Origin of the sequence: Limnohabitans planktonicus II-D5, from assembly GCF_001270065.2 — a bacterium.
GTDB lineage: Bacteria > Pseudomonadota > Gammaproteobacteria > Burkholderiales > Burkholderiaceae_C > Limnohabitans_A > Limnohabitans_A planktonicus.
In genome coordinates, this window is the sequence record NZ_LFYT02000005.1 from 228659 (window position 1) to 276190 (window position 47532).

The window sequence follows — 47532 nt, forward strand, 5'->3', positions numbered from 1 at the left end:
AGGTGTGTCGGTGGCCAACAACTTGTAGTTTTGCAGTTCGTCGAACTGGTTCGTGATTTCGTGCGTTTGCCAGGTCATGGGTGGACTCCATACAGCCCTTGGGGATTGTTGTGCATGCGGGTGAGTCTAGGGGAAATGCCTGCTCACGGCACCTCAGTGATCAGTACTCGGTACCAGGTACTCAGTGGTACTTCATTGGACCTTTACCGCCTCGTCATCACCCTTCCACCCGGCTCGTCATTGCCTTTTCACCGAAGATGTCATTGCGAGCGAAGCGTGGCAATCCAGTGGCAGCGGTCAATCTGGCGCTCATGCCTGCAGCAAGCGCTCCAACTGGATTGCCACGTCGCAGGCTCCTCGCCATGACGGGAAAAGGCCGGTGGTACTTCATTGGACCTTTACCGCCTCGTCATCGCCCTTCCACCCGGCTCGTCATTGCGAGCGAAGCGTGGCAATCCAGTGGCAGCTGTCAATCTGGCGCTCGTGCCTGCAGCAAGCGCTCCAACTGGATTGCCACGTCGCAGGCTCCTCGCAATGACGAGAGAGGACGCAAGCTCCTCAGAATGACGGAGAGGACACAGGCTCATTCGCAATGACGGAGAGGACGCAGGCTCTTCGCAATGACGAGAAAGGACGCAAGCTCCTCGCCATGACGGGATAAGGGTAAGGTCCTCGCGATCACGCAAAACGGCTCCCGAAGGAGCCGTTTTTTCAAAGGTCAGACCGCGTCCGACGTCAGCGCGTTCAGGCCGCCTTGACCTTCAAACGCCAGGCGTGCAGCAGCGGCTCGGTGTAGCCGCTGGGCTGCGCCTTGCCTTTGAACACCAGGTCACAAGCCGCTTTGTAAGCCGCCGACTTGGCAAAGTTACCGGCCATGGGCTGGTATGCCGCGTCGCCCGCGTTTTGCGCGTCCACCACAGCGGCCATGCGCTCCATGGTTTTCTTCACTTGCTTTTCGGTCACCACACCGTGCTGCATCCAGTTGGCCATGTGCTGGCTGCTGATGCGCAAGGTGGCGCGGTCTTCCATCAGGCCCACGCCGTTGATGTCGGGCACTTTGGAGCAGCCCACGCCTTGGTCCACCCAGCGCACCACATAACCCAAGATGCCTTGGGCGTTGTTGTCGAGTTCTTTTTGCTTGTCTTCTTCAGACCAGTTGGCGGCGTCTTTGGCCACCACGGGGAACTGCAGCAAGGCGTTGAGGGTGGTTTCGCGCAGCTCTTTGGGGTCTTGCTTGGCCACAGCCTTTTCCATCTGCTTTTGCAGCGCAGGCACGTCCACTTGGTGGTAATGCATGGCGTGCAGCGTGGCGGCGGTGGGGCTGGGCACCCAAGCGGTGTTGGCACCGGCCATGGGGTGGCCAATTTTGGCCTTGAGCATGTCGGCCATCAGGTCGGGCATGGCCCACATGCCTTTGCCGATCTGGGCACGGCCGCGCAAGCCGCAGGCCAGGCCCACGTTGACGTTGTTCTTCTCGTAAGCGCCCAGCCAAGTGCTGTTCTTGATGTCGCCCTTGCGCATCACGGGGCCGGCCAGCATGCAGGTGTGCATCTCGTCGCCGGTGCGGTCCAGGAAGCCGGTGTTGATGAAGGCCACGCGGCTCTTGGCAGCGGCAATGCAGGCCTTGAGGTTGGCGCTGGTGCGGCGCTCTTCGTCCATGATGCCCAGCTTGACGGTGGAGGGCTTCATGCCGATGACTTTTTCGACGCGGCCAAACAGCTCGTCGGCAAACGCCACTTCGGCGGGACCGTGCATTTTGGGCTTGACGATGTAGACGCTGCCGGTTCGGCTGTTACGCAGGGGGTGCGAAGACTTTTTCTGCAAATCCACCAAGGCGCAGGTCACGGTGACCATCGCGTCCAGGATGCCCTCTGGGATCTCATGGTTTTTGCCGTCCGCGCCTTTGTAAAGAATAGCGGGGTTGGTCATCAGGTGACCGACGTTGCGCACGAACATGAGCGAGCGGCCGTGCAACTTGACGGTGCCTTTGCCAGCGGGTTTGGTGTACTCGCGGTCACCATTCATGGTGCGGGTGAACGTCTTGCCGCCCTTTTGCACTTCTTCGCTGAGGCTGCCTTGCAAGATGCCCAACCAGTTGGCATAAGCCAGCACTTTGTCGTCGGCGTCCACAGCAGCGACCGAGTCTTCGAGGTCAAGGATGGTGGACAAAGCGCTTTCAGCGATCAGGTCGGACACGCCAGCCGGGTCGGTCTTGCCAATCGGCGTGGTCTTGTTGATTTGCAGGTCCAGGTGGATGCCGTTGTGCACGAACAGCACGGATGCAGGGGCCTTGGCATCACCGGTGTAACCCACGAACTGCTTGGCATCGGCCAAGGTGGAGTTTTTGCCGTTGGCCAGGGTCACCACCAGCTTGCCCGCCTTGACTGCGTAGCCCTTGCTGCCCACATGCGAGCCGGTCTTGAGAGGTGCAGTGCGGTCGAGCACGTTGCGGCAGTAGTCGATGACTTTGGCGCCGCGCTGGGGGTTGTAGCCCGAGCCTTTTTCGCAACCGTCGGCCTCGCTGATCGCGTCGGTGCCGTACAGCGCGTCATACAAACTGCCCCAACGGGCGTTGGCGGCGTTCAGGGCGTAACGGGCGTTCAAGATCGGCACGACCAACTGAGGGCCGGCCAGCTTGGCCAGTTCGGCGTCCACGTTGGCGGTGGTGGCTTGGGCGTTGCGCGGCTCGGGCACCAGGTAGCCGATTTGACTCAGGTATTTGCGGTAGGCCTTCATGGCCTTGCCTTCGCTGACCGGGCCAGGGTTGGCGGTGTGCCACTCGTCCATGGCGGTCTGGATGCGGTCACGCTCGGCCAACAGGGCGATGTTTTTCGGGGCCAGATCGGCCACGATGTCGTTGAAGCCTTGCCAGAACGTGTCTTTGTCCACGCCGGTAGCGGGCAGCATCTGGTCGTTGATGAAACTCAGCAGTGGGTTGGCCACTTGCAAGTTGTGGATCGCGGTGCGTTCGGTCATGGGAGCCTCGGTCGGATGTTGAAAAACGGGTGCATGGTGCCAGCCCTCACAGTGCGCGTGCACGGGCTGACAGTTTAGGAAAGACTTTATTCTAAGTTTCGATGCAGATAAACACGCGAAAAAGCCATAAACCCATGACTTTTATGCACGAATCACACTCACCAAAACCGCTGTTGTCTAATCCTGCCATGACCCCCATTCACGCCCCTGACGTCCTCATCAGCGAAGTCGGCCCCCGCGACGGCCTGCAATCGGTGAGCGGCACCATGTCCACCGCCGCCAAATGCCTGTGGATTGACGCCCTGGCCGCTGCGGGGCTGCGCGAGATCGAAGTCGCCTCGTTTGTGCCCCCCAAACTCCTGCCCCAGATGGCCGATGCCGCACAGGTGGTGCAGCACGCCCTGCGACACACGCACATCACCGTCATGGCGCTGGTGCCCAATCTGCGCGGGGCCGAAACCGCCTTGCGCTCGGGCGCTCGGAAAATCACGCTGCCCATCTCGGCCAGCCAGGCCCACTGCCTGGCCAATGTGCGCAAAACACGCGAAGACATGGTGGCCGAGTTGCGCGCCGTGGTGGCGCTGCGCGACGCCATCGCCCCCGGCGTACCCGTCGAAGCAGCCATCTCCACCGCCTTTGGCTGCACCTTGCAAGGCCAGGTGCCCGAAGACGATGTGCTGCGCCTGGCCGTGGCCTGCGCCGAAGCCGGGGCCAGCGATGTGGGCTTGTCGGACACCACTGGCATGGGCAACCCGGCCCAGACCACGCGGCTGTTCAAGCGCTTGTTTCAGGAAATCGGCGAACGCACCGGCGCCGCCCACATGCACAACACCCGAGGCCTGGGCCTGGCCAACTGCCTGGCCGCTTACGAAGTTGGCGTGCGCACCTTTGACAGCTCGCTCGGCGGGCTGGGCGGCTGCCCTTACGCACCGGGCGCTTCGGGCAACGTCGTCACCGAAGACCTGGTCTTCATGTTTGAGGCCATGGGCGTGTCCACCGGTATTGATTGGCCCACGCTCATGGCCGCACGCGAGCCCCTGAAAGCAGGCCTGCCCGGCGAAACCCTGTACGGCATGACGCCCGAAGCCGGACTGCCCAAAGGCTGGCGCGGCTGAAAGGTCGGGCGACTGCGCGCAGCCCAAGGGCTCTCGCCCCACGTCGGAGTCTTCGACCACCGACCTACCAAACAGCACAAACGTCGGGGTCTTCGACCGCCGCCCCACCAAACAGCTGCCCCGTAGGTCGGCACTCGCAGAGTCCGACACTTGCCCGATCCACCACCATCGCCCGTCATCAGCGTTGGCGATTGGCGCACAAACGTCGGAGTCTTCGACCGCCGCACCACCAAACAGCTGACCCCGTAGGTCGGCACTCGCAGAGTCCGACACTTGCCCGATCCACCACCATCGCCCGTCATCTGCGTTGGCGATTGGCGCACAAACGTCGGGGTCTTCGACCACCGACCTACCAAACAGCTGACCCCGTAGGTCGGCACTCGCAGAGTCCGACACCTGCCCGTTCCACCACCATCGCCCGTCATCAGCGTTGGCGATTGGCGCACAAACGTCGGGGTCTTCGACCGCCGACCTACCAAACAGCTGCCCCCGTAGGTCGGCACTCGCAGAGTCCGACATCTGCACGACCCACCACCATCGCCCGTCATGCGAATTTGGCCCTGGCGCACAAACGTCGGGGTCTTCGACCGCCGCCCCACCAAACAGCTGACCCCGTAGGTCGGTACTCGCAGAGTCCGACACTTGCCCGTTCCACCACCATCGCCCGTCATCAGCGTTGGCGCTTGGCGCACAAACGTCGGAGTCTTCGACCGCCGCCCCACCAAACAGCTGCCCCGTAGGTCGGCACTCGCAGAGTCCGACATCTGCCCGTTCCACCACCATCGCCCGTCATCTGCGTTGGCGCTTGGCGCACAAACGTCGGAGTCTTCGACCGCCGCCCCACCAAACAGCTGCCCCGTAGGTCGGTACTCGCAGATTCCGACACTTGCCCGATCCACCACCATCGCCCGTCATCTGCGTTGGCCCTGGCGCACAAACGTCGGAGTCTTCGACCACCGACCTACCAAACAGCTGACCCCGTAGGTCGGCACTCGCAGAGTCCGACATCTGCCCGTTCCACCACCATCGCCCGTCATGCGAATTTGGCCCTGGCGCACAAACGTCGGGGTCTTCGACCGCCGACCTACCAAACAGCTGCCCCCGTAGGTCGGCACTCGCAGAGTCCGACATCTGCACGACCCACCACCATCGCCCGTCATGCGAATTTGGCCATGGCACGCAAACGTCGGGGTCTTCGACCACCGACCTACCAAACAGCTGACCCCGTAGGTCGGCACTCGCAGAGTCCGACATCTGCCCGATCCACCACCATCGCCCGTCATCAGCGTTGGCGCTTGGCGCACAAACGTCGGAGTCTTCGACCGCCGACCTACAAAGCAGCTGACCCCGTAGGTCGGTACTCGCAGAGTCCGACACTTGCCCGTTCCACCACCATCGCCCGTCATCAGCGTTGGCGCTTGGCACACAAACGTCGGGGTCTTCGACCACCGACCTACAGGCAGGCAGGCTCTGCCGCACCCGCATAATCACCGGACATGGACAAGCTCAAAGCCTTTGACACTTTTGTTTCAGTTGCCACCAAAGGCAGCCTGACCGCCGCCGCCCGGGGTGAAGGGGTGGCCCCGGCCATCATCGGGCGCAGGCTCGATGCACTCGAAGAGCACTTGGGCGTCAAGTTGCTGGTGCGCACCACGCGGCGCATCACCCTCACGCACGAGGGCAGCGCCTTTTTGGAAGACTGCCAGCGGCTGCTGTCGGACGTGGCCAACGCCGAGGCCAGCGTGTCGGCGGGGGGCGTCAAGGCCAGCGGCCATTTGCGCATCACCGCCCCGGCCGGGTTTGGACGCCGCCATGTGGCCCCGCTGGTGCCACGCTTTCGCCAGCAACATCCGGACGTGACAATTTCGCTCAACCTGAGCGATCGGGTGGTGGACCTGGCTGCCGAAGGTTTTGACTGCGCTGTGCGCGTGGGCGATTTACCCGATTCCTCGCTGGTCAGCGTGCGCATGGCCGACAACCGGCGCTTGTGCGTGGCCACCCCCGGCTATCTGGCCCAGCGCGGCACGCCCCAGCAACCGGCCGATCTGCTGCACCACGACTGCCTGACATTGTCGAGTGACGCCTCGCAAACCCGGGGCTGGGCCTTTCAAGTGCCCAGTGAACAGGGCCACGAGGTGATCCACCTGCGCCCGGGCGGGCCACTGGACTGCTCGGATGGTCAGGTGCTGCACGACTGGTGCCTGGCGGGCTATGGCATTGCCTGGCGCAGCACCTGGGAGGTGGAGTCCGAAATCCAGGCCGGACGGCTGGTAGCCGTGCTGGAGCAGTTTGCCGCCCCGCCCAATGGCATTTATGTGGTCTTTCCGCAGCGCAAACACCTGCCCCTGCGGGTGCGGCTGTGGATCGACTTTCTCAAGCACCACTATGGTTTGCCCAGCTTTTGGCCGAGTTCGACGGCCACCTCAGCGGCCACCTCAGCTTCAACTTCGCCACCTTTAGAATCAGCCCCCTGATGAGCGTCCAACTTGTGATCTGCGCCGACGATTTCGGCATGAACCCGGCGGTGTCGCAAGGCATCGCGCAACTGGCCGCGCAAGCGCGACTGAGCGCCACCAGCGCCATGACGCTGGCCCCCGGTTGGCCCACCGATGTCGCTTTGCTGCGCCCCCTGCGCCAGCAACTGGATGTGGGCCTGCACCTGGACTGGACGAGCCCCTTTGCCATGGCCGCAGGCCACGGCAAACCGCTCTCACGCCTGATGCTGCAAACCCAGCTGCGGCAACTGGACCGCCAGCAAGCCCGCGCCGTGATTGAACGCCAGCTGGACCTGTTTGAGGCGCATTGGCAAGCCCCACCCGACCATGTGGACGGGCACCAGCATGTGCAGCAATTTCCGGTCATCCGCGAGGCGCTGGTGGAGGTGCTGACCCGGCGCTACCCCACAGGGCCTCGGCCCTGGATCAGGATTTCGCGGCCACTGACGCCGCGCAGCGATATCAAGGCCTGGGTGATCGGCGCCATGGGTGCGCAAGCCTTGCAGCGCCTGGCACGCCAAGCCGGTTTGCCGCATTCGCAGTGGCTGAGCGGCATTTACAGCTTTGATGGCGATGCCAGTGCCTATGGCCTGCGCCTGGCGGATTGGCTGCAAGACGCCGCCGCCCACCCGGGCGTGGTGATGATGTGCCACCCGGGGCTGAGCAGTGATGACACCGACGACCCGATTGCCCACGCCCGCACGCAAGAGCTGCAAGAACTTGAAAGCCCACTCTTGCCCACGCTGATGCAGCGCCACGGCCTGCAACTGGCACGCGGCCAGCAAGCCTGGCCCCCCGCCACCGCATGAGCGACACCCGAAAATCCTGGCTCAGCCTTCTGGGCCTGTGGCTGATTTTGCTGGGCCTGGCCGCGCTGCGGCCACTGGCCTTGCCCGACGAAGGACGCTACGGCGACGTGGGCCGCTGGATGCTGGTCTCGGGCGACTGGCTGGCCCCTCGGCTGGACGGCATCCCGTTTTTTCACAAACCGCCCTTGCTGCATTGGCTGCAGGCCATCACCTTGTGGGCCGCAGGCGTGCACGCCTGGAGTGCCCGTCTGGTGCCCGCCCTGCACGCCGGGCTCATGCTGCTGGGCTTGTACTGGGGCGCGCGCCACATCGTCGGTGAACGCACGGCGCGACGCAGCGTGTGGATGCTCGGCTCCAGCCTCGCTTTTTTGGTGGGCGGTCAGTACATCAACCACGACATGCTGGTGGGTGCCTGGATCAGCATCGCCATCTGGTGCCTGGCCGCCGCCATGCAACACCCGGGCAAACGCCCTCACCGGGGCTGGGCCCTGGCGGGCTTTGCGGCCTGCGCCCTGGGCGTGCTGAGCAAGGGCCTGATTGGCCTGGCCCTGCCTGGTTTGGTGATGGTGGTCTGGGTCACACTCACGCGCCAATGGCCGCGTGCGCTGCGCATGCCCTGGCTGAGCGGTGCGCTGGTGTTCTCCCTCATCGCGCTGCCGTGGTTTGTGCTGGGCCAGCAAAAATTCCCGGGCCTGTTCGATTACCTGATCATCGGCCAGCACTTTGGCCGCTACACCGGCAGCACCTTCAACAACCAATGGCCCCTGTGGTTCTACCCGGTGATCTTGCTGGCCCTGCTCTTTCCCTGGGCCTTTTTGGTGGTCTGGCAAGGTGCAACCGGCCTGCTGCGCCACAAGCTGGCGGTGCTGAAACCGGCATCGGCCTGGACCGCCTTGCTGTGGGTCTGGCTGATCGCCATCACGCTGTTTTTCAGCCTGCCCAAGTCCAAGCTGGTGGGTTACATCCTGCCGGTCATGCCCCCGCTCAGCCTGCTGGCCGCGCTGGCCTGGGAACAATACTTCGCCCCCCAAACCCATGCCGCCAAGGTGTTTGGCCTGCTGTGCGCCGTCAACCTGGCGCTGGGGGCGGCGTTCACCCACTTCGCAGGACAGTACAGCTTGCGCCACAGCAGCCGCGATGTGGCGCACGAGCTGGCCTGCCGCATGGACACCCGCGACCGCGTGACCGTGGCGGGCGGCTACCCCTACGACCTGCCGTTTGAAGCCAACCTGAAAACCCCGGTGGTGGTGGTCGACGACTGGGCCGCCGCCCGGCAAAACGCCGGTGACAACTGGCAGCGTGAACTGTTTGAAGGCGCAGACTTTGATGCCCAAGCCGCCCAAGTGCTGCAAGGCCCAGAAGCCCTGATGCAGCCAGCCACCGATGCGCGCTGGCTCGTCACCCCCAACGATGCCAGCCAACTGGGCGATCTGAGCCGCTGGCAAAAGGTTTACCAAGGCCGCGCCTGGAGCCTCTGGCAACAAAGCGCCAACCCTTCAGTGGCGCAAAGCACAAAACCGGGTGAAGACAAAGGTCTGTCCTGCCTCGATCACCATGGGCAAAAACAGCGCCAGCAGTGAGGTTCAGTTCAGCAGGCCCGCGCTTGCTATTCGACGCTACCCGATCAAGCCTGCGCTGGCGACCAAGGTGCCTATGCCGCAGCTGACCTCCCTCCCCAAGTGGTCGATACCGGATTGACGGAAGCTGTTTCTGGATTGCCGCATCGCAAGCTCCTCGCAATGACAGTCAGTGCGGCATTGCGCCCCGCCCCGTCATGGCGCTTACCCGCCCCGTCATGGCTCTTTCCCGCCCCGTCATGGCTCTTTCCCGCCCCGTCATTGCGAGCGAAGCGTGGCAATCCAGTTGCTGTGGTCCTTTTGGCGTGTTGGCCTGCCTCAAGCGCCTTTGCTGGATCGCCGCGTCGCAGGCTCCTCGCGATGACGGCATGCTGGGCACTGCGTCCCTTCACGTCATGGCACAACCCCTTCACATCATGGCTCTTACCTGCCCCGTCATTGCGAGCGAAGCGTGGCAATCCAGTCGCTGTGGTCCTTTTGGCGTGTTGGCCTGCCTCAAGCGCCTTTGCTGGATCGCCGCGTCGCAGGCTCCTCGCGATGACGGCATGCTGGGCACTGCGCCCCTTCACGTCATGGCACAACCCCTTCACATCATGGCTCTTACCTGCCCCGTCATTGCGAGCGAAGCGTGGCAATCCAGTTGCTGTGGTCCTTTTGGCGTGTTGGCCTGCCTCAAGCGCCTTTGCTGGATCGCCGCGTCGCAGGCTCCTCGCGATGACGGCATGCTGGGCACTGCGCCCCTTCACGTCATGGCACTTCCCCTTCACGTCATGGCTCTTACCTGCCCCGTCATTGCGAGCGAAGCGTGACAATCCAGTTACTGTGGTCAATTTGCCCCCAATCGTTTTGCAGCAGCATTTGATAAAAACTAAACACGCCTCTAACGTCGGAACCTACTGAAGACAACGGTCTGCCCTGCCGCCTAGTTGTTGGCTCTTTTCTTTGTATTGGCTGCTGTCTTGCAGGCTTTGGATGTTGAAGTTGCCGCCACTACCGAAGGGGTTGGTTCCTACCTTGGCCTTGACTTGCTCGCCCTTGACCACTGCGCCTTTGAGGTGGTGTCACCGCCTGATTCAATGTTGACGCTGTTGCCCGCCACCTGGCTGTTCGCGAACGTGGTGCTGTTGCCCGCGCCTTGGCCTGTGGCTTGGCTGGCACTGGCCGTAAACCCATGCCGCCGCCGCCATTGCCCAACTGCATGGCTACGCCCACGCTGCCGCTCTTGCTTTGGTTGCTGCTGCTTTCTTGCGTGGTGTTTTGCGCGGCCAGCAAGTTCACTTGGTCGTCGGCTTTGAGGGTGACGGTTTTAGCGGCTTGGACCTTGCTGCCTTGCACCGTGATGTCGCTGTCTTTGCCCGTGTCATTGGGCGCACCTGCGGTGCGGGTGGCTTGGATGCTGACGTTGCCGCCTGCATTGACCTTGCTGCCCTTGGCGCTGTCGGCGCTGCTTTGTTGTTTGGACTGGCTGCTGGATGCGCCCAGGCTCAGGCTGATGCCGATGCCGCCTGCTTTGTCTGCAGCGTTGCCTTCGACCATCTTGCCGTCTGCGTTTTTCACCATGCCATTGGCATCGCCTTGACCCGCTTGAACAGCATCCGCGCCTTGCTTGAGGTTGAACCCCGCATTGGCCGCTGCCAGGGCTTGCATGCGGCCGCTGCTGGTGTTGCCTGCCGCTTGCAGTTGGTTGTTGGCCGTTTGCAGGGCACTGATCACCGGGCTGGTGATGGCCACCGTCAGGCCGCTTTGCTTGAACTTTTGTTCGGTGCTTTGGCTGCCGGTTTCTCTGGCTTCTTGGATGTCCACTGTCTTCGCAGTGATGTCGATGTTGCCGCTACCGGAGGGGCTGTTCAGTCCGGGCGCGAGCACATCACTGCCTGTTTGCGTGTAGGTCTGGCCTGCGGTGATGGTCACGTTACCGCCCGTGCTGCCCACGGTGCTGCCTGCTGCCGTGGTGCTTTGGCCTTGGCTGTCCACGCTTTGCATTTGCTTGCCGATGGTCACGCTCAGGCCGCCTCCGCTCAAGAGACCGGACTTGGTGGTTTGGCTGAAACTGCTTTGGTTTTGCGTGTTTTGCGCTGCTTCAATTTTGACGTTACCGCCCGCCTTGAGAATCACGTCCTGGTCGGCCAGCACGTTGGAGCCTTTGACGTTGAGGTCTTTGCCTGCGGTGATGTTGACGCTTTGGCCTTCAAAGCTGCTGCCCACAGCGGTGGTGCTTTGGCTGGCCGTGCGGCTGGTGGTGGTGCTGCTGGTGAACCAACCGCTGCTGTTGCTTCGCGTCGATTGTGCGGTGCTCAGGCTTTGTTCACCTGCGCTGATGTTCACGTTGCGCCCTGCGTCCACCAACAAGCCTACTTGAGCTTGTACGTTGGCCGCCCGGGCGTTGACGTCTTGCCCCGCCTGAATGCTCAGCTCGCCCACGGCGCTGATTTGCGTGCCCACTTCCTGGCTTTGGCTGGTGCGCAGGTAGCGGTTGGCGTCGTAGGTGGTGTCTTGGCTGTGCGATTGGGTCACGGTCTTGAGGTTCACGTCTCGCCCGGCGTTCAGGCTCAGGCTGCCCGCGCTGGCTACGGCCGCCGCTGTAAGTGTCACGTCGCGCCCTGCGCTCAGGCTCAGTTGCCCGGCTTGCCCGCTGCCATCGCCCGTGAGCATGACTTGGCCGATGCCTTGCAGTTGGGTACGGCTTTCTGCGCGGCTGGCACCTGCGCTCACGCCGGCCTGGGTTTGCGTGTCGGTGGTGCTGGCCACGCTCAGGTCGCGGCCCGCGCTCAGGCTCAGGCTGCTTTGGGCCCGGATCAGGCCGCCGATGTTTTGCAGGTCTTGCGTGGCAGCCATGTCCACGCTTTGTGCGCTGACGCTGCCGCTGTTGCGGATGTCTTGTCCGCTCACGCTCAGGCGGGTGCGGGCGCTCAGGGTGCCGCTGTTGTTGAGGGCGCTGCCTGCGGCCAGATCGACTTGCCCCCCCGACATGAGGGCGCCGTTGCCGCTGACATCACCTTCTCGCAACCGCCCTTCCAGGCACTGCGCGCAGCGCATAGTTTTGAATCTTGCGCATTCATCATGCATTCATCAAATCATCGGACACGGTTCCAGTATCAAAAAACTGTTTGAATGCCTGCCGGACAATGACGGGATCCCGACAAATGCAATTGCTGCGCCAAACATCCCCAAGGATCGTTATCTCTTCCGATCTTGACTCTCCGTTTTGATACGTACGCACAAGCCAATCGTCTTCGGTTTCATATCCGAAGGTAAGTAAATATTTACCGTCTTCAAATCTAACTTGCAACGACTTTTCAAAGCCATTTTCTTCATCTCCATCAAGCGTAACGGTTCCCCCCCCCGATTCAAGAACCATCAATTTCTTGTTGACATCAGACCAATTGGGTTTTCGTATGTTCCCACCCACGCCACAATTGCTCCACGACAGCATAGTAAATTTCATTTTTTTACAGCTTTCCCAACTTAGTCATACCAGGTTTCCAAAAGTACGTAATACCAGCCATTTGATCCACAATTGTCAATGACTTTAATCCAGCAGCTTCGGCTGCTGCTGGGATATCCCCTCTACAGTAAGTACAGACGGGCTCACCTTTAACCGTAAGCGTCATATCAGCACCTTTTGCAACTCCTGCGTTGGATGCTTGCTGAATGACACCAATTTCCGCATGAGCAGTAGCCATATTGCCGTTGACATTCCCAAGACCTTGCGCATCTCTAGCAGCAACTCTATCGGCTGGCACCAACGTGATCTCTGAGGCATTGGCCGCAGCAACTGGCCTCGCACCTTGATTTGTGTCGATGTATACCTGTCCGTTGACTTTGCCTTCTGCAACGACCTTAATGTTATTCATATTGGCACCGCTAGCAACCAAAGATTCGTTTGAAAGTTGTTCCGCAAGCTTCGGTCCCGTAGCCGAATTCGCAGTCCCTCCCGAGGTTACTGGGGGTGTAATTTCCCCTACAACTTTGCCTCCCCCACTTGCCTCCGCACCTGGCAAGGTGGGCTTCGTTGCAATCGGATTTCCGTTGACATCCGTGAGCGTCGTTTTGCCATAAATTGTACCGTTGCTACCGTATGGGCTCGTGGCCGTGGCATCGGTTGCTGTCGGCGACTTCGCCGCCACGTTCTCACTTACCCCATTCAATTCAACCTTGGTTTTATTTACAGAGGTTGCCTGCTCCGCTGAAACCACCGCGTTATCAATCACCGTGTTCACAGTGTTAACAACTTTGACACCCGCTTTCACACCTGCCGCCTGCAATGGGTCCAGCGCCATACCAATCGTTTCTCTTTGCGCCCCCGTCAGGTCTTTGGTGAAGTAGTTACCACCATTGGTTTGCAGTCGTGCTGTTTCGATCTGATTATTTGCGCTTGCAATCTGTGCATCTGCTTCTTTGATCCTTGCGCTAATCGCGTCTTTCGTTGCGCTGTCATTGCTCAGGTTTCTCTCAGACAAGAGCGCAATCTTGTAATCCTGCAAATCTTGGATATCTTGCTGAACCTTGGTTTGAGCTTGAGTGCATGAAGCAGATGACCCACCTTGGCATGCATTGATCAACTTATCGTTGTTGGCCAGGCTGGTTTTGATATCCAGCGACTTGGTTCGATTCGCCTTGCTGAGGTCAACTGTTGTCAAATAGTTATTCGCCGTCGCATTGAACGCCGTAGCACCTCCAGTCACGCTGCCGCCGCTGGCCGCTGCACCTACCGCCGTTCCGGCTGCCAGCACCAGGGCTTGCTTGACTTCTGCGGGAAGGTTAGTTTCTTTAAGGGCTTGGCCCACTTGGTCAATCACCGCCTGGCTGGTGCCTGCGCCCACTGCGCCTTGCACGCCACCCGTTAAACCTCCCACAACGGCATGCATGGCAATTCGGCTTGAGCCGCCTTCTTTCCATGCGTCCATCCCCGCCTTGTCGCCTGAGGCAAGGGCTTTGTCGTATTGCGTCTTGGCATAGTCCCCCACCGCCTTGCTCGCCTGCTTGCCAAACTCACTGGTGATCGCCACTTGTGCATTGACTTCGTCTTTGACCTGATCTTTGTTGAAGATCGGCGCAATGCTGGTGCCCTTGTCTCCGGTTCTGGCTGCCGTGTTACCCGCCACGCCACTGATGCCTGCCGTGGTCGTGCTTTGGGCTGAGCCCTTGTCACTGCCCACACCCACACCGCTCATGCCCGCACTGGCGCTCTTGCCGGGCAGGGTGCCTGCGCCTATGCCCACGCTCACGCTGTTGGCGCTGTAGTTGGCACTGTTTTGCAGGTCGGTGGTGGTGGTGCCTTGCTTGGCTTCGTAGCTGTTTTTGTTGTTGTCGATGGCCGCTTGGGTGCTGGTGATTTGCCCGCCCGTGAGGGTGGTCTTGCCTTGCACGTTGACTTGGAAGCCGCCTTCGCCTGCGCGGATGGCGCTTTGTTCACCCACGCTCAGGTAGTCGCTGTTGATGCTGCTCTTGGCCAGGTTCACGCTGCCGCTGACACCCGCGCCCACCATGACCGAGCCGCCTGCGCTCTTGCTGCTTTCTTTGTATTGGCTCTTGTCTTGCAGGCTTTGGATTGTCAGGTTGCCGCCCACCTTGGCCGTGACTTGATCGCCCTTGACCACTGCGCCTTTGAGGTTGGTGTCGCCGCCTGATTCAATGTTGACGGTATTGCCCGCCACTTGGCTGTTGGTGTACGTGGTGCTGTTGCCCGCACCTTGGCCCGTGGCTTTGCTGGCACTGGCCGTGAAGCCCATGCCGCCACCGCCATTGCCCAACTGCATGGCTAAGCCAATGCTGCCGCTCTTGCTTTGGTTGCTGTTGCTTTCTTGCGTGGTGTTTTGTGCGGCCAGCAAGTTCACTTGGTCGTCGGCTTTGAGGGTGACGGTTTTACCGGCTTGGACCTTGCTGCCTTGCACGGTGATGTCGCTGTCTTGGCCCGTGTCATTGGGCGCACCTGCGGTGCGGGTGGCTTGGATGCTGACGTTGCCGCCTGCATTGACCTTGCTGCCCTTGGCGCTGTCGGCGCTGCTTTGTTGTTGGGACTGGCTGCTGGATGCGCCCAGGCTCAGGCTGATGCCGATGCCGCCTGCTTTGTCTGCAGCGTTGGCTTCGACCATCTTGCCGTCTGCGTTTTTCACCATGCCATTGGCATCGCCTTGACCCGCTTGAACAGCATCCGCGCCTTGCTTGAGGTTGAACCCCGCATTGGCTGCCGCCAGGGCTTGCATGCGGCCGCTGCTGGTGTTGCCTGCCGCTTGCAGCTGGTTGTTGGCCGTTTGCAGGGCGCTGATCACCGGGCTGGTGATGGCCAGCGTCAGGCCGCTTTGCTTGAACTTTTGTTCGGTGCTTTGGCTGCCGGTTTCGCGCGCTTCTTTGATGTCCACTGTCTTCGCAGTGATGTCGATGTTGCCGCTACCGGAGGGGCTGTTCAGTCCGGGCGCGAGCACATCACTGCCTGTTGTGTGTAGGTCTTGCCAGCATTGATGCTCACATTGCCGCCGGTGGAGCCAACGGTGGTAGTGCAACAGCCGCCCCTTCAACGTCTGAACGCCCAAAACCGGCTAAAGACAAAGGTCTGTCCTGCCGCGATCACCATGGCCAGAAACAGCGCCAGCAGTGAAGGCCAGTTCAGCAGTCGGTAAAACAGCACAAAGGCGGCTTCATTGCAGGCAAAGCCCGCCAGGGCCGTGAGCGCAAAGCGGCGAAAGCTTTGCCCCAAGGTGGTGGCGCTGCCTGCAAAGCTGAGCCAGCGGTGGCCCACAAAGCTCAGGCCAAAAGCCACCACAAAGCCGGCCACATTGGCCAGCTCGGGCCACCAGTGGTCGCGCAAGAGCGAAAACACGCCCATGTGGGTCAGGGCGGCGCTGGCACCCACCAGCCCAAACCAAACGCCCGAGTGCAGCCCGACTCGCCTCACGCCACGTCCTGTCCAGGGGTGGCCTGCAAGCCAGCGCCTGTGCGGTCCTTGAGTAAATAGTTGGGGCGGCGCTTGACCTCGTCATAAATGCGTCCCACGTATTCGGCCATGAGGCCCAGCGAAAACAGCTGGATGCCGCTGAAAAACATGACGCTGACCACAATCGTGGCGTAGCCCGGCACCAGAATGCCCCACAAAAAGTATTCAGCCACCACCCAGGCGCCATAGCCCATGGCCGTGAAGGCCAAAATCAAGCCCACCATGGTCAGCAAGCGCAAGGGCACCGTGGAAAACGCCAGCATGCCCGTGAGCGCCAGCGAAAACGCCCCGCGCAAGCCAAAGCTGCTTTGCCCGGCTTGACGCGGCAGGGGCTCGTAATCGACCGCCACACTGGGAAAGCCCACCCAGGCATAAAGCCCCTTCATGAAGCGGTTACGCTCGGGCAGGGCATTGAGCGCCTGCACCACGCGCTGGTCCATGAGCCGGAAATCGCCTGCATTGGCCGGAATTTCCACACGGTTGCCCCAGTTGATCAGGCGGTAAAACCAGCCGGTCAGCCAGCCATGCAAAGCCGATTGGTCCTCGCGGGTACGGCGCACGGCATAGACCACATCCAGGCCTTCGCGCCACTTTTGCAACATCAGGGGCACCAGTTCCACCGGGTGCTGGCCGTCGGCGTCCATCAGCACCACCACGTCGCCACGGGCCGCTTCCAGCCCGGCGGTCAGGGCCGCTTCCTTGCCAAAATTGCGCGACAAGTCGAGCAACACCACCTCGGGCCATTGGGCACACAGGTCTCGGGCCACCTGTGCCGTGTTGTCACGGCTGCCGTCGTTGATGAGGATGATTTCGACCCGCGCCGCCAAGGTCTTGAGCACTTGCAGCACAGCAGGCACCACCTGAGGCAAGTTGCGGGCCTCGTTGTAGGCGGGCATGACGCACGACAGCGTCAGCGAATCTTGGGTGCGGGCCAGACGGGACATGCCACATTTCTCCAGAATTGACAAAAGCACTTGAGGTGCCCGTTTCCACACCGGAAACAAACCCCCATTGAACGCCGCAAAGCATAACCCCAGAACGCCGCCGCAAATGCCGGGGCCTTCGACCGCCGTCAAATACCGCCCGCAGGACGGCACTCGCAGAGTCCGACATGTGCCCGCATCACCCCCGCCGTCCGCACAAGCACCCTCGCGGCAATCAAACAATCGTCGGGGTCTTCGACCGCCGACCTACAAATACCGCCCGCAGGTCGGCACTCGCAGAGTCCGACATTCTGGTTTGCACCGTTACCCCACGCACAGGCGACATCGGTGGGCGCACAAACGTCGGGGTCTTCGACCGCCGACCTACAAATACCGCCCGTAGGTCGGCACTCGAAGAGTCCGACATTCTGGTGTACACCGTTACCCCACGCACAGGCGACATCGGTGGGCACGCAGGCGTCGGGGTCTTCGACCGCCGACCTACAAATACCGCCCCGTAGGTCGGCACTCGAAGAGTCCGACATTCTGGTGTACACCGTTACCCCACGCACAGGCGACATCGGTGGGCACGCAGGCGTCGGGGTCTTCGACCGCCGACCTACAAATACCGCCCGTAGGTCGGCACTCGCAGAGTCCCACATTACCGGCTGCCGCCGCACGCCCCGTAAAATGGCCGCCTATGCTTTCTGCCAAACAACATCTGCTCGCCGCCCTGTCGGCTGAACTTGAAAAACTCCAGCCCGGTGCCGGTTCGCGTGCCGCCTTTGAATCCCCCAAAGTGGCCGCCCACGGCGACCTGGCTTGCACTGCCGCCATGCAGCTGGCCAAGGCCCTCAAACAAAACCCCCGGCAACTGGGCGAAACGCTGCGTGCCGCCTTGCTGACCACCCCCGCCTTTGAGCGTTGGGTGGAAGCCATCGAGCTGGCGGGCCCGGGCTTCATCAATATCCGCCTCAAAGACACCGCCAAACAAGCCGTGGTGCACGAGGTGTTGCAAGCGGCTGACTGCTTTGGCCAGCAGCCCGCGCAAGCGGGCAAGGTGCTGGTCGAATTCGTCTCGGCCAACCCCACAGGCCCGCTGCATGTGGGCCACGGCCGCCAGGCCGCTCTGGGTGACGCGATTTGCAACCTGCTGACCACACAAGGCCAGCAGGTCTACCGCGAGTTTTATTACAACGATGCGGGCGTGCAGATTGGCACGCTGGCCAAGAGCACGCACATGCGCTCCCTTGGCCTTAAACCTGGTGACGCCAGTTGGCCGACAGACCCCGACAACCCCGAAAGCAAAGCCTTCTACAACGGCGACTACATCCAGGACATCGCCAACGACTTTTTGGCCAAAAAGACGGTCAAGTCTGACGACCGCGAGTTCACCGCCAGTGGCGATGTGAACGACCTGGACGGCATGCGCCAGTTCGCCGTGGCCTACCTGCGCCACGAGCAAGACCTGGACCTCAAAGCCTTCGACGTGAAGTTCGACAACTACTACCTGGAGTCGAGCCTTTACACCAGCGGCAAGGTCGACGCGGCCGTACAAAAGCTCAAGGACGCGGGCAAGACCTACGAACAAGACGGTGCGCTGTGGCTCAAATCCACCGATTACGGCGACGACAAAGACCGCGTCATGCGCAAGGGCGACGGCACCTACACCTACTTTGTGCCCGATGTGGCCTATCACATCACCAAGTGGGAACGTGGCTTTACCCGCGTTGTCAACATCCAAGGCACCGACCACCACGGCACGATTGCCCGAGTGCGTGCAGGCCTGCAAGCGGCCAACGTGGGCATCCCCGAGGGCTACCCTGACTACGTGCTGCACACCATGGTGCGCGTGATGCGCGGCGGCGAAGAGGTCAAGATCTCCAAGCGTGCGGGCAGCTACGTCACCCTGCGCGACCTGATCGAGTGGACCAGCAAGGATGCGGTGCGTTTCTTCTTGCTCTCGCGCAAGCCTGACACCGAATACATCTTTGACATCGACCTGGCGCTGGCGCAAAACAACGACAACCCGGTGTACTACGTTCAGTACGCGCACGCCCGCATCTGCTCAGTGCTCAATGCATGGGGAGGTGACACCGCCAGCTTGACGCACGCCGACCTTTCTGCCCTGCAAAGCCCGCAAGCCCACGCGCTGATGCTGGCCCTGGCCAAGTACCCCGAGATGCTGACGTCGGCAGCCAACGACTTCGCGCCGCACGACGTGACCTTCTATTTGCGCGATCTGGCCTCGCAGTACCACAGCTACTACGACGCCGAGCGCATTTTGGTGGACGACGAAGCGGTTAAAAAAGCGCGTCTGGCGCTGGTGGCGGCCACCGCACAGGTGCTGCGCAATGGTTTAAAGGTTTTGGGCGTGTCTGCGCCCGTCAAGATGTAATTCACTGTAATTCACGATGAACACACACACTCAACGCGGCGGTACTTTTTTGGGCTTCATCATGGGCCTGGTGCTCGGTCTGGGCGTGGCCCTGGCTGTGGCCTTTTATGTGACCAAGGTGCCCACACCGTTTTCCAGCAAAAACCAGCCCCGCACGACCGAACAGGACAACGCGGAAACCCAGAAAAACAAGGACTGGAACCCCAACGGCGTGCTGCAACCCAAGCCCCCCGCTGAAGTACCGGCCACACAGGACACCCGAGCCGAAGACAAGCCCAGTGACAAAACAGCCGATAAAGCTACCGACAAAGCCGCTGACAAGGCGGTAGAAAAGTCGGCCGACAAAGCCCATGACAAGCCCCACAGCGACAGCGCCAAGAGCGACCCCCGACCTGCCGTCACCGCTGATCCGTTGGGCGATCTGGCCAAGTCCAAGTCCGGCATGTCCACACCGGCTCCAGGCAGTGCGCCCGCCAGCGAGCCTTTTGACTACTTCATCCAAGTGGGTGCCTACCGCACCAGCGCCGACGCCGACGCCCAAAAAGCCAAGCTGGCCCTGATGGGGCTGGACGCCAAAGTCTCTGAACGCGATCAGGCAGGACGCACCGTGTACCGGGTGCGCTTGGGCGCCTTTGCCGACAAAAATGCAGCCGAGCGCGTGCGCAAGCAGCTCGACGGCGGTGGCATTGAAAACACCTTGGTGCGCGTTCAGCGCTGATTTCCTTAGAGCCCCTTCATTTTTTTGGAGCCCCCCATGAAACGCCGTCTCTTTTCTTCCGCCCTGTTCGCCGCAGGCACAGTCCTCAGCACCTCTATCGCCTGGGCGCAAGCCGCCTTGTTCAAGTCGGGCAAGGACTATCTGACGCTGGAACGCCCACTGCCTACCGAAGTGGACAAAGGCAAGATAGAGGTGATCGAGTTTTTCTGGTACAGCTGCCCGCACTGCAATATGTTTGAGCCCAGCTTTGCCCAATGGGTCAAAACCGCCCCCAAGGACGTGGTGGTGCGCCGCATCCCGGTGGCTTTCCGGGAAGACTTTGCACCGCAGCAACGCCTGTTTTTCACGCTCGAAGCGATGAACCTGCTCGACAGCCTGCACGCCAAGGTGTTTGTGGCCGTGCATGCCGAAAAGCAAGCCCTGAACACGGACGCCAGCATCCTGGCCTGGGTCGAAAAACAGGGCGTGGACAAAGCCAAATTCAGCGAGATTTACAAATCTTTTGGCGTCGCCAGCAAGCTCAAGCGTGCCGTCCAGCTGCAAAACGATTACAAAATCGAAGGCGTGCCCTCGCTGGGGGTGGCCGGCCGCTTCTACCTGGACGGCACCCTGGCCGGCAGCATGGACCGCGCATTGAAAGTGGCCGAGTCCCTGATCGCGCAAACCCGCCAGGCGCGCTGAGCCCCTGGTCCCACGTCGGGGTCTTCGACCGCCGACCTACGAATATGGCGGGGTGGCCCGTGATGACAACGGGCTTGGCCTGTAGGTCGGCACTCGAAGAGTCCGACGCTTACAGCCTACTGCACACGCCCCATGTCGGGGTCTTCGACCACCGACCCGCGAAGACGACAGGTGACCTGCGATGACGACGAGCTTGCCTTGTAGGTCGGCACTCGAAGAGTCCGACGTTTACAGCCCACTGCTCACGCACCATATCGGGGTCTTCGACCGCCGACCCGCGAAGACGACAGGTGACCTGCGATGACGACGAGCTTGCCTTGTAGGTCGGCACTCGAAGAGTCCGACATTTACAGCCACTGCACACGCACCATGTCGGGGCCTTCGACCGCCGACCTACGAAGATGACAAGGTGGCATGCGATGACGACGGGCTTGCCTTGTAGGTAGGCACTCGAAGAGTCCGACGTTTACAGCCCACTGCTCACGCCCCATGTCGGGGTCTTCGACCACCGACCTACGAAGATGGCGGGGTGGCCCGTGATGACGGCGGGCTTGGCCTGTAGGTCGGCACTCGAAGAGTCCGACATTTACAGCCACTGCACACGCACCATGTCGGGGTCTTCGACCACCGACCTACGAAGACGACGGGGTGGCATGCGATGACGACGGGCTTGCCTTGTAGGTCGGCACTCGAAGAGTCCGACGTTTACAGCCCACTGCTCACGCACCATGTCGGGGTCTTCGACCGCCGGCCTACAAACACCGGTTAATTGTCCTGAGGTGCGAACGCCGCGCCACTGCAGCGCCTGCATCAGAGCCCCTTATGCCCTTAGCTGGCTTTTTTTGGGGACCCCGCCCCTCTGAAGGCTGGAATCCAGACCCTTGCGCCTACAATCAAAAATTGTCATCAGCAAGATTCATGCCCTCAAAGTCCACCCTCCACCCCATGGGCCTCTTGGCCTTGAGCCTCGGCCTGCTGTGTGCGTCCGCCTGGGCCGAAAAGGCCGACCGGGACAAGCCCATGCACATCGAGGCCGACACCATGCGCCACGATGAAACCAAGCAGCTGACCCAGTTCAACGGCGGGGTGGTGGCTGTCAAAGGCACGCTGGTGCTGCGCGCCGCACGCATGGAAGTGCAACAAGACACCCAAGGCAAACAAGTTGCCAAACTCTGGGCTGCGCCCAATGAACGGGTGTTTTTCCGCCAAAAACGCGAAGGCCTGGATGAGTTCACCGAAGGTGAAGCCGAAATGGCCATCTATGACAACCAAGCCGATGTGGTGACCTTGATCCAGCGTGCCGAAGTGCGCCTGTTGCGTGGCACCCAGTTGGCCGACCAGATCCATGGCGAAAAAATTGTCTTCAATAACACCACGGAAGTGATGACCGTGGACGGCCAAAAACAGCTGCGCCCCTCTACAGGTCAAGCTGCAGGGCAAACGCCCGATCGCAACGAACGCGTGCGCGCCGTGCTCACACCGCGTCAAAGTGCCAGCACACCGCAGGCCGCGCCCGCCGCCCCCACGTTGCGCACCAGCCCGAACCTTGGCGAAAGCAAGAAACCATGAGCGACACCGCCCCCGCCAGCCGCTTGGAGGCTCGTCATCTGAAAAAAGCCTATGGCAGCCGCAAAGTGGTCCACGATGTCTCGCTGCAAGTGGACAAGGGTGAAGTGGTCGGCTTGCTGGGCCCCAACGGCGCGGGCAAGACCACCTCGTTTTACATGATCGTGGGCTTGGTGCGCGCTGACGGCGGCCAGATCCTGATCGACGGGCAAGATGTGACGCACATGCCCATCCACAAGCGCGCGCGCATGGGCCTGTCGTATCTGCCGCAAGAAGCCTCGATTTTTCGCAAGCTGTCGGTGGCCGACAACGTACGCGCCATCCTTGAATTGCAAACCGACGCCCAAGGCCACCCCTTGAGCGGCGACGCCGTGGAAAAACGCCTGAGCGAATTGCTGGCCGATTTGCGCGTGGACCATCTGCGCGACTCTGCGGCGGTGGCGCTTTCCGGGGGCGAGCGTCGCCGGGTCGAAATCGCCCGAGCGCTGGCCACAGACCCGCGCTTCATCTTGCTGGACGAGCCGTTTGCAGGCATTGACCCGATTGCCGTGATCGAGATCCAGCGCATCATCGCCTTCCTCAAGCAGCGCGGCATTGGCGTGCTCATCACCGACCACAACGTGCGCGAGACCCTGGGCATTTGCGACCACGCCTACATCATCAGCGAAGGCCGCGTGCTGGCCGAAGGCACGCCCGATGAGATCGTGGCCAACGCCGATGTGCGCCGGGTGTATCTGGGCGAGCACTTCCGCATGTGATGCCCGTCATGCGGCGTCCTGACATGAAAGCCCAGGCATGAAGCCCAGTCTGTCGCTGCGCATGTCCCAGCACCTGGCGCTTACGCCCCAGTTGCAACAATCCATCCGCTTGCTGCAGCTGTCCACGCTGGAGCTGTCGCAAGAAGTCGACCAGATGCTGGACGACAACCCTTTTTTGGAACGCGCCGAAGAAGAAGCGCCTCAAGAGGCCTTTGGGATTGACCAGGCCGATGCGCGGGTCAGCCTGGGTGACCGCGTGAGCGAAAGCGCGAGCACAGCCAGCAGCAGTGATGACACCCCGAACGAAACCCGTGACGAAGCCGTGACCGATGTGGCTGAGAGCTGGGACGGCGACGGCAGCGTGGACATGCGGCCCGACGACAGCGAATGGGGCGGCGATGCGGGCGCACGCCACAACACGGGCGAAGAAACGGCCGACGCCGTCGAGCTGGCCCGCAGCAGCGGCTCGCTGACCGACTTTTTGCACCGCCAGGCCTTGTCCTTGCGCCTGTCCGACATAGACCGGGCGGCGCTGCGCTTTTTGATCGAGTCACTCAACGACGACGGCTATTTGACGGACTCCTTGCCCGAACTGGCCGCCAGCCTGGCAGGCAGCGATGACGACGAACAACTCGACGAATTGGTGCACCGCTTCACCGTGGCGCTGGGCTTGCTGCAATCGCTGGAACCCGTGGGTGTGGGCGCTCGCGACCTGACCGAATGCCTGCGCATTCAGATCAAGGCCCGATTGGCCGATGATCCCGAAGACGAGGCGGCCCAGACAGCCTTGGCCGTTTGCGCGCACCCGCTGGAGTTGCTGGCCAAACGCGACTTCAAGCGGCTGTCTGTCTTGTGCGGCCTGAGCGAATCACGCATCAAAACCGCCATTGCTTTCATGGCCCGGCTCGAACCCAAACCGGGCAGGCCGTTTGCACAGGCCGAGCAAAACATCGTCATCCCCGATGTGCTGGTGGTGAACACACGCAAAAGCGGTGCACCCCAATTTCGCATCCAGCTCAACCCCGATGTGATGCCCAAGCTGCGCGTGCACGACATCTATGCCAACGCCCTGCGCGGCGGCAAGGGCGACAGCCACGCCGGTCTGCAGCAACGCCTGCAAGAAGCGCGCTGGTTCATCAAGAACATCCAGCAGCGCTTTGACACCATCTTGCGCGTGTCCACCGCCATCGTGGAGCGCCAAAAGAACTTTCTCACCCATGGCGCACTGGCCATGCGGCCGCTGGTGCTGCGCGAGATTGCCGACGAGTTGGGCATGCACGAGTCCACCATCAGCCGCGTGACGACTGCCAAATACATGGCCACGCCGCAAGGCACGTTCGAGCTGAAGTATTTCTTTGGTTCGGGCCTGGGCACCGACAGCGGCAGCGCCGCATCGAGCACCGCTGTGCGCGCCCTGATCAAACAGTTTGTGGGCGCCGAAAGCACGGCCAAACCGCTGTCCGACAACCAGATTTCAGAGATGCTCAAAGAGCAAGGCATTGACTGCGCTCGCCGCACCGTGGCCAAGTACCGCGAAGCCTTGCGCATTGCCCCGGCCAATTTGCGCAAAAGCATGAACGGCTGAAATCGTCGGGGTCTTCGACCACCGACCTACGGGTGGGACACCGGCATGCGCAGGTCGGCACTCGAAGAGTCCGACAGGGCTCCATAGGCCTGCTCGCTGGCTGCTGGCGCTGCGGGTGCACACACCAACGTCGGGGTCTTCGACCACCGACTTTCGGGGGGGACACCGGTATGAGTAGGTCGGCACGCGAAGAGTCCGACAGGGCTCCATAGGCCTGCTCGCTGGCTGCTGGCGATGCGGGTGCGCACACCAACGTCGGGGTCTTCGTCCACCGACCTACGAGGGGACACCGGCATGAGCAGGTCGGCACTCGAAGAGTCCGACAGGGCTCCACAGGCCTGCTCGCTGGATGCTGGCGCTGCGGGTGTGCACACCAACGTCGGGGTCTTCGACCACCGACCTACGGGGGGACACCGACAGGGCTACATAGGCCTGCTCGCTGGCTGCTGGCGATGCGGGTGCGCACACCAACGTCGGGGTCTTCGACCACCGACCTACGAGGGGACACCGGTATGAGTAGGTCGGCACTCGAAGAGTCCGACAGGGCTCCACAGGCCTGCTCGCTGGCTGCTGGCGCTGCGGGTGCGCACACCAACATCGGGGTCTTCGACCACCGACCTACGGGGGGACACCGGTATGAGTAGGTCGGCACTCGAAGAGTCCGACAGGGCTCCACAGGCCTGCACGTTGGCTGCGGGCGCTGCGGGTGCGCACACCAACGTCGGGGTCTTCGATCACCGACCTACGGGGGAGACCGGTATGAGCAGGTCGGCACTCGAAGAGTCCGACAGGGCTCCATAGGCCTGCACGCTGGCTGCTGGCGCTGCGGGTGTGCACACCAACGTCGGGGTCTTCGACCACCGTCCTACGGGGGGACACCTGTATGAGTAGGTCGGCACTCGAAGAGTCCGGCAGGGCTCCACAGGCCTGCACGTTGGCTGCGGGCGATGCGGGTGCGCACACCAACGTCGGGGTCTTCGACCACCGACCTACGGGGGACACCTGTATGAGTAGGTCGGCACTCGAAGAGTCCGACAGGGCTCCATAGGCCTGCACGTTGGCTGCTGGCGCTGCGGGTGTGCACACCAACGTCGGGGTCTTCGACCACCGACAACTGATGCGCCAGGGCAGAGGGTCAGTGAAAGTGCCCTTCAAAGCAGTGCCGGACCTCATGACCCAACACTTCATCCGGGGCATTTGGCTCGGTCATGATGGTGCAGACATTGGTTTTGACATTCCACACGGCACACGCTTGGCTCATGCGGGCACCCGTGGACAGATCGCACATCAAACCGCTATTGGCCAGGCGCCTATGCTCGATCTGAGGCGCTGCCATGACCCGGCTCACGGGCGCAACCGGGACAAAACTTTCACGCAACAAGGCCTCGCGGCTGTCCACGGCGCAGCCTATCAGGCCCGCGCAGCAGCACAGCGCCACGCTCTTAGACACGCAAGCCCTTCTGGCAAGCTGTAAACAGCATGCCCAGCACATGGTGTGAGGTTTTGTCTGGCTTGGTGACCAAGGTGCAACGCCGCTCTTGCTGCACCCAGTAGCTGCAAGCATCGGCGACGGTATGCGTGCCGTCTTTACGGGCCTGTGCGCACATGCCGACGGGGTTGTCGGTCAATACCCAATTGAATTGGGGCACCTTGTTTTCAAAGGTACTGGGTAGCGAATCTTGTGCCTGAGCGACTCCCGCAATCCAGCACAAACCCACCACAAAGATCATCACCACGCGCAAAAACAGTCCTGACTGAGGACCTGACGGGCTGGTCAGCGATCGATATGTATGATCAAACATGAATCAACCCCATTTTTTGAGTTCTTTGATACTCAAATATAACCTGCATTTGTGTTATTTTGAACTCTTGATTACCCTAAAAATTGCAAAACAATGAAGCTTTGTCACAAAACTGATGCCAGTAGCGGAGAATCAAGGCTTCCTTTCTTGTTTGGACTGCTTTGAACGCCTTGACACTTTTTCTGCCTTGCGCCGCTGGCGTAGAAGGCTTTTTGGCCGACGAGGTCCACGCCATCACCGGCCTGACGGGCCACGACCTGATGACCGGGCGCGGCGGCGTGATGGCCAAAGCCTCCTGGCGCGAGGCCATGCGCATCAATCTGCACAGCCGCCTCACGCAGCGCGTGTTGGTGCAGCTGTCGGTCACCGATTACCGCAACGAAAACGACCTGTACCGCGCAGCCAGCGAAGTGGCCTGGGAAATCTGGTTCACCCCCAAACAGACCTTCAAGATCGACATCACCGCGCAACACAGCCCGCTGACCAGCCTGAACTTTGCGGCGCTCAAAATCAAGGATGCGGTGGCCGACCGCTTTCGCGCCAAGCGCGGCGAGCGCCCCAACGTGGACACCACCTGGCCCGATGTGCGCATCTACGCGCACCTGACACCCGAAACGGCCACGCTCTACATCGACACCTCGGGCGAGCCGCTGTTCAAGCGCGGCTGGCGCACTGACAAGGGCGACGCGCCTTTGAAGGAAACGCTGGCCGCCGCCATGATCGCGGCCAGTGGCTGGGACGCCACCGTGCCCCTGTACGACCCCTGCTGCGGCAGCGGCACCATCCCGATCGAAGCGGCGCAAATCGCCTGCGGCATCGCGCCCGGTTTGCAGCGCCGCTTTGGCTTTGAGAAATTGCTGCCCTTCCAGAACCACGTCTGGCAAGGCCTGATCGAAGAAGCCCGTGACAACGAGCACGAACCCACCGCGCCGGTTTTTGGCAGCGATGTGGCTTTTCGCATGGTCGACTTTGCCGAGCGCAACGCCGAACGTGCAGGCGTCTCAGGCGTGATCGAGTTCCGGGGAGGCGACGCGCTGCAACGCATGCCCCCCAGCGAGACCCCCGGCGTGATGCTGCTCAACCCGCCTTATGGCGAGCGCATTGCCGCAGCGGGTGTGGCCGGGCGTGGGCGCGACAACTTCCAGCCGGGGGCACTTTCGGATGCTCGTGCCAGCTCCCGCGCCGCCACCCCAAGCCACCACCGCGAAACCGCCCAAACGGACGACGGCGGCGACTTCTTCGCCCAACTGGCCAGCCACTGGAAGAAAAACTACAGCGGCTGGAGCGCCTGGATGCTCACGCCCGACCTGAAGCTGCCCAGCAAAATGCGCCTCAAAGAATCGCGCCGCGTGCCCATGTGGAACGGCCCCATCGAATGCCGCTTGTTCCGCTTTGACATGATCAAGGGCAGCTTGAAGCGCGTGGCTGGCGACGGCACGAGCAGCCCAGCGGGCACGACCGGCACCGACACATCGGGAACGATTGCACCATGAGCCTGGAGGTGGGCGTGGGCTCGGAAGTGGCTGCACAGTTGGGTGCACAGGTGGGACTTGAGAGTGGCTCTGAAGTCGGCACGCCCCAGCGCCATTCTGCGGTCGCAGACGGGATTCAAGCACCAACCCGCCGCGTGCTGGACACCAACATCGTGCTCGACCTGTGGGTGTTTGACGAACCCCAAGCCGAAGCGCTGCGCACCAGTGTGGAGAGCGGCAGCACCGAGTGGCTGGCCACCGCCGCCATGCGCGAAGAGCTGGCCCGCGTGCTGGCCTACCCGCAAATCGCCAAACGCCTCATGCACCGCCAATTACCCGCCAGCGCCGTGCTGGGCCACTTTGACCGCTGGGCCCAACTGCAGCCCGACGCGCCCAAAGCCCCCTACGCCTGCAAAGACGCCGACGACCAAAAATTCATCGACCTGGCCGTCCAGCACACCGCCACCCTGCACAGCAAAGACGCGCAAGTGCTCTGCATGAAAAAACGCCTGGAACGCTGCGGCGTGGCGCTGAACCCCATGACTGCGTAGGTCGGCGGTCGAAGACCCCGACATGGGCCTGCGCCGAAAGCCCTCATGTCGGATTCTGCGAGTACCGACCTACGAGAGGACATGTCTCACGCATTTCAAACTTCAGCGTGCCGACTCCATAAGTTCGGCGCAGCCCCCATGTCGGGGCTGAAGCCACCCACCTACAATCCAAGCCTGCAAAACAGGAACACCCCATGAACACGACCGCTGGCTTGGAAGCCGAAGACTTTGACACCCTGGACAACATCCTGGACGACCTGCGCGAACGCTTTGAAGAGACGCCGCAGTGGGAGTTTTGCGAGGGCTTCATGGCGGCGCTGGTGTGCTGCCGCCGCGCCATTCCCGACAGCGAGTGGCTGCCGATGCTGCTGGGCATTGACCCGGACGAGGCCGAGGGCGGCAGTTTTGCCGACGAGGCCCAGCGCCAGCAGTTCATGGCTTTGTGGCAGCGCCGTTTTGACGAGATCAAGCTGGCACTCGACACCCCCGTGGAGGCCTTGGACGATGACAAGGCCTATGCCCCGGAGGTGATGGACGTGCGCGGCGCGATCGCATCGCTGCCGCCTGAAGAGCACGAAGAGATCGAAGACAGCGAGATCCCGTCTTTTGCGCAGGTGTGGGCCTTGGGCTTCATGTTCGCGGTAGAGAACTGGCCCGATGAATGGGCCACGCCCAAAGACAAAGACGCCGCCAAGTGGCACGACTTGTCGCTCGAAGCCATCGTGGCCTTGACCGAAGACGACGACGATGAGCCCACCTTTTCGGCCCTGGCCGAAGACGGCCCCCCCAGCGTGAGCGAAGAGCGCCTGAACGCCTATGGCGAGGCGCTGTGGGCGGTGTACGACCTGCGCGAAATTTGGCGCAACATCGGCCCGCGTGTGGCGCAAGTCATCAAAGCCGCCACGCCCGGCCGCAACGATGCGTGTTCTTGCGGCAGCGGAAAAAAATACAAAAAATGCTGTGGGGCCTGATCACCCGCAAGGTGGTCTTGACATCCGCCGACTATTGATCAAGCACGCTGAAGTTTGAAATGTGTGAGAAATGTCATCTCGCAGGTCGGCACTCGCAGAGTCCGACATGAGGGGTTTCGGCGCAGGCCCATGTCGGGGTCTTCGACCGCCGACCTACACATCTTGAGCCTTGAAAACTTCACAGGGCCGAATCAATAAGCGGGCGTTTGTGTTCTAAATCCGAGCCCGTTTCAGCGCCCAGTGATGTGCAGCACCACGCCTTGCACGCCGGTCTTCACGCCCGGCAGTTCCACCTGAAAATCACCCTCTTGCTTTTGCGCCGAGCCGGTTTTGGAAATACGGGCCACCAGGCGCACTTGCGCCAGCGAGGACAACACGGGCGGCGCACCCATGCCCATGCTGTCACTCAAGGCAAAACGCACCGGCCATGCTGTGGGCGTTCCGCGCCAGATGGCCACTGGGCGGCGCGAGCCCTCTTCGGCCAGGGCGTAAACGAACAGGGTCGAACCTGCCCCGATTTGGCTTTGCACCTCGGGCGAGACACGGACTTCGCCCTGAATGAGGGGCCGGGTGTCATCCGCCAAAGAGGCGCTACTTGCCTGCACACCCACCGCCTGCGCCATCTCGGCCGCTTGTGACAAGGCCTGCTGCAGGCCTTGCGCCGCCTCACTGTCGGCAGGCACCAAAGCCAGGGCACGTTGCCAATAGCCTTGCGCAGCCGCGTGCCGTTTTTCAGACAAGGCGGCGCTGCCCGCCAACACCAGCGCGTTCAGGTGCTGGGGCTGTGTGCGCAGCACGTCTTGAATCCACTGCCAAGGCTCTCCGGCGTAGACGCCGCCTGCACTCAAAGCTTTCATCTGCGCCCGCTCGATCCACAGATCGGGCTCGGGCGACAAGGCCAGCACACGCGCCAGGGCCTGTTCGGCAGGGGCATGCGCGTTTTGGGCGGCGTGCAGGCGCGCCAGCGTCAACCAAGCCTGGGCATCCTCCGGGCGTTTTTGCGTGGCTTCTTGCCACACGCGGGTTTGCTCGGTCAATTGCTCGGGGGTGGTGGCGCTGATCTTCACCTGCTGGCTCAAGGGCACAGGCCACCAAGTCTGCGGCGCACCCAATTGCACATAACTCAGACCACTGAGCAAGACCAAGGCCCCGACCATCCAAAGCCACCGCGCAGGGACGGCAGCCGCAGGATGCTCATCGGCCCGCGCCGAATCGTCCAACAGATGGCGCAGCAACTCATCTCGAGCTGCCTGATGCTGAAGGGCCGTCAAACGGCCTTCGGCCAAAGCACGGTCCAGATCGGCCAGGTGCTGCTGATGGATGTCGCGGTTGGTACGTGACTGCTCTGCGATGCCCACTGCTTGTCCCTGTGACCTTAAACCACGCAGCAAGACCCCCGCAGCCAGCGCTCCCAAGGCCAGCAGCACCAATAACAAACCCAGCCAAGGCGGCAAAAAGGACATCAGGACTCCAGCAGTTGACGGGCGCGCTCGCGCTCGCGGTCGGTCAAAGGCACGGGCGCGGCAGGTGTGCGGCGCATCAAGCGCAGCGCCAGGGCCAATGCACCCAACAACAACACAAAGGGGCCAAACCACAACAGCCAGGTCACGGGTTTGACCTCGGGCTTGTAGAGCACAAAGTCACCATAGCGGCTGACCAGAAAGCTGCGGATGTCGGCATCGCTTTGGCCCTGCTCGATCAGGCCGCGCAGCTCGCGGCGCAAGTCCACCGCCAGCTCGGCATTCGACGAAGCCAGGGATTCGTTTTGGCACACCAGGCAACGCAGCTCGGCCGCGATGTGGTCCCAGCGCGCCTGCACAGCGGCCGACATGGGCGCATCGCTTTGGAGTGCGGCTGCGGCCTGAACCGCTGGCAATGCAGTGGGTGCCGAGCCCGACACAGCTTGCGCAAGAGGGCTAGCTTGTACGGCTGCTCGGGGACTTTGAACGGCGTTGACCGGTGCGCCGGGCGAGGCTGCCTCCGTCCCCGTGACAAGGGCAGCCATACCGATCGGAACCCAGGCCCACACCAGGGCGCGCAGCGCCATGTGAATGTCAGTCATGCCACCGTCCTTGTTCCTGCAGCAGCCCACCCTGTGGGCGATGGGCGTGGAACACGCCCGGCAAGGCATCGCCCACGGGGTGGGCTCCTGCAAAAAATGCCGTGCGCATCAGTTCACCCCCCGCAGCAAGGGCAAGAGTTTTTGCTGCACCACATCGGGCGTCAAAGCCCCGGCGTGCTTGAAGCGCACCACGCCCTCGCGGTCGATCAAATAGGTTTCGGGCAAGCCGTACACGCCAAAATCCATGCCCACCCTGCCGTCCATGTCCAGCAGGTTCACGCCAAAAGCCTGGCCGTATTTTTGCAACCAGGCCTGGCTGCGGGCCGTGGCTTTTTGCACCGATTCGGCGCTCAGCGGGTCTTGGCCCGGCAGCTCCGAAGCCTGCAGTTCTTTGTAGTTGATGCCCACCATCTTCAGGCCGGGCTGGCGGGCCATCGCCATCAAGATCGGGTGCTCTTCTTTGCAGCCCGCGCACCAGGTGGCCCACAGATTGACCAGGGTGAGCTGCCCCTTGAACTGCGCCGCGTTGAACACGCCCGGCCCGCCCACCACCGGCAACTCAAAAGCCGGTGCGGGCCGCCCAATGAGTGGCGAGGGGATCTCTTGCGGGTTGCGCGTGAGGCCCACCGCCAAAAACACCACCATGCCCAAAAACAGCGCCAGCGGCACAAACACCCAACGCGCCATGCGGCTTGGGGCCTTGGCAGACAGCGCGCTCATGACACAGCACCTTTGACCACAGGCACAGGCGCTGCAACTCGCACACCAGACGCACCCATGCCCATGTCAGCCTGAGCGCCAGGCGCACGCGCTGCCGATGGCACCTGCCGATAGCGCCGATCAAACGCCGCCAAACCGCCCCCCAAGACCATGAACACCGCACCCAGCCAGATCCACGACACAAATGGCTTGTGGTAGACCCGGAAACTCCACTGCGGCGGCTCGCCCGCCAAGGGCTCACCCAAAGACACATAGCGGTCGCGCCACAGGTTGCGGTCAATCGCCGCCTCGTTCATGGGCATGGCGCTCGACACATAGCGGCGTTTTTCAGGCTGCAGGGTGCCCACCTGGCGCTCGTCGCCAGGCTCGCCTTCAAACATCTTCATCTGGGCGCGCAAGGCCAAATAGTTCGGACCCAAATGGTTGTCCACATTGAGCAGTTGGTAGCGCACACCCGCCACCGTCACCGAGTCGCCCAGACCCAAACGCACATCGCGCTCCACCTGAAACGATTTCACGCCCGTGATGCCCAGCACCAACACCGCCACGCCCAGATGCGCCACCTGCATGCCCCACCAGGCCAAGCCCGGCGAGCCGGGCAGGCGCAGGCGCTGCACGATTTGCCAAGCGCCCGACAGCACAATCCAGCCGCCCAGCGTGCCGCCCATCACCGTGAGCCAGCCGCCTGCCGTGGTCGTGCTGCCCTCAACCATGGGTGCCCCGCCCCAAGTGGCCCAGGCACTGGCCAGCAAAAGCGCCAAGGCTCCTGGCACCAGCACCGAGCGCACCGCTGCCCAGCGCGCCACATGCCAAGGCACCACCGTGCCCGGCACCATGGCCAAGAGCAGCGGCACCATCAGCGGCACGAACACGCGGTCGAAATACGGCGGCCCCACCGAGAGCTTGCCCAGGTTCAGCGCGTCGATGATCAGCGGGTACAAAGTGCCCAAGAGCACCGCCGCCATGGCCACCACCAAGAGCACGCTGTTGAGCAGCAAAAACGACTCACGCGAACCGGCCACCGGCTGCGAGGCATTGGCCCACTGAGGCGCACGCCAGGCAAACAAAGCCAGCGACACGCCCACCACCACGAGTAAAAACAGCAAGATGAACACGCCCCGACCTGGGTCGGTGGCAAAGGCATGCACCGAGGTCAACACGCCCGAGCGCACGAGGAAGGTGCCCAGCAAACTGAGCGAAAACGCGCCAATGGCCAAGAGCACTGTCCAGGCTTTGAACTGCCCGCGCTTGTCGGTGACCATGAGCGAATGGATCAGCGCCGTGGCCACCAGCCAAGGCATGAGCGAGGCGTTTTCCACCGGGTCCCAAAACCACCAGCCGCCCCAACCCAATTCGTAATAAGCCCACCACGAACCCAAAGCGATGCCCAGCGTCAAAAAGCCCCAGGCTGCCACCGTCCAGGGCCGCGCCCAACGCGCCCACGCTGCATCCAACCTGCCCGACAGCAGCGCCGCCATGGCAAAAGCAAAGGCCACCGACAGACCCACATAACCCATGTAGAGCATGGGCGGGTGGATCACCAGACCGGGGTCTTGCAACAAAGGCGTCAAATCACGGCCTTCGGCGGGGGCTGGAAACTGCCGCGCAAACGGGTTGGACAGCGCCAGGATAAAGGCCAAAAAACCCACCGACACCGCGCCCATCACGCCCAGCACCTGCGCCACCAGGGCCTGCGGCAAGCGCTTGGAAAACGTGGCCACCGCCACCGACCACAGCGCCAGCATCAAGACCCAAAGCAGCAGCGAGCCTTCGTGCCCGGCCCAAATGGCCGACAAACGGTAGGGCGTGGGCAGCAAAGTGTTGGAGTGGTGGGCCACGTACTTGACGCTGAAATCGTGCACATAAAACGCGTGCCACAAAGCGCCAAAGGCCAGCACGATCAGGACCAGCTGCAAAACCGCCAAAGGCCGCGCCAGCGCTTGCCAGCCCGCGCGCCGCGCCGACAAGCTGCCCCACAGCGGCAGCACCGACTGCAGCACGGCAACCCAGGCCGCCATGATCAAGGCCAGGTGGCCGGCTTCAGGCCACATACACGGCTCCGATCCAGTCGGTCTCGCGACCGTGCCCATTTGTCGTTGGCACCGCAGGCATGTCACGGCTTTTGACCTTGTAGGAGCCCACCCTGTGGGAGATGGTTTTCGTCATTGCGACACCGCCGCGCCCATGCGGGCTTTGGCCGCCTCGTCCAGCGCGTGCTGGGCTTCGGGCGGCATGTAGTTTTCGTCGTGCTTGGCCAGCACCTCGCTGGCCACGAACTGCAGGCCCCCTTCCAGGCGGCCTTGCGCCACCACGCCCTTGCCCTCTTTGAACAAATCGGGCAGCAGGCCCACGTAGCGCACCGGCACCTCGCGCTGCGTGTCGGTCACCACAAAAGCCACCGCCATGCCGTCGCGCTGGATGCTGCCTTCCTTGACCAAACCGCCGACACGAAAGTGCCCCTCTTTGGGCGCTTCGCCCGCCACCACTTGTGTGGGCGTGAAGAAAAACACCAGGTTGCTCTGGAAGGCGTTGAGCACAAAAAACAGCGCACCGCACACGAGCAGCAAGCCCAGTGCGATACCAAACAGTCGCTGATGGCGGCTTTTCATGACGCAGCTCCTTGGGTGAAATGAAGGGGGCGCGATGGCCCGACTGGGCTGGCCTGGAAAGCGCCCGGGGGTTCGCCATCCAGGGCCTGCGCGTCCATGGCCTCGCACACCGCGTCCAGCGCTTGGCGCCTGCCCATGCGTGCGAGCAGCACCTCCAAAGCCAGCAAAGCCGCGCTCACGCCCATGCTGCCCCACACGTACACGCCATAGCCACCCATGGCCCAAAACTCGGCTGCGCTTTGCCAAATCATGCGGCACCTCTCAATGCGCGTTGCGCGCGGTGCGCCAGTACTTCAGGCAGTTGTTGCACCCAGGCCGCGTGGCTGTCACGCTCCAAAATCAAGCTGCGCACGCGCCACAGCGCGATGGCAGCGGCGTACAACCACACCGCCAAGCTCATCAGCAGCATGCCGGTCAGCATGATGCTGGCCATGCGCGGCGACTGCGTCAGCGACACCGAGGCACCTTGGTGCAAGGTGTTCCACCATTTGACCGAGAAGTAAATGATGGGCACGTTCACCGCCCCCACCACCGCGACCAAAGCGCCTGCCCGGTCCGAGCGGCGCGGGTCTTCGATGGCCGAGGTCAAGGCGATGTAGCCCAAATACAAAAACAGCAAGATCAACATCGAGGTCAGCCGCGCGTCCCACACCCAATAAGTGCCCCACATCGGCTTGCCCCACAAGGCCCCGGTCCACAGCGACAAAAACGCCAACAAGGCCCCAGTGGGCGCGAGTGCGCGGGTCATCAAGCCCGACAAGCGCGTGTTGAACACCAGACCCAACACACTCCAAAACGCCATGGCCAGGTAAATGACCATGGCCAACCACGACACCGGCACATGGATGTAAATGATGCGGTAGGCCTGGCCCTGCTGCGCGTCGGAGGGCGCGACCATGAAGCCCACCCACAAACCCGCCAAGGCCAGCACCGTGGCCAGCAGCGCCAGCCAGGGCCAGATGCGCCCAGCCAGGGGGTAAAAATGTTGCGGCGCGGCGTAATGAAACAGTTTCATCTCGGGTCCTTCATTCCAGCGCCAGGCGCAAAGCCGCTGAGCAAGCCCAAGGGCTGAACGCAGCTGCAAGCAACAACAAAGCCAACAACACCGACACATGGGCTTGTGCTCCAAGTCCGCGCAGCTGCGCATCGACCGCACCCGCGCCAAACACCAGCACCGGCACGTACAAAGGCAAGAGCAACAGCGACTGCAACACGCCACCGCCACGCACCCCCAAAGTGAGGGCCGCGCCTATTGCACCCAGCATGGACAAAACCGGCGTGCCAATCAACAAGCTCAAAGCCAGCATGGCCAGCGCCTCTGAGCTCAACCCGTACTGCAAACCCAAAAGCGGCGACAGCAGCACCAAAGGCAGACCCGCGATCAACCAGTGCGCCGCCACCTTGGCCGACACCAGCCAGGACAGGGGCGCGGCCGACAAAGCCATCTGCTCCAGGCTGCCGTCCTGGTGGTCGGCCTCGAACAAGCGGCCCAGGCTCAGCATGCTGGCCAGCAAGGCCGCCACCCACAACACCCCCGGCCCGATCAGGCGCAGCGTGTTCGGCTCGGGGCCAATCGCCAGCGGGAACAAAGCCGCCACCAACACAAAGAAAAACACCGCGCCCAACCACTCGGCCTTGCGCCGAAAGGCCAAGCGCAGGTCGCGTCGCAGCACGCCGCCCATGGCTTGCCAAGGGCTGGGCAGCACGAGCGCTTGCGTGTGGACCGGGACATTCATGGTCGATGTGTTCATGCTTGGCCCGTCTCTCGGCCCAAGTGCAAACGCGCACCCGGGCCTTGCAGGCCCACATCGTGGTGGCTGGTCATGACCACCGCGCCACCTGCGTCCACATGCGACTGCAGCAAGGCGCGGGCCGTGGCGGTGGCTTGGGCATCCAAGCCCACCAGGGGCTCGTCCAAGATCCACAGCCGCGCCGGGCTGGTGCGCAAACGCGCCAGAGCCACACCTTGCCGCTGGCCTTGCGACAAAACCCGCACGGGCAAGTGGGCCCGGCTTTGCAGGCCTTGGGCGGCCAGCGCTTGCACCGCCTGCGCGCGGCTGAGCGCCAAGCCGCTGACCTGGGCATCCACACACAGGTTTTCACAAGCAGTGAGGTCGGGCTTGAGACCCAAGGCGTGGCCGATGTAATGCAGCACCGAACGGTCGGGGCGAGAAACTTGGGTACCTGGGGATGAAGGCCACAGCACCTGACCGCGCGCCGCCGGAGACAGGCCACACAGGATGCGCAGCAAACTGGTCTTGCCGCAGCCGTTGCCGCCTTCGATGTGCAACCAACTGCCCGCAGGCACGGAAAAGCTCACGCCCTCGAACAAGGTCCGCTGGGCCTTTTGGCAGGCCAGGTCCATCGCTGTGAGCACCCAAGACGCCATGAAAGGGCTTTCCGGTCGGTTGAAGACAAGGCAAAGTGTAATGATAGATTGACACTTTGTGTGCCTAAAGCCTTGAATCAGAGCGGCAAATCAGGGTATGCCCTGAGTTCAGGGCCAGAAATGGGGGCAAAAAAACCGCCCGAAGGCGGCTTTGGAGGTCTTGGCGGATCTCAGCCCACCATGGCCAGTTGGCTCATCAAGCCTTTTTGGCCCAAGCCGAGCACCAGCCCTTGGCAGCCACTTGCTTGCCCGCAAACAAGGGGCAACCGCCACTGGCCGCGCCTGCTTTGCCTTGGAACAGCGCACAGTTGGCGCAGTTGGAACCGGCTGCAAACTTGGGATTCTTGGCTTTGTCCACTTTGGTGGCGTCTGCTTTGTAGGCCAAACCTGCTGCTTGGGGATCTTTTTCATCCACCATGGCTTGGGCAGAAGCCTCACTCACAGCCAAGACAGCGGTGGCGGCAGTGGCCACTTGCATCATGAACACACGGCGGGTCGAAGACAGCTTAGAAAAACGAGACATGGATAGGCTCCTTGAAGAGATAGTCAGAAAATACTGGACAGTTCATTGTGCGCCACATCAGTCACCTTGTCATGCGGGCCGTGATACTTGAGCAAAACACACAGGATAGACCGGGCTCTTGAATATCCACCGCAATGGACATGCCCGTGTCAGAATGCGGCACAAATTCTCATATCCATCGCAAAGGTTTTGACATGCTGCAACTGCTGATCGGCTTGGCGCTCTTTTTGGGCATTCACTCACTGCAAAGCTTGGCCCCGGACATGCGCCAAAACGGCATCGCCCGTTGGGGTACGCTGGGCTTCAAGGCCGTTTATGCGGCGGTCGCCGTGCTCGGTCTTTACCTGCTGGTGCAAGGCTACGGCCAGGCGCGGCTGGACCCTGTGGTGCTGTGGACGCCGCCACGCGGGATGCAGCACGCCACCATCTTGCTGATGTGGGTGGCCATGGTTTTGCTGGTAGCCACCTATGTGCCTGGCAACCAGATCAAAGCCAAACTGCGCCACCCCATGACCTTGTCGGTGAAGGTCTGGGCACTGGGGCATTTGTTGTCGAATGGCAATTTGGCAGACGTCTTGCTGTTCGGTGGTTTCCTGGTTTGGTCGGTACTGGTGTTCCGCGCGGCCCGCCAACGGGATCGCATGCACATGCACTCTGCGTACGAAGGCAAGCTGTTGGGTACTTTGCTCGCGGTGGTGGTGGGCACCGGGGTATGGGCGGCCTTCCTCATGGGCGGTTTGCATGTCTGGCTGGTGGGCGTGATGCCCTTTACCCGGGCTGGCTAGAGGTGGTTCCTGCGCCGCGAAGCGTCCCCTCGCTTCCACCACATGCTGCCTCAGCCCGGCTGGAATTTGCTTCCCCGCTATGGGGATAAGACTGAATCCGACAAAGTTGACGCCCCCGACTCGAAAAATCCGAGGCCAAGTGTAAATTTAACTTGACACTTTGCCACGTCTTTTGGATGATGGGCCGAGAACAGTTTTGCGGAACGCCCCATGGCATTGACCTTCCCTTTTGCGGCCATCGTTGGTCAGGATGAAATGACCCTCGCCATCCAGGTGGTGGCGGTGGACCCGTCGATTGGCGGCGTGCTGGTCTTGGGCGACCGGGGCACCGGCAAATCGACTGCCGTGCGCGCCTTGGCCGACCTGTTGCCCCCGATTTCGGTTGTCAAAGGCTGCCCCTACCGCTGTGACCCGGCCAAACCCGCGGGTGCCTGCCCGGTCTGCCAAGCCCGCGACCCCAAGGCCAAAGTGGTGACCGAGCGCCAAAGCGTGGCCGTGGTCGACCTGCCTTTGGGCGCGACCGAAGACCGCGTGGTCGGCGCACTCGACCTCGAAAAAGCCTTGTCCCAAGGCGTCAAATCCTTCGCCCCCGGACTGTTGGCCCAGGCGCACCGGGGCTTTTTGTACATCGACGAGGTCAACCTGCTCGACGACCACCTGGTGGACCTGCTGATCGACGTGGCCGCATCGGGCGAAAACCTGGTCGAGCGCGAAGGCCTGAGCGTGCGCCACCCCGCCCGCTTTGTGCTGGTGGGCAGCGGCAACCCCGAAGAAGGCGAGCTGCGCCCCCAACTGCTGGACCGCTTTGGCCTGTCGGTGCAGGTGCGCACGCCACAAGACCTGGCGCTGCGCGTGAGCATCATCAAGCGCCGCGACGCCTTCGATAAAGACCCAGAGGCCTTCAAGGCGCTGTGGCACAAGGACAACCAGAAGCTGCAAAAGCGCATCCTCAAAGCGCGAGACCTGCTGGACGAGGTCGAGGTCAGCGACGACATGCTGATGCTGTGCACCCGCTTGTGCCAGCAACTGGGCACCGACGGCCTGCGCGCCGAACTCACGCTGCTGCGCGCCACCCGCGCTTATGCCGCGCTGCAAGGCCACAAAGCCGTGAAGGCCGAGCACCTGCAAAGCATGGCCCCGCTGGCCCTGCGCCACCGCCTGCGCCGCAACCCCCTGGACGACACCGACTCGGGCGCGCGCGTGCAGCGCAGCTTGCAAGAAGTGCTGGCCGCCTGAGCCGGCTGTGCGCATGGCCCGCGAAGCCCCACCACCGAGCACGCCTTCGGACCCACTCGAGCGCTGGAACGACGCGCTCACCACGCTGCAGCTGTTGCAACTCGACCCCTTTGGTTTTGGCGGCGTGTGCCTGTGCGCACCGCACGGCCCGGTGCGCGAGCGCTGGCTGCAAGCGCTGGCAGGATTAGGCTTGGGCCTCATCAAAGTGCCCGGCTCGGTGGACAGCGAGCGGCTGCTGGGCGGCATCGACCTGGCCCACACGCTGCAAACCGGGCAACTGCACCTGCAAGCGGGCCTGCTGCAACAAGCCGACCAAGGCCTGGTCTGCCTGCCCATGGCCGAACGCCTGTCGCCCGCCCTGCTCGCGCCTTTGGTGCAAGCGCTGGAGCAAGGCCAGGTGCCACCCAACCGCCACAGCGCAGCCCCCACACCCACCCGCTTTGGCGTGGTGGCGCTCGACGAATCCTTGCCTGACGAGCCCAGCGTGGGCGCGGCCCTGGCCGAGCGCCTGGGCGTGTGGCTGGACCTGCACGAACTCTCGCCCAGCGACATCCACGCTGCGTGGCAGGGCGACAGCGAATCGGAGGGCCTGCAGATTCGCCTCAGCCCCGGCGCTTTGGCCCGCGCCCGCGAACAGCTGCCGCAAGTGCAAGCCACCGACGAGCAATTGCAAGCCCTGTGCGCGGCGGCGCTGGGCCTGGGCATTGGCTCCTTGCGCGTGCCCAGTTTGGCGCTGCGCGTGGCCTGCGGCCATGCGGCGCTGAACGGGCGCAGCACGCTGGATGCCGACGATCTGGGCTTTGCCGCGCGCTGCGTGCTGGCCCCCCGCGCCACACAATGGCCGGCCGAGCCGTCTGCACAAGAATCAGAAGCAGCGCCACCGGAAGACGCCACACCGCCACCGGAGCCGCCGGAGCCCCCAGACGACTCCGACCAAGCGCCTGAGAACGACGCTGCAAAAGACAAGGACCCAGACACTGCCCCACCACCCGAACAGAACGCCGAACCGAGTGCCGAAGACCTGCAAGAAATGATGGTCGCCGCTGCCTTGGCCAGCTTGCCACCGCACATGCTCGACGCGTTGATGACGCGCCAAGGCGCGGCCAGCCACAACACCTCGGGCCGCAGCGGCCAAACCCGGGCCGGCTCGCAGCGCGGCCGGCCCCTGCCCCCACGTCCGGGCCGCCCCGGCGGTCAGGCGCGCCTGCATGTGCTGGCCACCTTGCGCGCCGCCGCACCCAAACAGCGTTTGCGGCAAGCGCACAGCAGCGGCCGCGTGGCGATTCGCGCCGAGGACTTCCACATCCAGCGCTACCAGCAGCGCGCCTCCAGCTGCCTGATCCTGGCACTCGACGCTTCGGGCTCGGCCGCTTTGCAGCGCTTGGCCGAGGCAAAAGGCGCGGTCGAGTTGTTGCTGCAGCAGTCCTATGCCCGGCGCGACAGCGTCTGCATCGTGGCCTTTCGGGGCGCGCAGGCGCAATTGCTGCTGCCCATGACGCGTTCTCTGGTGCGCGCCAAACGCGCCATGACCGGCCTGCCCGGTGGCGGCGGCACGCCCTTGGCGCTGGCCCTGAAAATGGCACACGAACAAGCGGCGCAGCTGCAGCGCCAAGGCGTCACACCCATCTTGGTGGTGCTGAGCGATGGCCGCGCCAACGTGACGCTGCAAGGCCTGGGCGGTCGCGCCCAAGCGCAACTGGACGCGCAAAGCTGGGGCCAGCAGTGGCGCGCCAGCGGCCACCGCGCCTTGTGGATCGACACGTCCATGCAGCCTGATGCGCAAGCGCAGCAACTGGCGGTCACCATGGGCGCAAGTTACCTGCCCATGCCGCAGGTCCAGTCCCAGCGCATGGCCCACGCCATCGAGCGGGTGCGCAGCCCGCAGGCTTGAGTCGCCATGTTTGACAGCTTCTACCCCGGCATGGCCTGGGCCGACCACCAGGCCCATCCAGACATTTGGCCGCACGCCCATCACAGCCGATTGGTGCAAGCAGGTGGCATCCAGTGGCATGTGCAACAAACCGGCCAAGGCCCCTGCATGCTGCTTTTGCACGGCACGGGATCGGGCCACTTCAGCTGGCGTGGCCTCATGCCCATATTGGCCCAGCACTTCACCGTGGTCGCACCCGACCTGCCCGGCCACGCCTTCACCAGCCGGGGCCCCGAAGGCGCGCTGTCGCTGCCCGGCATGGCCGAGGGCATGCGGGCGTTGATGCTGCAACTGCAACTCACGCCGCAGGTCATCGTGGGCCACTCGGCAGGCGCGGCGATTGCCGCGCACATGGCGCTGCACTTTGGCAGCGCAGCGCGCAGCACCCTGATCGGCCTGAACCCCGCCTGGCTGCCGCTGCCGGGCGTGGCGTCTTGGCTGTTCGGCCCTGCCGCAAAATTGGCGGCGCTCAACCCGCTGTCCGCCTGGGTCACCGCCAAGCTGGCGGCCAAACCGGGTGCGGTGGCCGAGTGGATCGCACGCACTGGCTCCACGCTCGACGCGCAAGGGATTGACCTTTACACCCGCGTGCTGAGCGACTCGGGCCATGTGCACGGCGTGCTGTCGATGATGGCGGCCTGGCGGCTCAAGCCCCTGGCGGCACGCCTGCACGAGATCCGCAACCCCGTGTTCATGCACATCGGCGCACAAGACCTGACCGTGCCCCCGGCCTTGGCCAACGACGCCTGCCAGCGCTTGCCGCAAGCGCGCCTGCACGTTCAAGCGGGTTTGGGCCATCTGGCCCATGAGCAAGATCCCTCGGGCACGGCGCAACAGATTTTGCTTTGGTGCGGTATCTGACACTGCCACAGCGCCCCGGGTATGTGGGTGTGTTAGTTTCATTGCATGGATTTATCACTCGATTTTTTGTCTTTGCCCTTGATGGCGACGGCCGCACTGGTGTTCGTCAGTGTGTTGGCCGGGGTGTTTTCTGCCCGGATTGGCTTTTCTTTCCTGCTGATTTTTCTGGTGGTCGGCATTCTGGCGGGCGAAGATGGCCCGGGCGGCCTGGCTTTTGATGACTTTCGCTTGAGCTTTTGGGTGGGCAACGTGGCGCTGGCCGTGATTTTGCTGGACGGCGGCTTGCGCACGCAGATGAGCACTTTCCGAACCGGATTGCGGCCCTCGCTCTGGCTGGCCACGCTGGGCGTGCTGCTGTGCACGGCGATCACGGGTCTGGCTGCCCATTGCTTGCTTGATTTGTCCTGGCCTTTGGCCTTGCTGGTGGGAGCCATTGTTGGCTCAACCGACGCGGCGGCGGTGTTTTCCCTGCTCAAGTCCTCCGGGGTGCAACTCCAGGAGCGCGTGGCAGCCACGCTGGAAATCGAGTCGGGCATGAACGACCCCATGGCCGTTTTCCTGACGATGACCTTCATTGCGATCGCCTTGTCTTCAGGGACTGCGCACACGCTGCAAGCCCAAGACGTGCTCTTGTCACTGCTGAAACAACTGGGCTGGGGCAGCTTGCTGGGTCTGGGGTGCGGCTGGGGATTGGCCGAAATACTCAAGCGCCTGGGGCGTGGCGAGGATGGCGGTGGCGGCATCCGGGCATTGCTGGTGGTCTCCGGCGGGCTGACCGTGTTCGCATTCACCACATGGTTTGGCGGTTCTGGCTTTTTGGCGGTTTACCTCATGGGCGTCGTCGTCGGCAACCGCGCTCGGCTTCAGGTGCGCGCTTGCCTGTCGGCCATGGACGGTTACGCCTGGCTGTCGCAAGCGAGCATGTTCTTGTTGTTGGGTCTGTTGGTCACACCGACCGATATGCTGCGCACGCTGTGGCCTGCGATCGGCGTATCTTTGGTGTTGATGTTCGTGGCGCGCCCGCTCTCGGTATGGGTATGCTTGGCACCGATGCGCTTTTCCGGGCGGGAAATCGCGTTCATTTCCTGGGTGGGTCTGCGTGGCGCGGTACCAATTGTGCTGGCCGTTTTTCCGGTCATGGCGGGTGTCGAGGGTGCGCGCATCTACTTCAATGTGGCCTTCGTTGTGGTGCTGACTTCATTGGTGCTGCAAGGCTCCACCATCGCCGTGAGCGCACGCCAGCTGCATGCTCTTGAAAAAGATAAGGGCCCCCGTCAATAGGATGAGCGCACCAAGCGCTTGACGGCGCCCACGGCCTCCCGGGCATCCGTGAAGATGGCATCTGCGCCCAGCGTTTGAGGACTGAATTCCTCCCTCAGGAAAATGGGCCCACCCAACACCACCCGCACTTTCGGGTTGCCTGAACTGGCCCGCAAGTGCGCAATCAAGTCGGGCAAAGTTTGCAACTGCGACTGCAGGGCAACCGAAATACCCACCACATCAAACCACTCATTGGCCACCGCCCGCAGCAACTCGGACTCGGTGGAGGAGATTTCGAGGACCACCTCAGAGCCTGCTTGTCGGAAAAAATCGGCCACGATGGTCAGGCCTAAAAAATGCTGAGAGCCCGGCGCACAGGCCAACATGACCCGTTCACGCTCGCCCACATCAGGCTGCCCGGCGGGCGACGCATAACCCAGCCGGTAAATCATCTGGTGCATCATGGCCAAGCCGCAGGTGACTTGGGTGAAATCGCACAAGTCCTGCTCCCACAAGACCCCCAAATGGCGGGCCGCCGGGGTGATCAGCTCCAGAAAAATCCGGTCATGCGCCAAGCCCCTGCCCATCAGGGCATCCACGATCTGGTTGGCCTTCAAGGCGTCACCACTCAGACAGTGCTGTGTGAAGGCCTGGAATTCAGGCTGCTCATCGAAGGACTCGGTGTCGCTGCTGGCCAGGGCCTTTTTGGCCTGGGCTGGAAAAAATTGCTGAACATTGAGCAATCGGGGAATGATCTGCTTTTCAATCACAACCAGCAGGGATTCTTTGCAATCCTCAGGCAGGTTGTGAGTCCGTTTCAAACCATTCGATGGACCACCCAAGTCATTGAACTCAGACATGCACGTTCCTGGCAACACGAGCGTGTCACCTGTGGAGAAGGTGAAAACCGGGGCGTCAATTCGCCAGCGACATAGCTTGCCGGTCCGCTGTTGCAGTGGGGTTTATAAATTCATTGACTTAGATCAACAAGCCTGAGAAACCCTAGGCTTGACAAGCCTGGAATTCCTTTTCTGGGGTTCAGGGGGCTCGTCTTATGCCCAGCGCCCACGGCTTGGGCACCTGCGCCAGCATGGCCCAAAGGCCTTTTGCGCACACCAAAAAGCCGCCTTCCATGGGTGTCTGAACCTCATCACCCCCCGGTAAAAGGCCCATTGAGTTGCACGGTGTGCAGGTTCAGCACGGCGGCAATGCTGACCCAAATCCAGTAGGTGAGCAACAGCATGCTGGCCCACTTTGACAGACGCCAAAGGCCCACGATCAAGGCCACGATGGACAGCCACAGAAACACCACCTCCAGCAGCGCCCAGTCCGGGCGTTGCAACTTGAAATAAAGCGCACTCCAAACGATGTTGAGCACGGCATTCACGCCAAACAACCACGCCACGCGCAGGCGCAACACACGGGTGTGAGCCGCTTGCCAGGCCAGCCAGCCGCTGATGGCACACAGGGTAAAGATGGTGCTCCAGATCACGCCAAAGGCGGCGTCCGGCGGTTTCCAGGCGGGGTGATTCAGTGCAAAGTACCAAGGGCCCAGATCCGTCAAGGCACCGCCGATGCCTGCGGTGGCATAGCTCAGTGCAAAGGCCCAGGCCAGTCGGGTCACAGATTGTTTGTTCATGCCGCGCATTGTCCTCGCACTTGCCGCACTGACTGTGCGTGCAGGGACTTCTCCGTACCCGCGCTCCTGACGCCCCTCCACACGCCCACTCCACACAAAGACCGCGCTTTACGATCACGCCAAGCCCAGCAGGACCTCCATGTCCTTGAGGGCGCGGCGCAGATGGGTCATCGGGTCCATTCGCGCCAGAACCTTGTCGATGCAGGACTCAAAGGCCAGGCCTTGTTGCTGGTTTTCTGGGCCTGGTGCACGAAACGTCCGCCAACGACTGGCCCAAAAACAGTTCCCCCAGCGGAAGTTGTCAAGGCGCATGGGGACGATGTTCGACCCACCAAAGGCCGCCGCATCACACAAGTGAGCACACGCAACACCCGACTTGCTTCATCTGATTGATCGGGCACGCTGAAGTTTGAAATGGGCGAGACATGTCATCTCGCAAGTTGGCACTCGCAGCGTCCGACAAGATGGGTTTCGGTACAGGACCATGTCAGGGTCTTCGACCGCCAACCTTCAACATCCTTGAGCATTGAACCCTTCACAGGGCCGAATCCATAAGAAATCCGCCACCGCCTGCAGCGAAACCTCTGCGGCCTCTTCTTGTGGCAAATGACCCACCCCAGGCCATGACTGGAGCCGACTGCCAGCTATGGCCTGCAGGTAATCGCGGGCGTTGCTCGACGGAATCATGGCATCGGCCTGTCCCCAAACCAGCAACGTGGGGGCTTTGATTTGTCGCAGCATCGGCCCTGGTTCTTGCAACACGGTTTGCTTCAAACGCTCCAGCATGGCCTCACGCGCACCTGGCGCGCGCATCAGGTCATGGTATCGGGTGGTCAGCGCATCGGTCAGATGATCGGGGTGCGCATAGGCACTATTCAGGTTCATGCGCAGCACAGACTTCGGCAGCACGTAGCGCATCAAGCCCATGATGACCGGCACCTGCGGGGGTTTGCCGTATTCAAAGCCTTCACTGGCAAAGCCATCGGGCGCAATCAACACCAGCCGGTCTGTTCGCTCGGGGTGCTTGGCCGCAAACGTCCAAGCAATGCGTCCACCCATCGAATGGCCCACGATACTGGCGCGTGACACGCCCAATTCGTCCAGCAAACTCACCAGTAATTGAAGGCTACGCGCATCGCTGTAGTCATTGGCTGGATCGGGCGGACTCAGGCCGCTGCCGGGCAGATCCAGACGGATCACGCGATGCGTTTTCATCAGACCCGATGACCAAGCATCCCAGGTGTGCAAGCTGGCCCCAAAACCATGCAGAAAAACCACCACAGGTGCCTGCCGAGGGCCACTGTCTCGCACATGCAAACGCCATGCTCCCACCGTACGCAAATCATCCGGTGCCTGCAGGTAGCGGGACTCCACATCAGCTCGCGACAGGTCGGGCGTCCACAAGCCCAAGGACAAGAGCGTCAAAACAGCCATCATGAGCATGAACACATTCCTTTTCATGTCCTGCATGACCCGTGTGGGGACCAGCCCCCCCCTACAGGGCAAACATCAGCAGCAACACCATCTGCAAACCATAGATCATCATCAAACCCAGTTTGTAGGTGTCGCGCAAGGTGTCAGACAGTCGCACCATTTTTCGATCCAAGCACCAATAGCCGACACCGCACACAGCGGTCATGAACAGGAAAATCGTGGCGATCAAGGTCGGGGGCATAAGCGTTGAGCGTTGAGCGTTGAGCGTTGAGCGTTGAGCGTTGAGCGTTGAGCGTTGAGCGTTGAGCGTTGAGCGTTGAGCGTTGAGCGTTGAGCGTTGAGCGTTGAGCGTTGGGCGTTGGGCGTTGGGCGTTGGGCGTTGGGCGTTGGGCGTTCAGGGTTCGGCGTTTAGCGTGAAAATCAAAGCTCCACCTATTGATCCGGCACGCTGAAGTTTGAAATGCGTGAGACATGTCATCTCGTAGGTCGGCACTCGAAGAGTCCGACGTTATTGGTTTCGGCACAGGCCCCTGTCGGGGTCTTCGACCGCCGACCTACAACAGCTTTGCGCATTGAAAACTTCACAGGGCCGAATCAATAACGTCCACCGCTCAACGCCAAACGCCAATCGCTCAACCTAAAGCGCCCAACGCTAGGGCATCAGGTTCGCGCCATCCCCAGCAGGTGCGCCATGTCCTTGAGGAAGATGCGCACATGGGCCATCGGGTCTTTGCGCGCCAGTTCCTTGTTCAT

At 62.2% G+C, this 47532-nt stretch carries 44 protein-coding genes (1 of these 44 running past the window's edge); 19 read left to right on the forward strand and 25 right to left on the reverse strand.

The window, feature by feature from the left end; all coding sequences use genetic code 11:
* Window positions 1-78, reverse strand: partial view of an acyl-CoA dehydrogenase family protein gene (locus tag H663_RS26765; RefSeq protein WP_053168764.1) — the 5' portion only. 1566 nt of this gene lie to the left of the window's left edge; 78 of the gene's 1644 nt are visible here — the first part of the coding sequence; the start codon lies at window positions 76-78; the stop codon falls past the left edge of the window.
* A 666-nt stretch (window positions 79-744) separates the two neighbouring features.
* Window positions 745-2976, reverse strand: coding sequence for a malate synthase G (locus H663_RS26770; RefSeq protein ID WP_053168766.1), 2232 nt, complete (start codon window positions 2974-2976; stop codon window positions 745-747).
* A gap of 188 nt (window positions 2977-3164) precedes the next feature.
* Between H663_RS26770 and H663_RS26775 the strand changes: the two genes are divergently transcribed.
* From H663_RS26775 to H663_RS26795, 5 genes are all read left to right on the forward strand, one after another.
* Entirely contained in the window at window positions 3165-4091 is a 927-nt protein-coding gene (locus H663_RS26775; protein ID WP_053168769.1) for a hydroxymethylglutaryl-CoA lyase, read from the forward strand.
* 1496 nt (window positions 4092-5587) lie between these two features.
* Window positions 5588-6565: a LysR family transcriptional regulator gene (locus H663_RS26780; protein WP_053168771.1), complete on the forward strand. Its 978-nt coding sequence runs from the start codon at window positions 5588-5590 to the stop codon at window positions 6563-6565.
* The gene (locus tag H663_RS26785; protein ID WP_053168773.1) at window positions 6565-7395 is read left to right on the forward strand and encodes a ChbG/HpnK family deacetylase; all 831 of its coding nucleotides are present in this window, start codon (window positions 6565-6567) and stop codon (window positions 7393-7395) included. The genes H663_RS26780 and H663_RS26785 overlap by 1 nt, the downstream gene beginning before the upstream one ends.
* Window positions 7392-8975 carry an ArnT family glycosyltransferase gene (locus H663_RS26790; protein WP_053168775.1) on the forward strand — a complete coding sequence of 528 codons (1584 nt, stop codon included), beginning with the start codon at window positions 7392-7394 and terminating at the stop codon, window positions 8973-8975. Before H663_RS26785 ends, H663_RS26790 begins: the two co-directional genes overlap by 4 nt.
* Window positions 8976-9190: 215 nt before the next feature.
* Window positions 9191-9781: a hypothetical protein gene (locus H663_RS26795; protein WP_133239975.1), complete on the forward strand. Its 591-nt coding sequence runs from the start codon at window positions 9191-9193 to the stop codon at window positions 9779-9781.
* 84 nt (window positions 9782-9865) lie between these two features.
* Here the strand turns inward: H663_RS26795 and H663_RS42575 are convergent, their stop codons facing one another.
* From H663_RS42575 to H663_RS26825, 6 genes are all read right to left on the reverse strand, one after another.
* Window positions 9866-10015, reverse strand: a complete 150-nt coding sequence (locus H663_RS42575; protein WP_083450992.1) for a hemagglutinin repeat-containing protein — start codon at window positions 10013-10015, stop codon at window positions 9866-9868.
* Entirely contained in the window at window positions 9963-12008 is a 2046-nt protein-coding gene (locus H663_RS26805; protein WP_053168779.1) for a hemagglutinin repeat-containing protein, read from the reverse strand. Before H663_RS26805 ends, H663_RS42575 begins: the two co-directional genes overlap by 53 nt.
* A gap of 22 nt (window positions 12009-12030) precedes the next feature.
* Window positions 12031-12417, reverse strand: a complete 387-nt coding sequence (locus H663_RS26810) for a DUF6911 family protein (protein ID WP_053168781.1) — start codon at window positions 12415-12417, stop codon at window positions 12031-12033.
* A 4-nt stretch (window positions 12418-12421) separates the two neighbouring features.
* A complete protein-coding gene (locus tag H663_RS26815) occupies window positions 12422-15397 on the reverse strand; it encodes a hemagglutinin repeat-containing protein (protein WP_053168783.1) in 2976 nt (991 codons plus the stop codon).
* Window positions 15398-15486: 89 nt separating this feature from the next.
* Window positions 15487-15867, reverse strand: a complete 381-nt coding sequence (locus H663_RS26820; protein ID WP_240620406.1) for a GtrA family protein — start codon at window positions 15865-15867, stop codon at window positions 15487-15489.
* Window positions 15864-16850: a glycosyltransferase family 2 protein gene (locus H663_RS26825; RefSeq protein WP_053168785.1), complete on the reverse strand. Its 987-nt coding sequence runs from the start codon at window positions 16848-16850 to the stop codon at window positions 15864-15866. The genes H663_RS26820 and H663_RS26825 overlap by 4 nt, the downstream gene beginning before the upstream one ends.
* 679 nt (window positions 16851-17529) lie before the next feature.
* Here H663_RS26825 and argS point away from each other — a divergent pair.
* The 6 genes from argS to H663_RS26855 all read left to right on the forward strand — a co-directional run bounded on the left by argS (window position 17530) and on the right by H663_RS26855 (window position 24535).
* Window positions 17530-19227, forward strand: a complete 1698-nt coding sequence (argS, locus tag H663_RS26830) for an arginine--tRNA ligase (protein WP_053168788.1) — start codon at window positions 17530-17532, stop codon at window positions 19225-19227.
* 16 nt (window positions 19228-19243) lie between these two features.
* The gene (locus H663_RS26835; protein ID WP_053168789.1) at window positions 19244-19945 is read left to right on the forward strand and encodes an SPOR domain-containing protein; all 702 of its coding nucleotides are present in this window, start codon (window positions 19244-19246) and stop codon (window positions 19943-19945) included.
* A 36-nt stretch (window positions 19946-19981) separates the two neighbouring features.
* Window positions 19982-20626 (forward strand): thiol:disulfide interchange protein DsbA/DsbL, encoded by a 645-nt coding sequence (locus H663_RS26840; RefSeq protein WP_053168792.1) that lies wholly within the window; start codon window positions 19982-19984, stop codon window positions 20624-20626.
* Between the two features lie 918 nt (window positions 20627-21544).
* Window positions 21545-22195, forward strand: a complete 651-nt coding sequence (gene lptA, locus H663_RS26845; protein ID WP_053168794.1) for a lipopolysaccharide transport periplasmic protein LptA — start codon at window positions 21545-21547, stop codon at window positions 22193-22195.
* Window positions 22192-22950 (forward strand): LPS export ABC transporter ATP-binding protein, encoded by a 759-nt coding sequence (gene lptB / locus H663_RS26850; RefSeq protein ID WP_053168796.1) that lies wholly within the window; start codon window positions 22192-22194, stop codon window positions 22948-22950. The genes lptA and lptB overlap by 4 nt, the downstream gene beginning before the upstream one ends.
* A 37-nt stretch (window positions 22951-22987) precedes the next feature.
* Window positions 22988-24535, forward strand: a complete 1548-nt coding sequence (locus tag H663_RS26855; RefSeq protein WP_053168798.1) for an RNA polymerase factor sigma-54 — start codon at window positions 22988-22990, stop codon at window positions 24533-24535.
* Window positions 24536-25670: 1135 nt separating this feature from the next.
* Here the strand turns inward: H663_RS26855 and H663_RS26860 are convergent.
* Window positions 25671-25985 (reverse strand): hypothetical protein, encoded by a 315-nt coding sequence (locus H663_RS26860; protein WP_133239976.1) that lies wholly within the window; start codon window positions 25983-25985, stop codon window positions 25671-25673.
* The gene (locus H663_RS26865) at window positions 25978-26337 is read right to left on the reverse strand and encodes a hypothetical protein (protein WP_053168802.1); all 360 of its coding nucleotides are present in this window, start codon (window positions 26335-26337) and stop codon (window positions 25978-25980) included. Before H663_RS26865 ends, H663_RS26860 begins: the two co-directional genes overlap by 8 nt.
* Window positions 26338-26498: 161 nt before the next feature.
* Here H663_RS26865 and H663_RS26870 point away from each other — a divergent pair, with 161 nt between their 5' ends.
* The 3 genes from H663_RS26870 (at window position 26499) to H663_RS26880 (ending at window position 29331) form a co-directional block, all read left to right on the forward strand.
* Entirely contained in the window at window positions 26499-27830 is a 1332-nt protein-coding gene (locus H663_RS26870) for a THUMP domain-containing class I SAM-dependent RNA methyltransferase (RefSeq protein WP_053168804.1), read from the forward strand.
* Window positions 27827-28360, forward strand: a complete 534-nt coding sequence (locus H663_RS26875; protein WP_083450995.1) for a PIN domain-containing protein — start codon at window positions 27827-27829, stop codon at window positions 28358-28360. Before H663_RS26870 ends, H663_RS26875 begins: the two co-directional genes overlap by 4 nt.
* A 194-nt stretch (window positions 28361-28554) precedes the next feature.
* Window positions 28555-29331 carry a YecA/YgfB family protein gene (locus H663_RS26880; protein ID WP_053168806.1) on the forward strand — a complete coding sequence of 259 codons (777 nt, stop codon included), beginning with the start codon at window positions 28555-28557 and terminating at the stop codon, window positions 29329-29331.
* 230 nt (window positions 29332-29561) lie between these two features.
* Here the strand turns inward: H663_RS26880 and ccmI are convergent, their stop codons facing one another.
* From ccmI to H663_RS26930, 10 genes are all read right to left on the reverse strand, one after another.
* Window positions 29562-30794, reverse strand: a complete 1233-nt coding sequence (gene ccmI / locus H663_RS26885) for a c-type cytochrome biogenesis protein CcmI (RefSeq protein ID WP_053168807.1) — start codon at window positions 30792-30794, stop codon at window positions 29562-29564.
* Window positions 30794-31393: a cytochrome c-type biogenesis protein gene (locus H663_RS26890; RefSeq protein ID WP_240620408.1), complete on the reverse strand. Its 600-nt coding sequence runs from the start codon at window positions 31391-31393 to the stop codon at window positions 30794-30796. Before H663_RS26890 ends, ccmI begins: the two co-directional genes overlap by 1 nt.
* A 108-nt stretch (window positions 31394-31501) precedes the next feature.
* Window positions 31502-32113 (reverse strand): redoxin domain-containing protein, encoded by a 612-nt coding sequence (locus H663_RS26895; protein ID WP_240620410.1) that lies wholly within the window; start codon window positions 32111-32113, stop codon window positions 31502-31504.
* Window positions 32110-34164, reverse strand: coding sequence for a heme lyase CcmF/NrfE family subunit (locus H663_RS26900; RefSeq protein WP_053168810.1), 2055 nt, complete (start codon window positions 34162-34164; stop codon window positions 32110-32112). The genes H663_RS26895 and H663_RS26900 overlap by 4 nt, the downstream gene beginning before the upstream one ends.
* Before the next feature lie 111 nt (window positions 34165-34275).
* Window positions 34276-34722, reverse strand: coding sequence for a cytochrome c maturation protein CcmE (ccmE, locus tag H663_RS26905; protein WP_053168812.1), 447 nt, complete (start codon window positions 34720-34722; stop codon window positions 34276-34278).
* A complete protein-coding gene (gene ccmD, locus H663_RS26910) occupies window positions 34719-34973 on the reverse strand; it encodes a heme exporter protein CcmD (RefSeq protein WP_053168814.1) in 255 nt (84 codons plus the stop codon). The genes ccmE and ccmD overlap by 4 nt, the downstream gene beginning before the upstream one ends.
* Window positions 34970-35737, reverse strand: a complete 768-nt coding sequence (ccmC, locus tag H663_RS26915) for a heme ABC transporter permease CcmC (protein ID WP_053168815.1) — start codon at window positions 35735-35737, stop codon at window positions 34970-34972. The genes ccmD and ccmC overlap by 4 nt, the downstream gene beginning before the upstream one ends.
* A 10-nt stretch (window positions 35738-35747) precedes the next feature.
* Window positions 35748-36404, reverse strand: a complete 657-nt coding sequence (ccmB, locus tag H663_RS26920; protein WP_053169378.1) for a heme exporter protein CcmB — start codon at window positions 36402-36404, stop codon at window positions 35748-35750.
* Between the two features lie 65 nt (window positions 36405-36469).
* Window positions 36470-37111 carry a cytochrome c biogenesis heme-transporting ATPase CcmA gene (gene ccmA / locus H663_RS26925; RefSeq protein WP_053168817.1) on the reverse strand — a complete coding sequence of 214 codons (642 nt, stop codon included), beginning with the start codon at window positions 37109-37111 and terminating at the stop codon, window positions 36470-36472.
* Window positions 37112-37307: 196 nt separating this feature from the next.
* Entirely contained in the window at window positions 37308-37634 is a 327-nt protein-coding gene (locus H663_RS26930; protein WP_205872682.1) for a high-potential iron-sulfur protein, read from the reverse strand.
* A gap of 194 nt (window positions 37635-37828) precedes the next feature.
* On the opposite strand from H663_RS26930, the gene H663_RS26935 reads away from it, so the two are divergent.
* The 5 genes from H663_RS26935 to H663_RS26955 all read left to right on the forward strand — a co-directional run bounded on the left by H663_RS26935 (window position 37829) and on the right by H663_RS26955 (window position 43727).
* The gene (locus H663_RS26935) at window positions 37829-38419 is read left to right on the forward strand and encodes an NnrU family protein (RefSeq protein WP_053169382.1); all 591 of its coding nucleotides are present in this window, start codon (window positions 37829-37831) and stop codon (window positions 38417-38419) included.
* A gap of 210 nt (window positions 38420-38629) precedes the next feature.
* Window positions 38630-39655 (forward strand): magnesium chelatase ATPase subunit I, encoded by a 1026-nt coding sequence (bchI, locus tag H663_RS26940; protein WP_053168819.1) that lies wholly within the window; start codon window positions 38630-38632, stop codon window positions 39653-39655.
* Window positions 39656-39668: 13 nt separating this feature from the next.
* Window positions 39669-41546 (forward strand): magnesium chelatase subunit D, encoded by a 1878-nt coding sequence (locus H663_RS26945; RefSeq protein ID WP_053168821.1) that lies wholly within the window; start codon window positions 39669-39671, stop codon window positions 41544-41546.
* 6 nt (window positions 41547-41552) lie between these two features.
* Window positions 41553-42446 carry an alpha/beta fold hydrolase BchO gene (gene bchO, locus H663_RS26950; protein ID WP_053168824.1) on the forward strand — a complete coding sequence of 298 codons (894 nt, stop codon included), beginning with the start codon at window positions 41553-41555 and terminating at the stop codon, window positions 42444-42446.
* 45 nt (window positions 42447-42491) lie between these two features.
* A complete protein-coding gene (locus H663_RS26955; protein WP_240620411.1) occupies window positions 42492-43727 on the forward strand; it encodes a potassium/proton antiporter in 1236 nt (411 codons plus the stop codon).
* On the opposite strand, the gene H663_RS26960 is transcribed toward H663_RS26955, so the two are convergent.
* The 5 genes from H663_RS26960 to H663_RS26980 all read right to left on the reverse strand — a co-directional run bounded on the left by H663_RS26960 (window position 43721) and on the right by H663_RS26980 (window position 47020).
* The gene (locus H663_RS26960; RefSeq protein ID WP_240620413.1) at window positions 43721-44566 is read right to left on the reverse strand and encodes a cobalamin B12-binding domain-containing protein; all 846 of its coding nucleotides are present in this window, start codon (window positions 44564-44566) and stop codon (window positions 43721-43723) included. The two genes, H663_RS26955 and H663_RS26960, sit on opposite strands and share 7 nt — an antisense overlap.
* 290 nt (window positions 44567-44856) lie before the next feature.
* Complete coding sequence (locus H663_RS26965; RefSeq protein WP_053169384.1) at window positions 44857-45345, reverse strand: TspO/MBR family protein; 489 nt, start codon at window positions 45343-45345, stop codon at window positions 44857-44859.
* Window positions 45346-45459: 114 nt separating this feature from the next.
* Complete coding sequence (locus tag H663_RS26970; RefSeq protein ID WP_053168827.1) at window positions 45460-45657, reverse strand: hypothetical protein; 198 nt, start codon at window positions 45655-45657, stop codon at window positions 45460-45462.
* A 198-nt stretch (window positions 45658-45855) separates the two neighbouring features.
* Window positions 45856-46788 carry an alpha/beta fold hydrolase gene (locus tag H663_RS26975; RefSeq protein ID WP_240620415.1) on the reverse strand — a complete coding sequence of 311 codons (933 nt, stop codon included), beginning with the start codon at window positions 46786-46788 and terminating at the stop codon, window positions 45856-45858.
* Window positions 46789-46840: 52 nt separating this feature from the next.
* A complete protein-coding gene (locus H663_RS26980) occupies window positions 46841-47020 on the reverse strand; it encodes a hypothetical protein (RefSeq protein ID WP_053168829.1) in 180 nt (59 codons plus the stop codon).
* Window positions 47021-47532: the final 512 nt, after the last annotated feature.

Excerpts from the sequence above, each read along its gene's own strand:
- bchO (WP_053168824.1), top strand. The coding sequence starts at position 41,553 with ATGTTTGACAGCTTCTACCCCGGCATGGCCTGGGCCGACCACCAGGCC.
- H663_RS26810 (WP_053168781.1), bottom strand. The coding sequence starts at position 12,417 with ATGAAATTTACTATGCTGTCGTGGAGCAATTGTGGCGTGGGTGGGAAC.
- lptA (WP_053168794.1), top strand. The coding sequence starts at position 21,545 with ATGCCCTCAAAGTCCACCCTCCACCCCATGGGCCTCTTGGCCTTGAGC.
- H663_RS26795 (WP_133239975.1), top strand. The coding sequence starts at position 9,191 with ATGGCTCTTTCCCGCCCCGTCATGGCTCTTTCCCGCCCCGTCATTGCG.
- H663_RS26935 (WP_053169382.1), top strand. The coding sequence starts at position 37,829 with ATGCTGCAACTGCTGATCGGCTTGGCGCTCTTTTTGGGCATTCACTCA.
- H663_RS26855 (WP_053168798.1), top strand. The coding sequence starts at position 22,988 with ATGAAGCCCAGTCTGTCGCTGCGCATGTCCCAGCACCTGGCGCTTACG.
- ccmB (WP_053169378.1), bottom strand. The coding sequence starts at position 36,404 with ATGGGCGGCGTGCTGCGACGCGACCTGCGCTTGGCCTTTCGGCGCAAG.
- H663_RS26975 (WP_240620415.1), bottom strand. The coding sequence starts at position 46,788 with ATGCTCATGATGGCTGTTTTGACGCTCTTGTCCTTGGGCTTGTGGACG.
- H663_RS26875 (WP_083450995.1), top strand. The coding sequence starts at position 27,827 with ATGAGCCTGGAGGTGGGCGTGGGCTCGGAAGTGGCTGCACAGTTGGGT.
- H663_RS26780 (WP_053168771.1), top strand. The coding sequence starts at position 5,588 with ATGGACAAGCTCAAAGCCTTTGACACTTTTGTTTCAGTTGCCACCAAA.
- H663_RS26945 (WP_053168821.1), top strand. The coding sequence starts at position 39,669 with ATGGCCCGCGAAGCCCCACCACCGAGCACGCCTTCGGACCCACTCGAG.
- ccmI (WP_053168807.1), bottom strand. The coding sequence starts at position 30,794 with ATGTCCTTTTTGCCGCCTTGGCTGGGTTTGTTATTGGTGCTGCTGGCC.
- H663_RS26890 (WP_240620408.1), bottom strand. The coding sequence starts at position 31,393 with ATGACTGACATTCACATGGCGCTGCGCGCCCTGGTGTGGGCCTGGGTT.
- H663_RS26900 (WP_053168810.1), bottom strand. The coding sequence starts at position 34,164 with ATGTGGCCTGAAGCCGGCCACCTGGCCTTGATCATGGCGGCCTGGGTT.
- H663_RS26980 (WP_053168829.1), bottom strand. The coding sequence starts at position 47,020 with ATGCCCCCGACCTTGATCGCCACGATTTTCCTGTTCATGACCGCTGTG.
- H663_RS26790 (WP_053168775.1), top strand. The coding sequence starts at position 7,392 with ATGAGCGACACCCGAAAATCCTGGCTCAGCCTTCTGGGCCTGTGGCTG.
- ccmC (WP_053168815.1), bottom strand. The coding sequence starts at position 35,737 with ATGAAACTGTTTCATTACGCCGCGCCGCAACATTTTTACCCCCTGGCT.
- lptB (WP_053168796.1), top strand. The coding sequence starts at position 22,192 with ATGAGCGACACCGCCCCCGCCAGCCGCTTGGAGGCTCGTCATCTGAAA.
- H663_RS26880 (WP_053168806.1), top strand. The coding sequence starts at position 28,555 with ATGAACACGACCGCTGGCTTGGAAGCCGAAGACTTTGACACCCTGGAC.
- ccmE (WP_053168812.1), bottom strand. The coding sequence starts at position 34,722 with ATGAAAAGCCGCCATCAGCGACTGTTTGGTATCGCACTGGGCTTGCTG.
- H663_RS26825 (WP_053168785.1), bottom strand. The coding sequence starts at position 16,850 with ATGTCCCGTCTGGCCCGCACCCAAGATTCGCTGACGCTGTCGTGCGTC.
- H663_RS26785 (WP_053168773.1), top strand. The coding sequence starts at position 6,565 with ATGAGCGTCCAACTTGTGATCTGCGCCGACGATTTCGGCATGAACCCG.
- H663_RS26840 (WP_053168792.1), top strand. The coding sequence starts at position 19,982 with ATGAAACGCCGTCTCTTTTCTTCCGCCCTGTTCGCCGCAGGCACAGTC.
- H663_RS26865 (WP_053168802.1), bottom strand. The coding sequence starts at position 26,337 with ATGTTTGATCATACATATCGATCGCTGACCAGCCCGTCAGGTCCTCAG.
- ccmD (WP_053168814.1), bottom strand. The coding sequence starts at position 34,973 with ATGATTTGGCAAAGCGCAGCCGAGTTTTGGGCCATGGGTGGCTATGGC.
- argS (WP_053168788.1), top strand. The coding sequence starts at position 17,530 with ATGCTTTCTGCCAAACAACATCTGCTCGCCGCCCTGTCGGCTGAACTT.
- H663_RS26960 (WP_240620413.1), bottom strand. The coding sequence starts at position 44,566 with ATGTCTGAGTTCAATGACTTGGGTGGTCCATCGAATGGTTTGAAACGG.
- H663_RS26770 (WP_053168766.1), bottom strand. The coding sequence starts at position 2,976 with ATGACCGAACGCACCGCGATCCACAACTTGCAAGTGGCCAACCCACTG.
- H663_RS26895 (WP_240620410.1), bottom strand. The coding sequence starts at position 32,113 with ATGAGCGCGCTGTCTGCCAAGGCCCCAAGCCGCATGGCGCGTTGGGTG.
- bchI (WP_053168819.1), top strand. The coding sequence starts at position 38,630 with ATGGCATTGACCTTCCCTTTTGCGGCCATCGTTGGTCAGGATGAAATG.
- H663_RS26930 (WP_205872682.1), bottom strand. The coding sequence starts at position 37,634 with ATGTCTCGTTTTTCTAAGCTGTCTTCGACCCGCCGTGTGTTCATGATG.
- ccmA (WP_053168817.1), bottom strand. The coding sequence starts at position 37,111 with ATGGCGTCTTGGGTGCTCACAGCGATGGACCTGGCCTGCCAAAAGGCC.
- H663_RS26835 (WP_053168789.1), top strand. The coding sequence starts at position 19,244 with ATGAACACACACACTCAACGCGGCGGTACTTTTTTGGGCTTCATCATG.
- H663_RS26965 (WP_053169384.1), bottom strand. The coding sequence starts at position 45,345 with ATGAACAAACAATCTGTGACCCGACTGGCCTGGGCCTTTGCACTGAGC.
- H663_RS26805 (WP_053168779.1), bottom strand. The coding sequence starts at position 12,008 with ATGCGCTGCGCGCAGTGCCTGGAAGGGCGGTTGCGAGAAGGTGATGTC.
- H663_RS26970 (WP_053168827.1), bottom strand. The coding sequence starts at position 45,657 with ATGCGCCTTGACAACTTCCGCTGGGGGAACTGTTTTTGGGCCAGTCGT.
- H663_RS26955 (WP_240620411.1), top strand. The coding sequence starts at position 42,492 with ATGGATTTATCACTCGATTTTTTGTCTTTGCCCTTGATGGCGACGGCC.
- H663_RS26775 (WP_053168769.1), top strand. The coding sequence starts at position 3,165 with ATGACCCCCATTCACGCCCCTGACGTCCTCATCAGCGAAGTCGGCCCC.